The following is a 55,528-nucleotide window of genomic DNA, read 5'->3' as shown; positions in this document are numbered from 1 at the left end:
GGAGCTGGACTTCACCGAGTCCACCGACCGCATGCTCTTCGAGCGCCGCTTCGGCTGGGTGGACATCGAGGCGGAGTGGCTGCCGACGTCCGAGCCGCCGCTCACCTTCTCCCACGCCGAACTGCGCCGCGAGTCACGGGACTTCCTGCACGACCTGATCGCCGACCTGACCGACCTCCACGAGGGGCTCCGGGACAACCCGGCGATCTGGACCCTCGAGGCCCGCTTCCCCCGGGTGTCCTAGCCCGCGCGCCGGTAGCCACGGCCACGTCCGTCCGGGCGGTGCTCAAGGCTCCAGCACCACCTTTCCGGTCGTCTCCCGGTTCTCCAGGGCCCGGTGGGCCGCGGCCGCCTCCGCGAGCGGGAAGCGCTGGACGGCCGGTGCGAGGCGGCCCGCGGCGGCCTCGGCGAGGGCTCGCAGCTCCAGGGTGCGCAGGGGGTCGGGGCCGCCCGCCTTCTGCATCATCACGGGACCGAGGACCTGCTCGGAGACGCCCTCGACGAGATACGGCTCCCCGCCCCGGATCCCCTCGGCGGACCAGCCGAAGACGATGTGCCTGCCGCCCGGGGCGAGCAGGCCGACGGCCGTGCGCGCCACGGCGCCGCCCACGCCGTCGAAGACGTGGGTGACCCGGCCCCGGTAGGTCTCGAGGTGGTCCGCCCACAGGGGCTCCCGGTAGTCGACGGCGAGGTCCGCGCCGTTCTCCCGCACCCGTGCGGCCTTCCGCGCCCCGCCCGCGAGCCCGATCACCGTGGCGCCCGCGTGCACGGCGTACTGCACCAGGAGAGTGCCGATCCCGCCTGCGGCGGCGGGGATCAGGACCACGGATCCGGGGCCGAGGTCGGCGAACTGCGCGATCCCCATCGCCGTACGCCCCGTGCCGATCATGGCGACGGCCTGCGCGTGGTCGAGGTCCGGCGGTGTCTCGTGGAGGCGGCCCAGGTCCGTGACGGCGAGTTCGGCGTAGCCTCCGGGTACGAAGCCGAGGTGGGCGACGACCCGCTTGCCGAGCCAGCGGGCGTCGACGCCCTCCCCGAGGGACTCGACGGTGCCGGCGACCTCACGGCCGGGAATCGTGGGCAGGGGCGTCGGGCCGGGCGCCGGGCCCGTCTCGCCCTCCCTGAGCGCCGTGTCCATGAGGTGCACGCCGGCCGCGGCGACAGCGATGCGGACCTGTCCGGGGCCGGGTTCGGGGTCCTCGGCCTTTTCGTACGTCAGGTTCTCGGCCGGGCCGAAGGCGTACAGGCGGATGGCGTGCATGGGCGGGCTCCTCGTGGTCTGCGTCGTCTGTCGTCAGAACGCCCACCCTTCAACCTCAAGCATGCTCGAGGTCAAGTGGGGTCGGGGACATCGGCGGTGAACCCGCAGGTCGGAGCGATTGTCAGGGGTAGGGGGCACCATGGGGGCATGGTGCACAGGACGCGGGTGGTGAAAGCGGCGCGGCGGGCGGAGGTGCGGCTGCCGGAGCTGGTGGGGTTCACCGGCGGGGAGTTGACGCCGGACGGGGACTACGACGGGCTGGAGTTCCGGGACCTGGACTTCGCCGGGCAGGACGGCGCCGGTGCCCGGTTCATGGACTGCGCGCTGACGAGCTGCGCACTGGACGAGACGGGGCTGCGCCACGCGCGCGTGTTGGACTCGGTCCTCACCGGCATACGGGGCGTGGGCACGGACCTCGCCGAGGCGACCCTGCGCGACGTGGAGCTGGTGGACGCCCGGCTCGGCGGGGCGCAGCTGCACGGCGCGGTGCTGGAGCGGGTGCTGGTGCGGGGCGGCAAGATCGACTATCTGAACCTGCGCAACGCCAGGCTCAAGGACGTCGTCTTCGAGAGCTGTGTCCTGGTCGAGCCGGACTTCGGGGGCGCCCGGCTGGAGCGGGTCGCGTTCGCGGACTGCGTCCTCAAGGGCGCGGATCTCACGGCGGCGACCCTGGTGGACGTGGACCTGCGGGGCGCGGCGGAGCTGGACGTCGCCCGCGGGCTCGACCGTCTGTCCGGAGCGGTGATCAGCCACGCCCAGCTCCTGGACCTGGCTCCCGTGCTGGCGGCGGAGATGGGGCTGCGGGTGGCGGAGGTCTAGTGCCGCGACAGGCACGTTGCCTGCCAGGGCACCGGTCAGCCCTGCGCGCCATGCCGGGGCACCGGTCAGCCCTGCGTGCCGCTCCCCAGCTCCTTCAGCGCCTCGTCCGTCAGCCGGTACACCGTCCACTCGTCCTGCGGGCGGGCGCCCAGGGACTTGTAGAAGCCGATCGCCGGGCTGTTCCAGTCGAGGACCGACCATTCCAGGCGCTCATAGCCGCGGTCGACGCAGATGCGGGCCAGTTCCGTCAGGAGCGCCCTGCCGTGACCGGCACCGCGGGCCCCCGGGCGGACGTACAGGTCTTCCAGATAGATGCCGTGCACACCGCGCCAGGTGGAGAAGTTCAGGAACCACAGCGCGAAGCCGACGACCTCGCCGCCCTCGTCCTCGGCGACGTGCGCGAAGGCCGCCGGGCGGTCGCCGAACAGCGCCTCGCTCAGCTGCTCCTGGGTCGCCCGCGCCTCGTGCAGCGCTTCCTCGTACTCGGCCAGCTCACGGATCAGGGCATGGATGACGGGGACGTCTGCGGGGGTCGCGGTGCGGATCATGCGCGCAGTGTCACAGAGGCGGCGGAGCCCGGCAAGCCCCCGCCCCGCCGCCTTTCCGCAGATCAGTGCCGTCCCGCCACCCGGTCCGCGATCCGTGCCAACTTCGAGGACTCGGCGCTGTGCGTGGCCAGTTCACGCCGGTCCGCCATGCGGTAGGTGGCGTACATGCCGTGCACACCGAGCCAGCGCAGCGGTTCCGGTTCCCACTTGCGCACCTGGTGGTTCGCCCAGGGCAGGGCGGTCAGCTCGGTAGCGCCGGCCTGGCCGGAGTCCTGCTGGACCAGGTCGCGCAGGGTGCGTGCGGCAAGGTTGGTGGTGGCGACGCCGGAGCCGACGTAACCGCCCGCCCAGCCGAGGCCCGTGGAGCGGTCCAAGGTCACCGTGGTGCACCAGTCGCGCGGCACCCCGAGCACCCCCGACCAGGCGTGGGCCACCTTCACCCCGGCCAGCGACGGGAAGAAGCGGACCAGGATCTCGTACAGCGCCTCGACGGTGGCCGGCTGGGTGCGGCCGTCGTTGTCCGTGCGCGAGCCGAAGCGGTACGGCACCCCGCGCCCGCCGAGCGCGATCCGGCCGTCGGCGGTGCGCTGCGCGTACATGTACGCGTGCGCCATGTCGCCCAGCGTCTCGCACCCCTCCCAGCCGATCTCCGCCCATTGCTCGTCGGTCAGCGGCTCGGTCGCGATCATCGAGGAGTTCATGGGGAGCCAGGTGCGCTTCTGCCCCTTCAGCGAGGCCGTGAAGCCCTCCGTGCAGCGCAGCACGTACGACGCCCGGACGGTCCCGTACGGCGTCACCGCGTGCTTCGGGCGGATCTCCGTGACGGGCGTCTGCTCGTGGATCGTCACGCCGAGCGCCTCGACGGCCGCGGCGAGGCCCTTGACCAGCTTCACCGGGTGCAGCCGCGCCCCGTGCGGGCTCCAGGTCGAGCCGACCGCGTCCGCGACCCGGATCCGCTCGGCGGTCTCCCGGGCGCCGTACACCTCGCGGTCCTTCTCGCCGTACGACTTCTCGTGCTCGTGGAATGCCTCCAGCCGGGCCAGCTGCGCGGGCGTGTACGCCACCTCCAGGACACCGCCGACATGCACGTCCGCGTCGATGCCCTCCTCCTCGGCGACCCGTACGACCTCGGCGACCGTCTCGTTCATCGCCTTCTGCAGCCGTACGGCCGCATCGTGGCCGTGCAGCTTCGCGTACCGGTCGCGGCCCGCGACACCGTTGTAGAGCCAGCCGCCGTTGCGCCCGGAGGCGCCGTAGCCGCAGAACTTCTGTTCCAGCACGGTGATGCGCAGGAACGGCGCCGCCTTCTTGAGGTAGTACGCGGTCCACAGACCGGTGTAGCCGCCGCCGACGATCACGACGTCGGCGGACGTGTCCCCGGCGAGGGGCTCCCGCGGCGCGGGAAGGCCGTCGTCCGCGTACCAGTAGGAGATGCCGCCGTTGACCACGCTGTCCACTGCGCTGCTCATGCGCCGGACGTTAACTCCTGAGGGCGGCCAGTGTCTCCTTCGGATTCCATGGTTTTCCGCGGCCCCGGGTCAGCGGGTAGCAGGCGAGACCGATCAGCACCGAGACGATATGCCCGAAGTCGGTGAATCCGGGAGACGTGGCGAGAGGGGCTCCGTACACCAGCAGGACGCCCGCGAGATACGCATACCGCCAGGGCGCGGCGATCCGGTACGTGAGCACCGCGGCCACCCCGGCCAGCGCGTAACTCACGCCGAAGTCCAGCGTGTCGACCGCCGAGTACGGAACCGCACCGTCACGGATCGCCAGCAGCAGCGCGCCCTCGCTGACGAGCGTGGCCAGCACGTGCGCGGCACCGCACACCGCCAGCCAGCGCACGGTGCCGAGCCAGCGCTCCGCCTGCGCGTGGAAGACCGTGTAGAGCACGACGTACGGCAGCACGTACCCGCCGTCTATCCACATCGCGCTGGTGACGAACGCGCGCACGGGGTCGGACGACAGCTCGTGGATGTTCGTGGAGCGCTGCCGCAGAAAGTGGTCCTCGACGCTCGGCGGCATGTGGTGCAGGGCCACGGTGGTGAAGACCAGGACCAGCAGCCAGACGTAGGTCCCCGGGGCACTGCGGACGTACGCCACCGCTGCCCCGGGCAGACGTCTGAAGTGCATGCCCCGACTCACAAAGGCAAGTATCGTCGCGAAGGTGATACGGGTGCCTGGCGAGCTGATCGCCTCGCAGGAGATGTTCAACGGGGACGCGGGGCGGGCATTCGTCGCGGACCTGCCACGGCGGGCGGCCGAGTTCCTTCAGCGGTGGCGGCTGCGGGTCGACGGGCCCTCCCTGCACGGGGTCTGTGCGCTGGTCCTTCCGGTGCGCCGCGCCGACGGAACACCGGCCGCGCTCAAGCTCCAGCTCCTGGACGCGGAGAGCGAGGGCGAGCCGCTCGCGCTGCGCGTATGGGACGGCGAGGGGGCCGTACGGCTGCTGGAGCACGACGAGGCGACGTGCACGCTCCTGCTGGAACGCCTCGACCAGGCGCGCATGCTCACGCACCTGCCCGACACACGCGAAGCCGTCCTCGTCATCGCCGAACTGCTGGCCCGGCTGACGTCCGTACCGGCCCCGGCGGGGATGCGCCGGCTCGGTGACGTCGTGCGGGCGATGCTGGAGCAGGTCCCCCGGGCGCTGGAGCGGATCCCCGACCCCGCGGACCGGCGCCTGATGGAGGACTGCGCGGCCGCGGTGCGCGAGGTGGTCTCCGAACCCGGCGACCGCCTTCTCCACTGGGACCTGCACTTCGGCAACGTCCTCGGCGCCGACCGCGCCCCCTGGCTCGCCATCGACCCCAAACCCCTCGCGGGCGACCCCGGCTTCGACCTCCTGCCCTCGATCCACAACCGCTACGACCCCGCCGAGACGGGGTGGCGCTTCGACGCGCTGACCCACGTCCTGGGCCTGGACAGGGAGCGGGCGCGGGCCTGGACGCTGGGGCGGGTGCTGCAGAACTGCCTGTGGGAGATCAAGGACGGCCGCCCGCTGGAAGCGGTACAGCTGGAGATCGGACGCAGGCTGCGCGGGTGACCTCCGCCTGCCCCACGGACACGCCACCGGATGGCCGATCCGGCTCTCCATGACCCGGCCGGCGGCATAGCGTACAGAATATGACTAATGCCACATCAGGTACCCGGCGTGAAACGGCGGCGCTCGCCGAGGAGAGGCGCACATGAGGACCGTCAGCCCTGCCCCACCGCAGTCGTCCATGCGGCTGAGGGAACTCGTCTTCGGGGCGGCGTGCGCCGCCGCCCTCCGCGCGGCCGCCCGGCTGGGGGTCGCCGACGCGCTCGGGGACGCCCCGATGAGCGCGGAGGACCTCGCGGCCGCGGTGAAGACCGAGCCCGGGCCGCTGCGGCGACTGCTGCGCGCCCTGTCCTGCCACGGCGTCTTCACCGAGCACGAGAACGGCACGTTCGCGCACACCGGCATGTCCCGGCTGCTGCGCGAGGACGACCCGCACAGCCTGCGCAACATCACGCTGTGGTGCACCGAACCGTGGACCTGGGACGCCTGGCCGCGGCTGGACGAGGCGGTGCGCACCGGCCGGAACGTCGTGGAGGACCTGTACGGCAAGGAGTTCTTCACCTACCTCAACGAGGACGCCCCGGAATCGGCCGACGTCTTCAACCGCGCCATGACCACCTCCAGCCGGCAGTCGGCACGGGATGTCGCGGAACTCCTCGACCTGTCGGGCAGTGCGTCGGTCGCGGACATCGGCGGAGGCCAGGGGCACGTGGTGGCGAGCCTGCTGGAGAAGTACCCGTCGATGCGGGGCACCCTGCTCGATCTGCCCCGCGTGGTGGAGAACGCCGACCCACGGCTGCTCGAGGGCGGTTCGCTCGCGGACCGCGTGCGCATCGTGGCCGGGGACTGCCGCGAGGCCATCCCGGTCCGGGCCGATGTGTACATCATCAAGAACATCCTCGAGTGGGACGACGAGTCCACCGCCAGGACCCTGCGCAACGTCATCGCGGCGGGCGGGCCCGGAGCGAAGGTCGTGGTCATCGAGAACCTCGTCGACGACACCCCCTCGATGAGGTTCAGCACCGCCATGGACCTGCTGCTGCTCCTCAACGTCGGCGGAGCGAAGCACACCACCGAGAGCATGGTCGGCCGGCTGACCGGCGCGGGCCTGGTCGTCGACGGGATCCGCCCGGCCAATCCCTATCTGCACGCGTTCGAGTGCAGCGTCCCCCGATGACCCGCCGCGACCGCCGGGACGGGGCCGGTCCCCGCACGCCGACGGTCGCCGGGCCCACGACGTCGTGGGCCCGGCGACCGTCGGCCGCATGAACGGCTCAACCGGTGGCGTCCCGCTCCCAGCGGTAGAAGCGGTGCGCCATCGCGTCCTTGGGCGAGCGCCAGGTCGCGGGGTCGTACGCGCTGACGTACGCCGACAGACGCTCACTGATGCCCCTGAACTCCGGGTGCCCGGCCACCTTGGCGATGGCGGGACCGGGATCCCGCTCGGCCTCGATGAGATGCATGTACACGTCCCCGAACTGGAAGAGGCTGCGCCGGGCCACCCCGACGAGGTGCGGCAGCTCTCCCCGGTCGGATTCCGCGAACACCTCGGCGATGTCCGGGGCCGAGCCCGGGGCCATACGGGCGACGATCAACTCCTGGTACATCGGTCTGTCCTCCACCCGGATCAGTCGGCGAGGACCGGCGCCGGCCGGTGCTCGGCCGCCGCCTTCTCGATGCGGTCCCGGATGAGGGCCATCTGGACCTTCGAGTTGCGGTTGATGTTGTCGGTCATCCACGCATCGTCGACCGGTGCGTCGGGCCTCATCTCGAAGTCCTGCGTCCACACCATCCGGGCGCCGTCGGCCAACCCCTCGTACCGCCAGCGGATGTTCATGTACGCGAAGGGCCCCGGCTCGACGCGGCGGGCCTTGACGCTGAGCGCGGCGCGATCCGTCTCCCGCTCCGAGACCCAGCTCCACACCGTGCCCTTCTCGTCGGGATGCATGGTCAGCCGGAAGGTCGTCCGGTTCCCGTCGCGGGACAGTACGTCGACGGACGCGTACTCGCTGAACAGCTGCGGCCAGTTCTCCAGATCGTTGGTCATGTCCCAGACGAGGTCCAGCGGCGCGGCGATGGTGATCTCGTTCTCTGTATGTCCGGCCATGTCAGGCTCCTGCCATCAGGGTGTTGTTGACGAGGTCGAGGAACTGCCGGGGGGTCTTGCAGCGCTCCGCGTCGGGAGGCATCGGCGTACCGTGCCGGTTCTCCAGTTCGCCCACGATGCCGAGCAGGCCCAGCGAGTCGATGCCGAGCGAGTCGAAAGCGGAGTCGTACTGCTGCTGGAGGTCCTGCGGCGCGACGGTGACGCCGGCAGCCTTCTTCATCAGCTCGGCCAGTTCTTCCACGGTGATTTGGGCACTCATTCGGTTCTCTCCTTTGCTCCAGGGCGGCCTCACCACGAGGCGCCGCCTGTCCGGTCGTTCGCCTTCGGGGCGCCACAACCGGTGCCGAGCGGGCTCACTCGATGGCGCTGTGCCGCAGCACGAGCGCCGAGTTCGACCCCATGAGTCCCCGGCTGAGGACCAGCGCCGTACGCAGCTCGGCGGGACGGGCTCGGACGGTCACCAGGTCGAGGTCATGGCAGATGTCGAAGACATTGGGGGTGGGTGGGATCAGGCCGTGCTCCATCGCGAGCACCGCCGCCGCGGTGTCCAGTACGGGCGCCGCGCAGTAGCCGCGGCCTGTGCCGGTCTTGGGCGCCGTGACCGGCACGCGCCTGCCGTGGGTGCCCAGGGCGTCGGCGATCGCCAGCGCCTCGGCACGGTCCGCCTCCGGTACACCGAGGGCGTCGGCGAAGACGACGTCGATCTCCTCGGGGGCGCAGCCGGCCTCGTCCAGGGCTCCGCGGATCGCCTGGGCGAGCCCCTCCCGGGACAGCTCCCAGCGGGAGGCCCCGGTGAACGTGGCCGCGTGTCCGGCGATCGTGGCCCGGACCTGCACGCCCCGCTCACGGGCCCTGTTCTCCTCCTCCACGACGAGCATGGCGCCGCCTTCGGCAGGCACGAACCCGCAGGCGCCGTCAGTGAAGGGGCGGTAGGCCCGCGCCGGGTCCTCGACGGTGCTCAGCTCCTCGTAGCCGAGCTGGCAGACCACCGAGTAGGGGGCGAGCGGCGCCTCGGTCGAGCCGGCCACGATCGCGTCGGTGCCGCGCCCCACGGCCCGCGCGGCGTGCGCGAGGGCGTCCAGGCCGCCGGCCTCGTCGGCGGCGACGACCGAACAGGGGCCCTTGAACCCGCGGCGTATCGAGATCTGGCCGGTGCTGGCTGCGTAGAACCAGGCGATGGACTGGTACGGGCCGACGAACCGGCTTCCCTTCCCCCACAGTCGCTGCAGCTCGCGCTGCCCGAACTCGCCGCCACCGGAGCCGGCCGCGGTGACCACGCCCAGGGAGAACGGCGCGCTGTCGGCGTCGGCCTGGCCGAGCCGGGCGTCCGCCAACGCGAGATCGGCGGCGGCCATCGCAAAGTGCGTGAACCGGTCGGTCTGGACCAGGAAGCGCTCCTCGACAGCTGCCGACGGGTCGAAGGAACGGACCTCGCCGGCCACCCGCAGCGGCAGGTGCTCGCACCCTTCGCGGGTGACCCGGTCCAGGACGCTCATTCCCTCCTGGGTGGCCTTCCAGAAGGCGTCGGTGCTCGTTCCGTTGGGCGCGACGACGCCAATTCCGGTGACGCCGGCGCGCCGAACGTGCGGTGCGTTCATCGTGTCCTCTCCCTCGGCCGGGTCAGGACCACCGCGGACTGGAATCCGCCGAACCCGCTGCCCACGGAGAGCACACTGTTCAGTCTCCGCTCGCGGGCTGCGCGTGGCACGTAGTCCAGGTCGCATTCGGGGTCGGGGGTCTCGTAGTTCGCGGTCGGCGGTACGACCTGGTGGGCCAGGGCCAGCACACAGGCCACGACCTCGATCGCCCCGATCGCCCCGAGGGAGTGGCCCACCATGGATTTGATGGAGCTCATGGGCGTGTCGTAGGCGTGGTGGCCCAGGGCCCGCTTCACCGCGGCCGTCTCGTGACGGTCGTTCTGCCGGGTGCCCGAGCCATGGGCGTTGACGTAGTCGATCGACGAGCCGTCGAGGCGGGCGTGGTCCAGCGCGACGTCGATCGCCCGGGCCATCTCCAGACCCTCCTTGGTCAGCCCGGTCATGTGGTAGGCGTTGCCGAACGTGGCGTAGCCGCCCATCTCGCAGTACACGTGCGCGCCGCGGGCCCGCGCGTGTTCCAACTCCTCCAGGACCAGCACCGCACCGCCCTCGCCCATGACGAACCCGTCACGGTCGGCGTCGAAGGGGCGGGAGGCGTGCGCCGGGTCGTCGTTGTTCGGGGACGTGGCCTTGATCGCGTCGAAGCAGGCCATGGTGATCGGTGAGATCGGCGAGTCCGACGCCCCGGCCACACAGATGTCGGCCCTGCCCTCCTCGACGGTGTGGAAGGCGTATCCGACCGCGTCGAGACCCGACGTGCAGCCCGTGGAGACGGTCTGCACCGGCCCACGGGCCCCGAAGCGCTCCGCCACCATCGAGGCGAGCGTGCTGGGCGAGAACGCGCGGTGCAGATGCGGGTCCGCCTCGCGGTGGTCCACGTCCCAGCGCTGCCCGTGATGGCTGACCTGGACGTAGTCGTGCTCCAGACGGGTGGTGCCGCCGACCGCGGTCCCCAGGGAGACCCCCACCCGCCAGGGGTCCTCCCGAGCCAGGTCGAGCCCGGCGTCCCGGACGGCTTCCTCGCCGGCGGCCAGGGCGAACTGGATGTACCGGTCGGCGCGTTCGACGTCCTCGGGATCCAGCCCGTGGGCCGCCGGGTCGAAGTCGCACTCGGCGGCGATCCGTGAGCGCAGGCCGGACGGGTCGAAGAACGTGATGCCCCGCGTCGCGGTACGGCCGGCCGTGAGCAGATCCCAGAACGCCGGTACGCCGATGCCGCCCGGTGCCACGACGCCTATGCCGGTGACCGCCACGCGCCGGGTCATGAAGGGACCTGGTCTCGGTCGGCCGGCCGGGCACCGCCCGCCCCGGCTCCCTCTACGGCGACCGCGACGACGTCGCTCTCCTCCGTGTCGACGTGGCCGAGCTGCGGGCGCGGGGCGAGCGGGCCCAGGTGGAAGACGATGCGGGCCTCCTCGTCGCCGACGTTGCGGAAGCGGTGGCGCATATAGGCGGGGATCATGAGCCCCTGCTCGGGCCGCAGCGGGTGCGGGTCGCCGTCCAGGTCCACTTCCAGCTGTCCGCAGATGACGTACACGAACTCCTCGGAGTACGGGTGATAGTGCTCGCCGATGCGGTCGCCGGGCTCCACGATGGCCACGCCCATGAAACCGCTGGTGGACCCGACCGTGGCCGGGGTGAGCATGGCGCGCAGATCGCCTCCGCGTCTGCGGTTGGGGTCGGTCTCGCTGAGATCCACGATTTTGGGACGGGGTTTGATCACGTCGTTCCTCCGATGGTGTGCTGCGTCGGCAGGGGGCGTGGCCGGCGTGGGCCGGTCAGGCCTCGGCCGCTCGGCGGTCGGTGACGAGGCCCATGCGGGCGAACTCGAGGAAGGGCATGAGGTCGCCGTTCTTCAGCGCGGACGCGTCCAGGCCGGGGGCGCCGTCGTCGAGGAGGGCCGACAGCTCGGCCGCCTGCTCGGCGTCGCGGAGGCCGAGCGACCGGACGGGATCGGCGCCGAGGCCGCCCCGCACGTCGATCAACCGCACCACGATGTCGTCACGCTGGAAGATCGTGCTGCCGCAGACCGGGCTGTCGGCGTCGGCGGCCTGCGCCTCGTCCTGCTGGGAGAGGAGCCGGGCCAGTTCCATACCGCGACCTGGACGGGCCGGGTAGTACAGCGCATACCGCTCGGCCTCCGGGCACTCCTGCCCGGCCGTCACATGGTGCACGGCGGGCAGTGCCGCCCGGGTGAAGAAGATCCTGGCGGCCTCGGGGTCGTTGAAGTCGCGCTGCTGCTCCAGGTACGGGTTGATGGCCTGCTCGACGGCCCGCACCTCGGGCTGCTGGGCCACGTGTCGCAGCGCCGCGCGCAGGTCGCCCTCCACCTCGATGGCCCGCACGACCCGGTTGCCGTGCATGAACAGGGAGGTACGGCACAGCCGTGTGGTGTCGTCGACCCGCGCCTTGGGCGGGGCGTAGCCGGCGAGGATCTTGGCGACGGCCGCCTCACTGCCCTGCTTGACCGTGAAGGTGATCGCGTGGCGGATCACGCCGTCGCCGATCCGGGGGGCCGTCTGCAGCCGCCTGCCCGCGGACTCGGCCGGCACTCCGACGCCGGTCTCGCGGACGATGTGGAAGCGCAGCGAACGGGTGTCGCGGACACAGCTGTGCAGCGGCCTCACCATCTGCACGTGCTCTTCGCTGTTCACCCAGGCGAGGAAGGGCGGAGCGCTCTCCCACTCGCTGGTGATGAGCCATTGGGACGGGTTGTCGATGGACTGGCAGAGCTGGTCGCTGATGTGTCCCGGGACGGACGCGACCTGGCTGCACAGTTGTTCGTACGCCTTCAGGAACTCCGGCTGCGCTCCGTCGTAGACGTCCACCAGCAGGACGACACGGAGCTGGGAGCCGTCGAACACGGACTGGGAGACTCGTTTCGACACCTGTCGCGTCATCGGTTCTGAAACACGTTCAGACGTTGTGGTCATTGAGGGCACATCTCCTTCACCGGGCGGAGGTCGACATCGGCCGCGGGTGACGCGACGTCAGCGTTCCTCGATCGTGTTCCGGCCGCAGGGAGCGCGCGACTCGTATGAACCACGTGGGTGAAGGGGCACACGACCGCGTCGGGGGGCGATGCCATACGCCTGACGGTTCGTAGCCGGGACCCTGACCGGCTTCCGCCTCATCCTCACCTCGCGCGGCATCGAGGTCGTCGGCGAGGCCGCGGACGGCGTGCAGGCCGTCGCGGAAGCCGAACGGCTGCGTCCGGACGTCGTTTTGATGGACGTCCGGATGCCCAACCTGGACGGTTTGGAAGCCGCCGAACGCGTCCTGCGGCTGCTCCCGCACTGCCGGGTCCTCGTGCTCACCACATTCGACCTCGACCGCTACGTCTACGCGGCCCTCGCCGCCGGGGCGAGCGGCTTCCTGCTCAAGGACGTCACCGCCGCCCACCTCACCGCAGCCGTACGACTGGTGAACACCGGCGACGCACTGCTCGCCCCCTCGATCAGCCGCCGTCTGGTCGAGCGCTACGCGACCGCCCGCGAGGCCGGCCGCACCGACACGTCCTACGGCCCCGCCGCCGCGACCGCGGTCCACCTCGACCTGGCCCCGCTGCCCCCGCGTGAACTCGAGGTGCTGACCCTGATGGGCCGCGGCCTGTCGAACACCGAACTCGCCGAAGCCCTCACCCTCAGCGAGGCCACCGTGAAGACCCACGTCGCACGGATCTTCGCCAAGCTCGCCCTCCGCGACCGCGCGCAAGCCGTCGTCCTCGCCTACGAGACGGGCCTGGTCGCCCCCGGGGGCTCCAGCGTCGAAAACTGACGCCAACGCCCTCACGATCCATGATCGTGAGGGCGTTGTCCCAGGTGGTTCGCAGAGCCCCCTGTCGGATTCGAACCGACGACCTTCGCTTTACAAGAGCGGCGCTCTGACCAGCTGAGCTAAGGAGGCCTGCACATGCGTGCTCGTGCAGTGTACCCACGTCCCGGCCCGGCACCGTCGAATATTCCGCGAAGCTCGCAGTCACCCCGGTACTGACAGAGCCGACGGCGCCGGGTACCGTCCTGAGCCAGTTCACTCTTGTGGACTACACCACAACGGAACCCCGTAGTGGCACACCACCTTTACAACGGATCGTCCGGCACGTTCCTGCCGGTGAAGGGGGCCCATTCACCATGGCCACTGTCTCGTTCGACAAGGCGACCCGGATCTACCCGGGTTCCGACAAGCCCGCCGTCGACGCACTCGACATCGAGATCGAGGACGGGGAGTTCCTCGTCCTGGTCGGCCCGTCCGGCTGCGGCAAGTCCACCTCACTCCGCATGCTGGCGGGCCTGGAGGACGTGAACGGCGGCACCATCCGTATCGGCGACCGCGACGTCACGCACCTGCCGCCCAAGGACCGGGACATCGCCATGGTGTTCCAGAACTACGCGCTCTACCCGCACATGACGGTTGCCGACAACATGGGCTTCGCGCTCAAGATCGCCGGAGTGCCCAAGGCGGAGATCCGGAAGAAGGTCGAGGAGGCCGCGAAGATCCTCGACCTCACCGAGTACCTGGACCGCAAGCCGAAGGCGCTCTCCGGCGGTCAGCGCCAGCGTGTCGCCATGGGCCGCGCCATCGTGCGCGAGCCGCAGGTGTTCCTCATGGACGAGCCGCTGTCCAACCTCGACGCCAAGCTCCGCGTCTCCACCCGTACCCAGATCGCCTCCCTGCAGCGGCGCCTCGGCATCACCACCGTCTACGTCACCCACGACCAGGTCGAGGCCATGACGATGGGCGACCGGGTGGCCGTGCTCAAGGACGGTCTGCTCCAGCAGGTCGACACCCCGCGGAACATGTACGACAAGCCCGCCAACCTGTTCGTCGCCGGGTTCATCGGCTCCCCGGCCATGAACCTGGTCGAGGTACCGATCACCGACGGCGGGGTGAAGTTCGGCAACAGCGTGGTGCCGGTCAGCCGCGAGGCGCTGAAGGCCGCCACCGACAAGGGCGACAGGACGGTCACGGTCGGTGTCCGGCCCGAGCACTTCGACGTGGTGGAGCAAGGCGGCGCCCCCGCCTCCCTGTCCAAGGACAGCGCCGACGCCCCGGCCGGCCTGGCCGTCTCCGTGAACGTGGTCGAGGAGACGGGCGCCGACGGGTACATCTACGGCACCGTCGAGGTCGGCGGCGAGCCCAGGGACCTCGTCGTCCGCGTCAGCAGCCGCGCGGTCCCGGAGAAGGGCGCCACCGTGCACGTCGTGCCGCGGCCGGGCGAGACCCACGTCTTCTCGACGTCGACGGGTGAGCGCCTCTCCGACTGAGGTCCGTCCACCGGCTGTTCCGGGTTCACACCCCGTCGCGGGTGAATTTCCCGAGATTGACGAAGAGGGTCCCGTGGCCTGCCACGGGACCCTCTTCGTTGTCGACAAACACCCGGCGAACGAGGGCATTTCGATGGGTGTGCGTCAACCTGCTACCCCGAGAACACGGTTTTCGCATCCCTCGAACCGGTGACTAAATGTCGCCAAATCACTACCTGGCGCTACTCTCACTCGCGTGAAGCACTCCACTACTCCACGGACACAGCGTGGCCGTGGGCCGGCCCGCCGGGTCGGCCGCACCCTCGCCCTTGTTCTGCCCGTCGTCCTGGTGCTGTCCGGGACCCTGGCGGTCACCCGCGTCAACTGGTCGGGGAATCCCTCGACTTCGGTGCTCGCCGCCGCGGAAGTTTCCCCAGCGGCCGGCTCCTCCCGCGCCCCGCAGGACGTGCTGCGTGACCGGCTTCTGCTGGAACTCCAGGAGAGGAACCCGGGGGTCGCGCTCACCCACCTCCAGCAGGCGGTCAACGGCAGGCCGTCGCTGGCCAGGCACTGCGCGTCGATCGCCCGCGCCCTGGGCCGCGCCGCCGTCCGCGTCTACGGTGCCTCGCGCGCCCAGTCCTACGCCCGCCCGGCCTGCGACACCTCCTTCGCCTCGGGCGTGGCGGCGCAGCACAGCTGACGCCCGCACCCCAAGGGCGTCCGTTCCAGGCGTCGGCGGCGTGCACCGCCGCACGCCGGCCGGCCGAGGGACGGGCCACCGTCCGAAACGGCGGACGGGGCGCGACGTACAGTTCGGGTCATGACCGATCCGCACGCCGCCTCGCGCCCCGTTCAAGCCGTCATTCTGGCCGGCGGCCAGGGCTCACGGCTGCGCCCGTACACCGACGACCGGCCCAAGCCGATGGTGGAGATCCCGGGCACCGGGACCCCGATCATCGGCCACCAGCTCGCCTGGCTCGCCGAGGAGGGTGTCACGGACGTGGTGGTCTCCTGCGGCCATCTCGCCGAGGTTCTGCAGAAGTGGCTGGACGCGACCGACCTGCCCGTCCGCGTGACCACGGTCGTCGAGACGGAGCCGCTCGGCCGCGGTGGCGGCCTGCGGTACGCCGCCGAACACCTCCCCCACCCCGACAAGCCGTGGTACGCGACGAACGGCGACATCTGGACCCGGTTCTCCCTGCGCGACCTGGCCGACTTCCACACCGAGCGCGACGCGGTCGCCACGCTCGCGCTGGCGCGCCCGCGCATCCCGTGGGGCACCGTCAAGACGGACGGATTCGGCCACGTCACGGACTTCATCGAGGCCCCGCCGATGCCGTACGAGGTCAACGCGGGCGTCTACGTCTTCTCCGCCGAGTTCGCCAAGCTGCTCCCCGAGCGCGGCGACCACGAGCGCACGACGTTCCCCCGCCTCGCTCGGGAACGCCGTCTGGCCGGCTTCCCGATCCCGCAGGGCGCGTACTGGCGGGCCATCGACACGGCGAAGGACCTCTCGGAGGCGGCCAGGGAACTGGCGGCGCTGGGGCACTGACGCCCGGTTGACATAGCAGGTGGGCCCCGTGCACTACGTGCGCGGGGCCCACCCATGTGTCAGCCGCGGACTACCCCAGCAGACCGCCCACCAGACGGTCCGAGCCTCCGGAGCCGCCGCCCCCGCCGCTGCCGCTCGACCCGCCCGTCGGGCCGCCCGTGCCGCTGCCGCCGGAGGACGACGGTCCCCCGCTGGTGCTCGGGGCCTGCCGCGACGGCGCCGAGTGCCGCTGCGGGACCTGGCCCACCGTGCCCTGGGTCTGGCTCGGCCGGCCACCCGTGACCGAGCCCGTCACGCCCGCCCTGCCGGTGCCCCCCGGCGCACCGGTGGCGCCCGTCGCACCGCCCGTCCCCCGCGTCGTGGCCGCGCCCGACGGAGACGACGTCGTGCCTCGCGTCGCCGGCGGCTGCGAGGCCGAGGGGCTCGCCTGGTGCCGCCGGCCGCCCGGTGTCCCGGGCAGCGGTGAACCCGGGAGCTCGTTGCGCGGCGCCTCGCCGGGGCCGGGCACGACCACGCGGTTCGCGTCCCGGACCGCCCCGCCGAGCAGCGACCCGACGAGCAGCGTCAGCCCGGTCACGAGCGCCGTCACCAGTGCGCCGCGGCGCAGCACATACCGCCGCAGCTCCCAGATACCCGACCGCGGCCCGAGCCGGCGCCATGCGCTGCCCGCGAGGCGTCCGTCCACGGAGTACACCGGCGCCCCGGCGATGATCAGCGGTGACCAGGCCGCGAGATAGATGATGTCGGGCGTCTCGTACACGGGAGCCGCCTTCCAGCTCACGGTGACGAGCAGCGCGGCGGAGAGCACCGCACCGGTCACGGCCGCGACGCGCTGCCACAGGCCGAGGACCGTGAGCACACCCGCGATCACCTGGAGGAAGGCCACGACGAGACCGGTGCCGACGGGGTGCTGGAGCGCGAACTGCCGTAGCGGCTCGGCGACTTCCCAGGGGTGCAGCGTGTGAAGCCATCTGACCATGGAGCCCCGCTTGCCGCCGTCGAAGTAGACGGGGTCGCAGAGCTTGCCCATACCGGCGTAGAGGGAGATGAAGCCGAGGACGATGCGGAGGGGCAGCAGCACCACGCCGAGGTTCATACGGCGGCCGGGGTAATAGGCGTGCCGCACCTGGTCGCCGGCATGCCGCCTGCCCGGGGGCGGCCCCGCGGGCGGTTCCTTGTCCAGGAACTCCCGGGCCCCGTAGGCCGGTTCGCCGTAAGCCGGCTCGTCGTCGGCAGATGGACCGTAGACGGGCCCGTCGTATGTGCTGCCGGGGCTGCGCATGTGCGGGAGCAGCCGGGTCTGGCCCAGGTCGTGGCCGTACCCGCCGCCGACGGTCGGTGTCTCGACGGTCCGTGCGGTCGGGTCGTCGTAGCCGTATCCGCCGCCGACGGTCGGTGTCTCGACGGTCCGTGCGGTCGGGTCGTCGTAGCCGTCGGTGCGCGGCAGACCGCCGACGCCGATGTACGGGATGACCTGGGGCGCGCCCGCGTTCACGGTCAGTTCCTCGCCATAGGCCACGCTCGTGCTCCGCGCGGCCTGCAGCAGCCGGTGGGCGCCGGTGTCGTCGGACGCGGACCTCCCACTCCAGACGACCGGCCGACGGCGACGGCCGGTACCACCGGACGGACCGGCTCTGCCCGCCGTACCGGCGTGGGGCATGCGCGCGACGTCCTGGGGGGCGGTCGCCTGCCATACGACCCTCGAGGGCTGGGCGCGCCGCGCCGACGCGCCCAACTGCACACGAAAGCTCGCGTGATTGACGATGACCTGCGCCGGATCGCTCGGCACCTTCACCATGCTCAGCACGGGGGTGTCGTCGAATCCCGACGATCGGTCCCCCGTGGGTGTGCGGGGTGTTCTGGTCTCCACACTCATCTAACCGAGTGACGTGTGGTTAGGACACTGCCTTGACCGCGCGGATCTGTCCGGCCCCCGTCAAGCACGACTCGAGCGTTCGGATCACCCCGTACGAGTGGAGGGCTGAACGCGTGTTCAGCCCTCCCTGGCCGTCGATGTCAGGCGCGCCTGCGGGACGCCTCGTACAGCACGATCCCCGCCGCAACACCGGCGTTGAGCGACTCCGCGCCGCCCGGCATCGGAATCCGGACCCGGACGTCGCAGGTCTCCCCGACGAGCCGCGACAGTCCCTTGCCCTCGCTGCCGACGACGATGACGACCGGCCCCTCCAGGGCCTCCAGCGCACCGAGTTCGGCCTCTCCGTCGGCGGCCAGGCCGACGACCGTGACCCCCGCCTTCTTGTACGCCTCCAGGGCGCGCGTGAGGTTGGTGGCGCGCGCCACGGGCGTACGGGCGGCCGCACCGGCGGACGTCTTCCACGCGCCGGCGGTCATCCCGGCCGCGCGCCGCTCGGGCACGACGACCCCGTGCCCGCCGAAGGCGGAGACGGAACGGACCACGGCGCCCAGGTTCCGCGGGTCGGTCACTCCGTCAAGGGCGACGATCAGCGGGTCCTCGCCCTCGTCGTAGGCGGCGGCGGCGAGGTCCTCCGGGTGCGCGTACTCGTACGGCGGGACCTGGAGGACGAGACCCTGGTGGTTCAGCCCGTTCGTCATGCGGTCGAGCTCGGGACGCGGGGCCTCCATGAGGTTGATGCCGCCGCGCTCGGCCGCGAGCTGCAGCGCCTCGCGCACCCGCTCGTCGTTGTCGATGAACTGCTGGACGTAGAGCGTGGTGGCGGGCACCCCCTCGCGGAGCGCCTCGACGACCGGGTTGCGCCCGACGACCAGCTCGGACGAGGCCTTTCCGCCCGTACGGCGCTGGGGGCGCCCCTGCGCGCGGCGCGCCTGCGACTGTGCGGCACGCTGCTTGGCGTGCCCCTTGCGCATCTCGGCGGGCGGCGTCGGCCCCTTGCCCTCCAGGCCCCGGCGCCGCTTGCCGCCGCTGCCGACCTGCGCGCCCTTCTTGCCGGACATGCGGCGGTTGTTCGCGGCCATGACCTACCTGTCTGTTGAAGCGTTCGTCTGTACGTCTATGCAGTGTGCCGCCCGGAGGGCCGGGCGGCACAATCGATCATCGGATCGGCGCGCGGCTCAGCGCGGGCCGAGCGTCCAGCGCGGGCCCTGCGGGCTGTCCTCGATGACGAGCCCGGCCTGGCCCAGCTGGTCGCGGATGGCGTCCGCGGTGGCCCAGTCCTTGCGGGCACGGGCGGCTTCGCGCTGCTGGAGCACGAGGCCCACGAGGGTGTCGACGACGCCGTGAAGGTCCTCACCGCGGTCGTTCTCGCCGGCCCAGTGCGCATCCAGCGGGTCGAGGCCGAGGACACCGAGCATGGCCCGCACCTCGGCGAGCCGGGCCACGGCGGCCTCCTTGTCGTCGGCGGCCAGCGCGCTGTTGCCCTGCCGGACGGTGGTGTGCACCACGGCGAGCGCCTGCGGCACGCCCAGGTCGTCGTCCATCGCCTCGGCGAACGCGGGCGGCACCTCGTCGGCCGGCTCGACGACCCCGCCGGCCAGCTCGACGACACGCTGTACGAAGCCCTCGATGCGCGCGAACGCGGACTCGGCCTCGCGCAGGGCGTCCTCGCTGTACTCGATCATCGAGCGGTAGTGGGGGGTACCGAGGTAGTAGCGCAGGACGACGGGCCGCCAGTGCTTGACCATCTCGGAGACGAGCACCGAGTTGCCGAGCGACTTCGACATCTTCTCGCCGCTCATGGTGACCCAGGCGTTGTGCACCCAGTACCGGGCGAACTCGTCACCGAAGGCCTTGGCTTGGGCGATCTCGTTCTCGTGGTGCGGGAAGACGAGGTCGAGCCCGCCGCCGTGGATGTCGAAGGCGGAGCCCAGGTACTTGTGAGCCATGGCGGAGCACTCGAGGTGCCACCCCGGACGCCCGCGTCCCCACGGCGTCTCCCAGTCGGGTTCACCGGGCTTGGCGGCCTTCCACATGGCGAAGTCGCGCGGGTCCCGCTTGCCGCTGATGCCCTCCTCGGCGGGCTGCCGCATCTCCTCGAGGTCCTGCTTGGACAGCTCGAGATACGACGGCCAGGACCGCACGTCGAAGTACACGCTGCCGTCGGCCTCGTAGGCGTGCCCGCGCTCGATGAGCGTGCGCATCATCTCGACCATCTCGGTGACGTGCCCGGTGGCGCGCGGCTCGTAGGTCGGCGGCAGGCAGCCGAGCACGTCGTAGCCCTCGCTGAAGGCGCGCTCGTTCTCGTACCCGATCGCCCACCAAGGGCGGCCCTGGTCGGCGGACTTGGTGATGATCTTGTCGTCGATGTCGGTCACGTTCCGGATGAACGTGACCTCATAGCCGCGGTACGCGAACCAGCGGCGCATGATGTCGAAGTTGAGGCCCGAGCGGATGTGCCCGATGTGCGGTGCGGCCTGCACGGTGGCGCCACACAGGTAGATCGAGACACAACCCGGCTTGAGCGGGGTGAAGTCGCGGATCTGCCGGGCGCTGGTGTCGTACAGGCGAATAGTCACGTGTCCAGGGTAGTGGGCCACGGAGAGTGCCTCGCGCCCCTTCCGGCCGAGGGGCGCGCATTCGTGACACGGCAGGGGGACGACTCCGAGCTGCGGGAAGGGGCGGCGGAGTCGCTCACATACGGCCGACCACCTTCCGGGGGAGGACCCTCACCACCACCCGGTCAGCGTCCTGCACCGACTCCGGGTTGAACTCGGCGTACTTCTTGCCGGTGTACTTCAGCGACAGCTCGTCGATGAGTTCCCGGGCGCCGTCCTTCGTCAGTTCCGCCGTCCCCCGGATCTCCGCGTACTCGTACGGCGACCGGGGGTCCTGGATCAGGATGCTCACCCTGGAGTCACGGTCCAGGTTCAGCTTCTTGCGCCGGTCGGCGGTCGTGGAGAAGAGGATCTGGTCGCCGTCCCGCTTGACCCACACCGGGGAGAGCTGCGGGCTGCCGTCGGGCTGGATCGTCCCGACCACGATGAAGACGGGGCTGTCGAGCAGGTTCTTGAGCTGGTCGGACAGTACGGCGGCGGGCATGGGCACCTCCGGGACCTCGGGCACTGGTCACTCTCCGGGCACCCTCGCACGACGTCAGCCCTCTCGCACCACGAGCGCCGTGGCGATCGCCATCAGCCCTTCGCCACGCCCTGGGAAGCCGAGGCCGTCCGTCGTCGCGCCGGACACGGACACCGGCGCGCCCGCCGCCTCGGACAGGATCTTCTGCGCCTCCTCACGGCGCTTGCCGATCTTCGGCCGGGTCCCGACGACCTGCACCGCGACGTTGCCGATCCGGAATCCCGCCGCACGCACGATCCGCGCCGCCTCCGTCAGGAGCGTGACGCCCGACGCGCCCGACCACTCGGGCCGGCCCGTGCCGAAGTGCTGTCCCAGGTCACCGAGCCCGGCCGCCGAGAACAGCGCGTTGCACGCGGCGTGGGCGACCACGTCCGCGTCCGAGTGGCCCGCCAGGCCCGGCCCCTCGCCTTCCCACTTCAGACCGGCACACCACAGCTCCCGGCCCTCCTCGAAGGCGTGGATGTCGGTGCCGATGCCCACCTGGGGCAGCAGGGGTGCCTCAGAAGCCATCGTTGAGCCTCCTGCGCGCCAGGACCGCCTCCGCGAGGACCAGGTCCAGGGGCCGGGTGACCTTGAAGGCCTCCTCATGGCCGGGCACCACCACGACCCGCAGCCCCAGCTGCTCCACCATGCTCGCGTCGTCCGTGACGTCGGCCGTCACCGTCTCATGGGCCCGGATCAGTGTCGCGCGGTCGAAGCCCTGCGGGGTCTGCACCGCGCGCAGCCGTGCGCGGTCCGGCGTCGCGACCACCGGTTCCGGCTCACCGGGGGCAGCCGCGGGCCCGACCTCCTTCACGGTGTCCGCGAGCGGCAGCGCCGGGACGACGGCCGGTGCCCCCTCCCGGACCGCCTCGATCACCGCGTCCACCGTGTCCACCGGAACGAGCGGGCGGGCCGCGTCGTGGACGAGGACCGTCCCGTACTCGGGCGGCAGCGCGTCGAGGCCGAGCTTCACGGACTCCTGCCGCGTCTGGCCGCCGGGGACGACGACGAAGTCCGTCCTCTCGGGCAGAGCGTGCGCGTCGAGCAGCGACCTGACCTCGGCGGCCCCCTCGGGCGGGGCCACGACGATCACCAGGGAGACGGCACGGGAGGCGGCCATCGCGCGCACCGCGTGGATGAGCATGGGAGTGCCGTTCAGCGTCCGAAGCGCCTTGGGGGCGCCGGGGCCGAGGCGTACGCCCCGGCCGGCGGCTGGAATCACGGCGGCTGTACGAGCTCCGCTGGACGAGGGACGTGATTCGTCAGACATCGGTTCCTGTCAGGTTTGTGTGCTCGGCCGGGATGGGTATGGCCACAGGGTGCCGGGCGCGAGGCCTTGACCAAAGACCCTTCCGTGACTTCTGGACGAGGCAACTGCCCCGGTACGCCGAGTATCGGGGGTGGTCATCGGCGTACGGCGTTCGGGCAGGCCTTGACGGCTCCTCGGCAGACTTCACGTCGTGGCGCGCGGGTACAAACATGCCGCAGCGCCCGGCGACGGCTTCTGCGTCATCGGGCACCACGGCATGCATGAGTGCACCAGTCCGTCCAGCCACGCTTCTGTCGGGGAAGCGAGCGGAGCGGAATCGGTGTCGTCAGGACGCGAGGACCTCGTCGAGAAGAGCCTCGGCCTTGTCCTCGTTCGTGTTCTCCGCGAGAGCGAGTTCGCTCACCAGAATCTGCCGGGCCTTGGCAAGCATCCGCTTCTCACCCGCGGACAGTCCGCGCTCACGCTCACGACGCCACAGGTCACGCACGACTTCCGCGACCTTGATGACGTCGCCCGAGGCGAGCTTCTCCAGATTTGCCTTGTAGCGACGCGACCAGTTCGTGGGCTCCTCGGCGTACGGCGCGCGCAGCACCTCGAAGACCCGGTCCAGCCCGTCCTGACCGACCACATCACGCACGCCGACGAACTCCGCATTGTCCGCTGGCACACGCACCGTCAGGTCGCCCTGGGCGACCTTCAGCACCAAGTACGTCTTGTCCACGCCTTTGATCTGGCGAGTTTCGATGGCCTCGATCAGCGCGGCCCCATGATGGGGATAGACCACGGTGTCGCCAACCTTGAACGTCATGTGACAGGTACCCCTTCCGTGGCTATCCAGGGTAACACGGAAACCGCGTGTTCTGAATGGCGTTTTCGCAGGTCAGGGCGTATCTCGGGGCTTGACAACCGCAACAGGGGCATGCTTCGAGGTGCGAGCGGAAGGAGGTATTCGCAGGTCGGAGCGGCTCTGTGGGCACACTGAAACGCGTACGTTACACACATCGGAGGCTCTTGACGAGGGGTCGATCCTCCCGATTTGTCCGACCATACATGGTCGAGTTCCGCTACTCCGTTCGGTGTCTGGAGCCGGGCAGGGGGCGAATCCGGAATTGATCAAGGCGTTCGGCAGTCCGCGCTTGTTGTCCCGTTGATCGATTTTCTCCACCGCTCCCGCATTACTTACCGGAAATCACCTGCCGGGCCTGGAGACGCTTATGTGAATACAGGGCTGCATCGGCCCCAAAGAGGCTGATGAGACGCACGGGGAACTGCACCGGGGAACTGCGGTGACCGAGGCGCGGGTGCGCAGGGCGCCCGTCACGCCGGGGAGCGTCCGGATCGGGCCACGGGCTCATCCTGTCGGGATGCCCCCTGGCTGAGCGAAGTCGAGGGCTTGGGGGAGGGTCGGGTGCGGCGGCCCGGAGACGGCTCGGTAACCTATGGCCGCTGACAGACACTTAGGGCGGCTTTATCAGGGGGTCGTCCTGCTCCGCCCACGTTCAAGGAGTTGCCGCCGCCGTGAGCAGCAGCCTTCGACGCGGCGCCCTCGCCGCCGCCGCCATCGCGTTCTCGATCGCCTCGCTCGCCGCGTGCGGTGCCGGCAACAACGCCCAGACGCTGGGGGTCAAGCCGGACCACGCGGCGACCAGCGTCGGTGACATCCAGATCCAGAACGCGGTCGTCATCACCCAGCCCGACCAGAAGTCCGGCGGCCCGGCCGTGGTCACGGCGACCGTCTTCAACTCCGGGCGCACCGCCCAGACCCTGGACTCGATCAATGTGGAGGGCGTCGGCACCGCCGACGTCTCGACCGCCGAGGGCGCGGGCAAGGTGACCGTCCCGGCCCAGGGGTCCGTCATCATCGGCGGCAAGGGCAACGCCTCCGCCACGCTGAGCAACCCGGGTACGGCCCTCAAGGACGGCAACGCCCAGAAGGTGACCTTCACCTTCAGCAACACCGGCGACGTCGACCTGCGGGCGTTCGTCGTCCCGGCCGAGAGCTACTTCACCAAGTGGGGGCCGGACAACATCCCGTCGCCGACCGCCGCCGCGACGAAGACCGCGAGCCCGACGGGCTCGCCGACGGCCACCGCCGGGCACTGAGGCTTCATACGCGCACAGGGCGGCACCCCTTCGAGGGGTGCCGCCCTGTCCGCTGCACGCGCGCGTAAGGGCCGTAGGTGCCCGTACGCGCGCGGGGGGACCGCCTTCGGCCTACGGCTCGAACTTGTAGCCGAGACCGCGGACCGTCACCAGGAAGCGCGGGGCACCCGGGTCCGGTTCGATCTTGGCGCGCAGACGCTTGACGTGAACGTCGAGGGTCTTGGTGTCGCCCACGTAGTCGGCGCCCCACACCCGGTCGATGAGCTGCATGCGGGTCAGCACGCGGCCCGCGTTGCGCAGCAACATCTCCAGCAGGTCGAACTCCTTCAGCGGCAGGTCGACCTTCGCGCCGGCCACCGTGACCACGTGGCGGTCGACGTCCATGCGTACCGGCCCGGCCTCCAGCGCGGCCGGCGTCACCTCCTCCGGCTCGCCACGGCGGCGCAGGACGGCCCGTATACGGGCGACCAGCTCCCGGGAGGAGAACGGCTTGGTGACGTAGTCGTCGGCCCCTATCTCCAGCCCGACCACCTTGTCGATCTCGCTGTCTTTGGCGGTCACCATGATCACGGGGACGTTGGAACGGCTGCGCAACTGGCGGCAGACCTCCGTGCCCGGCAGGCCGGGCAGCATCAGGTCGAGCAGGACGAGATCGGCGCCGTTGCGCTCGAACTCGTCGAGACCGTCGGGCCCGGTGGTCGCGATGGCGACCTCGAAGCCCTCCTTGCGGAGCATGTAGGACAAGGCGTCGGAGAAGGATTCCTCGTCCTCGACGACGAGCACTCGGGTCACTGAAGGACCTCCGGGGCGGGAAGCGGTTCGTACGGGGAAGAGACGGTGGTCGTCCCGTCGGGCCGGCCGGCCTCGTCATCGAGGTCGGACGGATGGTCGGTCGCACGGTCGCGGGCCGCACCCGCCTCCGGCAGCCGCAGGGTGAACGTGGAGCCCTGACCCTCGGAACTCCACACTGTGACCTCCCCGCCGTGCGAGGCGGCCACATGCTTGACGATCGCGAGACCGAGGCCCGTACCACCCGTGGCACGGGAGCGGGCCGGGTCGACGCGGTAGAAGCGCTCGAAGATGCGCTCCTTGTCCTTCTCGGTGATGCCGATGCCCTGGTCGGTCACGGCGATCTCGATCAGGTCCCCGCCGGGCGCGGACACCCGGCGCGCGGCTATGCCGACGCGGGTGCGGGCGGGCGAGTAGTTGACGGCGTTCTCGACGAGGTTGCCGAGGGCGGCGGCCAGCTGACCACGGTTGCCCCATACGTGCAGACCGGCGGAGCCGCCCGCCCGTCGCGTGCCACCCCTCTGATCGAGCCCGTCGGGCACCCAGACGTTCGAGGCCATGGTGATCTGCTTGGTGCCGGCCTGGTGGCGGCAGCGGTCGACGGCCTCGGCGACCAGTTCGTCGACGCGTACGGGCTCGGCGTCCTCGAGGGGGTCGTCGTTCTGCACCCGCGACAGGTCGATGAGTTCCTGCACCAGGTTCGTCAGCCGGGTCGCCTCGATCTGCATCCGGCCCGCGAAGCGCTCCACGGCCTCGGGGTCGTCGGAGGCGTCCATCACGGCCTCGGAGAGCAGCGACAGGGCCCCCACCGGTGTCTTCAGCTCATGGCTGACGTTGGCGACGAAGTCGCGGCGCACCGCCTCGATCCGGCGGGCCTCGGTGAGGTCCTCGACGAGGAGCAGCACGAGCCGGGAGCCGAGGGGCGCCACGCGCGCGGAGACGGCGAGGGCCTCGCCACGCCCGGTGCCCCGGCGCGGCAGGTCCAGCTCGACCTGGCGTATCTCGCCGTCGCGCCGGGTGTCGCGTGCCATCTGGAGCATCGGCTCGACGGCGATCTTTCCCCCGCGTACAAGGCCGAGCGCGTACGCGGCCGAGCTGGCCTTCACCACGGTGTCGACCTCGTCGAGGACGACGGCCGAGGACCCCAGCACGGACAGCACCGTGTCCACACCCGGCGGAAGCACGGGGTCGGTGTTCAGAGAAGTGCGGGTGGGGCGTTTTTGATCGCGCTCGCTCCAGCGGAACGCCAGCATCGCGATGACGCCGGTGAGAACTCCGGCGATCGCTGCCGCTGCGGCGACCGCCGCGTTCACGTCCATGCATCCAGGTTAGGCACGCCCTGTCCGCTGCCCACAGCCATCCGAGTGCGAGCTAGAACACTCGTCGCCCAGAGTTCACCTCGGGGCCAGTACCGGTTCATTCGGGATGCCGGAATCAGTCGCGTACGGGCTGGAACGTGGGAGCGTGGGGTACGGAGGGCACCGTGTCCGCCGTGTTCGCCATGGCGGCAACGGGCCCCGGCCCCGGCCCCGAAGCAGACGTGAGAGAGGGACACCCTGATGCGGGACGCGTACCACGAGGAACTTGATTCGATCAGTGAGGGCCTGGTCGACATGGCCCGGCTCGTCGGGTCGGCGATCGGGCGCGCCACGACGGCCATCCTCGACGCCGACCTGAAGCTGGCGGAGACCGTGATCGAGGGCGACAAGAAGGTCGACGACCTCCAGCACGACCTGGAGGCGCGAGCCATAGCCCTCCTCGCGCGCCAGCAGCCGGTGGCGACGGACCTGCGCATCGTCGTCACGTCGCTGCGGATGAGCGCCGATTTGGAGCGCTCGGGCGACCTGGCCCAGCATGTCGCGAAGCTGGCCCGGCTGCGCTTCCCCGAGCGCGCCGTCCCGCAGGACCTGCACGCGACCATCCTGGAGATGGGCCAGCTCGCCCAGCGCCTGATGGCGAAGGCGGCCGAGGTGATCATCACGAAGGACGTCGACCTGGCGCTGCAGCTGGAGCAGGACGACGACGAGATGGACCTGCTCCACCGCACGCTCTTCCAGCACCTGATGGACGACCGCTGGAAGCACGGCATCGAGACGGCCGTGGACGTCACCCTGCTGGGCCGCTACTACGAGCGCTACGCCGACCACGCGGTGGCGGTGGCCAAGCGCGTGGTGTACCTGGTGACGGGCGAGCACGCCGACGAACTCCAGCCGGAGATCCCGTCGGTGACGGGCGTCGAGGGCGCCTGACGGAGCCGGGAAGGGCCCTCCGGGCGCGCCCAAGCGCCCGTGCGCCGTTGATGCGCCGGGTACGGCGGGCGTGCAATGGGTACAGGCACCAGAGTGTCTCGAAAGCCTCGAGGAGGGACCCATGGCCGAGACCCCCAGCGCGCCCGACCCCACGCAGGAGCGCGAGACCCAACAGCCCATCGAGATCAAGAGCCTCCCGTTGGTCGGCGCTTGCGGCTGCGGCTCCGGTTGCGGGTGCGGGTGCCAGTCCGGCGCACCGTGCCAGTGCGGCTGACCGGCACGGCCGCATCGGCCTAGTGCCGCGGCAGGCGACGTTCGCCTTCAAGGAGCAACGCCGGGGCGGACGTTGCCTGTTGGGGCACCAGTGCCCCGACAGGCGGCCGTACGTCGCCAAAGGGCCCCGGCGCACATGCCGGGGCCCTGAGCCGTGCCTGGTCCGTCGGTCGGCTGCTGGGGAGTGGCCTCGGACGCCCGGAGAACGGCCCCAGGGCAGGAACAAGCCCCCTACCGGCGGAGAACCCGCAGACAGGGGGCTTGATCGTTACGAGTTACTTCTCTTGCCCCGGGTCTTGCCGGGGATCTTGAGGAGATGGGTTCTTGCTGGTGAGAGCCCTGGCTGCCCGCCTACGACCGGTTGTCATCAGTCATCGTCGGCTACTGCCGAGGGTCCTCGGACGGCCCAGAGACGGCCCGGCATTGACGCTCGCCGGGGTGCTCCCGGAGCGACCGTTGTCAGTGGCTAAGGCTACGGTCACAGCCGCGCGGTCGGCATCCGAGGTGCCCAGCTCTGTAGTGCAGTTGCATCCCCGGCTCTGTCTGGGGGCGGCCCGGGAACAGCCCGGGACCTAACCGACGGTCGGGCTTCGCCGATGGCCAAGAGCGAGACCTGCCAGCGCCGGCCGCGCGCCTCTTCGTCCATGCCGCTGACGGACGAGGGCGGATGCGGGCTCTTCCTGGTCGCGCAGCTCGCCGAGCGGTGGGGCACCCGCTACACCCACGACGGCAAGACCGTCTGGACGGAGCAGCCTCTGCCGTCCGCAGCCAACTACGGACAGCCGCCTGGGGGCCGACTGACCAGCCCACCGTCGTCGAAGTGCCTTAGGTCAGCCTCTTTGTGTGGCTTTGAGTGGCCGGATACCGTCACATATCGGTTGCATGCTGATGAATTGGATGGGACCCGTGAAGCCAACGGTCTGCCTCAATATGATCGTCAAGGACGAAGCCCACGTCATCCGACGTTGTCTCGAATCCGTACGGCCCTTGATCGACACATGGGTCATCGTGGACACGGGCTCGACCGACGGCACGCAGGACGTCATCCGCGAGGTCTACGGCGATCTGCCGGGCGAGTTGTACGAACGACCTTGGAAGGGGTTCGACGGCAGCCGCACCGAGGCGGTCGAACTCGCCCGTAGCAGAGCGGACTACCTGCTCTTCATGGACGCCGACGACATGATGGAGGTCGAGTCCGGCTTCCGTCTGCCGGAGCTGGCCCTCGATGCCTACAACATCACCGTGCGGGACGGCTCCAGCGTCAACCGGCGCTCCGCTCTGGTTTCGACGCGGCTGCCGTGGCGGTACGTCGGCGTCCTGCACGAATACCTCGACTGCGGTACGCGGTGCACCCTCGGGACGGTCGAAGGCGCCTGTATCCGCATTGTGGGCGGCGGGGGGCGCAGCATGGGCAAAAGCGTGCGGGAGAAGTATCTGCGCGATGCCGAGATCCTCGAGCAAGGCCTGATCAAGGAGCCCGACAACACCCGTTACGCCTTCTACGTCGCCCAGAGCTGGCATAACGCTCTTGAGCTGGAGAAGGCGCTGGAGGCCTATGACCGCAGGGCGGCCATAGGCGGTTGGGACGAGGAGGTCTTCTGCGCCCACCTGTCCGGCGCACGGCTCGCGGAGAGGATGGAACGGCCGGCGGACGAGGTGATGGACCGCTACCTTCGCGCACACGAGGCCCGGCCGACACGCGCCGAGCCGCTCGGCGAGCTCGCGCGCTGGTGCCGGTTCGGCCGACGATGGCCGCTCGCCTACATGTTCGCGGGGCAGGCGTTCCGGATCCCCTACCCCAGCGGTGACCATCTGTCCGTCGAGTCGGACTGGTACGACTGGCGCGTACTCGACGAACTCGCGATCTCCGCCTTCTGGACCGGAGCGTACGAGGAGTCGAAGAGCTGTTGCGAACACCTGCTTGACGGCGGCAAGCTGCCCGTCGATCAGCGCCGGCGTGTGACCGAGAACCTCGAATGCGCCCTCGCACAACTCAAGGCGGGCTCGGAGCAGCTCGCAGAGGCCTGACGTGGTTCCTCAGCTCATGCGCGATGCATCTTGGCGCGGGCTGCCACCAGTGGGTTGCGCCACACACAGGGCCCGAGGAGGTGCAGAGCCGGGTCTCTGACCTGCGGCCGTGTAATCGATCAACGCTGGGACCTGCGACTCAGCCGTCGGCGTTGGTCATCGTGCAGCAGCCTCTGGTGGCCCCGAGTCGGCCCGGTACGGCATGCGGCCTCGCCCTTTGGCCTTCCGGGTGACAGTCCGGCGCTGGCGCCACCAGCGTCTGCAGTCCCACGGCCGCCGCCCGTGAAGAAGCCCCCTGCCCACGGGAAACCCGCAGGCAGGGGGCTTGATCGTTCCGCGTTACTTCTTCTTGCCCTGGGTCTTGTCGGGGATCTTGGCGACCTGCGTTTTCGCTGCTCAGGAGCAGTAGGCTCGTGCGCTTGGTGGTCGTCGTTGGCCACTGTCGAGCGACCTCGGACGGCCCAGAGACGGCCCAGCGACGAGGGAGTCGCCCATTGCCACGCCGGGCTATTGTGCCGCCGGGCCGACGGCCGGCCGTTCATCTGGGTCGACGACTAGATCAGCGCCATGGACCGCCTGTGGGTCGACGCCAGCCACCCTGGACCGTCACTGCTTCATCGCGTCAACCCGGCCAAGGGCCTCGTGGACGCTGACTTCTCCACGCTCGCCGATTGGCTCCGTTCCGTCATACCGGGATGAGCACCGCATTAGGAGTTCGATCCGAGGCCGGTCTGGCGTCCGTCGTCGGCTGGTGTGACGGCCGGACAGAGTTGCTGACGTACGCACCTGTCCGGCGTCGCGCAAGGCCAGTCCTGCTTGGGAGCCGTTCAGTCCAGGAAGTAGGACCAGAACGGGATCTCGGCGTGCTGATGGTCCTCCGGTGTGGGCACCGGGCGACCGAACTCGTGGTGGAAGTAGTCGGCCAGATCGGTGCCGTAGTAAATGATGTCCGTCTGGTACATCGACAGCACGGGCGTGCCCGTACGGTTCGGATCCGCCAGCAGACACCGGTGTGAGTAGATCGGCACCATCACCGGGACCTTGGCCAAGTAGCTGCGAGCCACTTCCAAGGCGTCCTGAGTGCCCGCCGGCCGCGGATCCCACTCCGGATGCCAGAAGCCGTTGTGTTCCACGTCGAACAGCACACCGTCGATCGGCCAAGCCAGCCGCTCCGCCAACTCCTCCGCGTTGCCGTCCCGCCAGTCGGGCCAGCCACGGCCGCCCGTCGGCAGTCCTGCGCCCAACAGCGTCCGGTGCTCTGGAGCGAAGCGGAACCCCCAGCGCTCCTCGACCCGGTCGAGTTCACGCTCACTCATCCCTCGCTTGACCTCGACTCGGGCAGGGAGCACGGCGAGCAACGCCTGGGCGTCCTCTGAGGTCAGCGGATTCTCGGGGCTGACACGGCAGTTGTAGTTCCGGTGTCTGTGCTGGTCGGCGGCTTGCGGGGTCGGGTGCGGGCATAGGTACGGCCACCATGATCATGAACGTTTGTGACGACGTTTCAGGACCAGGTGGCCGCGGAGGCCACGATAGCCCAGGCGGCCTGGGGCCGGGTGTTCCGGGCGGCGATGGATGCGATCGCGGGCTGCTTCGCGCGGCGTGAGACACGTGCGACGGCAGCGGAGATGATCAACGGGCTGCTGACGGAGGTGGACACGCGGAACTGCTGGACGCTGGCTGAGGCGCTGGGGCATCCAGGCCCGCACCGGCTGCAGCATCTGCTGTCACGGGCGAGGTTCGACCATGACCGGGCCCGGGAGGAGATCGCCCGCCTGGTCGCGCGTGAACTTGCAGGTCAGGACGTGGTGCTGGTCGCGGACGAGACCGGGGACGCGAAGTCCTCGACCGACTGCGTCGGCGCCGGCCGCCAGTACTCCGGCGCGATCAAAGGCGTCGGACTGTGCCAGGTCGCCGTGCACCTGGCCGCGGTCACCGAGTCGGTGCGGGTGGTGATCGACCGGGCCCTGTATCTCCCGAGGGACTGGGCTGCGGACGAGGAGCGCCGCGAGGCAGTCGGCGTCCCGGAAGGGATCATGTTCGCGACGAAGCTGCAGCAGACCGCCGCCATGGTCAAAAACGCGCTCGAGTTGGGTGTCCGGACACGCTGGTTCGCCGGTGACGATGTGTATTCGGGACGTGAACTTCGCAGGAGTATGCGGGAATTCGGGCTCGGCTACGCGGTCGGCGTGTCCCACACGTACACGGTCACGGATGGAGCGGGCCGCAGGTGGAAGGCCCGCCAGATGATCAACAAGATACTGCCGCACCAGTGGATGCGCATGCAGACCGGACACGGAACGAAGGGCACCCGCGAGTACGACTGGGCCTGGCTCGATGTCCGTGCGGACGACACCCCCAACGGACACGGAGATGACGGCACCAGCGTCCTGGTCGCTCGCCGACACCGGTACATCGGCGAGATCTCCTTCTTCCGCTGCTGGTCGACCGAAGATGTCACCCTCGCCCAGCTGGTGGAAGTGATCTGCCGACGGTGGCGGATCGAGGAGACTTTCCAACTCGGCAAGACCTTCACTGGCCTGGACGAAGGGCAGGTGACCTGCTGGAACTCCTGGATGCGCTGGTCGCTTTTCTCCCTTGTCGCATCCGCCGTCCTCGCCCTGACCGCCACTGCCACGACCACGGCCGGCCCTGCCGGTCCGGCCCATCTCGTCCCGTTGACCTGCCCCGAACTCGTCCGATTCCTTCGGGCGTTCGTCCTCACACCACCAGTCCGAGACGCGGAACACATCCTGCACTGAATGGCCTGGCGCCGCCGCCATCAAGCCATCGCACGAGCCTGCCACCAGCGCCGACACGCTCTTCAGGACCAGCCATGACCAGAACTACAGCTGCCGTGGCTGATCGGAGTCATAGGCGGAACGGTAGGACACCTGAGGACGCCCAGGCAGCGGGATTTCGCCGTGCCATCAGCTTGGGAAGCTTGGGTTGTCTACGGGTGGTTGCTGGCCTGACCTGTGGTGGAGCGGCGACGGGGCCTGCCTGATCGGCGGCCTGGTCCCCGTTATTTCCCGTGGTTCCCCGCCCGATCTGGCACGTGCCTGGCACGAGCGTGGCCGTCTGACCTGAGCGCCTGCCGTATCAATAGCCACCGTTTTAGGAGTTCGCTCACAGTCTCGGGCGGCCTCCCGAAGCGGGTCCTCCATGACTGTCTGGCGCTCCAGTTGATGGCGTTCTCCCCGCATCTGCCCTTGGAGCCGGTTCCCCGCGGCTTACACGCTGTACGGGAGCAGTTCCGCTGCGCAGCGTCTGGCTGTCAGTCGAGTTCGAGAGAGAGTGGGATGCCGACCTCCTCGAGTTCATCTGGGTGGGTGAGTCTCAGGGAGCACGTGGGACAGTGGTACAGCTCGGCGTGATCGGTAATGATCGTGCTGCCAGAGTGGTCGGGGCACTCACCACCGATGTATTCCCAGACACTGGGGTCGTCGCAAAAAAGTCTCGCGTCTTACGGCCATATACGTTTGCGAGTCTCTCGCACGCATGACACTCCACCCAGTACAGGAACGTTTGGCACTGGTTGGGGTGAAAGACGGTGCGGCCATTGCGGATCAGAATGCTGGGCAGGGCCTCCCTTAGGACGTTGTGTTCCTTGCAGGCATCGGCGAACGCCTTGTAGACCGACGAGGAGACAAGGGCTTTTACGACGACGGCATCGTGCGCCCGCACGTACATAGCGGGACTTGGCCCGTGTATCCGATCAGGGCGAGGGGCGAGTGGGAGGAGGCCGTACGCTTCGAGAAGGGCAGTAGTTTCGCCTTGGGCACGCATTCCGGTGGTCTGAAGAGCGGTCCATAAGGCGGTGCGGCCAGCGACTTGGGCGATGGCCATCTGGTCGTCGTCGGTTCGGTTGGAGGACCCGAGATTGGCGGTGTGCCGGGCGACGATAGCTGCGGTGGCCACTGCCCGGCGGGCATGTTCCGCTTCCTGTTGTGCGAGGGTTTCGGCAGCAGCCTCCAGCGTGGGCAGGGGCCCGGCCAATGAAGGCATGGCAGTGACCTTGGTCAACTCGTTGAAGACCGTCTCATAGCCACCCCAGAAGACGGCGGGCGGAATGCCGAGTTCGGCGCGGACAGCTTCGGCTACGGCAATGCCGGTGGTGACGGCCTGCTTCGTGACCTTCGTGTTGTACCACGCCAGATGGGTTAGTCCATTACGGGACTGCACGAGCGGGTCGAACTGCTGTTTAGTGACCGGCATCCGCCCTTGCATGAAGATCGCTGCGTCCTTGAAGGCACGCTCCATGCTGATGGTGCGCGCTTCGGTCAACGGCTTGACACCATCGCTGTCATCCAGGCCGAGAGCACGGAAGCGCAGCGCTTGGTCCGTCTGGCTGTCGGCTACCAGGAGGGGATTGCGGTGGGCGAGTAGAGCCTTGAGGGCGTGTTCGCAACCCAATCCGGCGTGGAAGACGGCGAAACGTCGGTTGCCTGTTCGCCAGGAATCAAGGGCGGAGCGCATGAGTTCGCCGGCCAGGTCGGCGAAGGTCTGCTCGTTCAAGAGTGGTTCGCTCCTATGCGGCGCGGCGCTACGGCAGGGAAGATGTGACGGGCGTTCCAGAGCAGACCTCTATTCCGCAGAAGTTGGAACGTTGCTGCCTGCAATGGAACGGTGCTGTCGCCTGAGGGCGCTACACCTTCCCGGTCGACGGAAAGAAACACCCCGTCTTGCCGCACCGCCACCCCTGGGCGGAAACCCGTGGGGTCGGGCGCCTGTGACCTGGGGTTTCGCTGGTGGCGGCGGTGGCTCGTCTGTCACTGGCGGTCTACGTTGGTCGGCCTCGGGGGGCCTCGGACGGCCCAGGGACGGCCCAGCATCGGCGCGGCTCACTCAAATGGCTGGGTCGCCACCCGCAGCTGTTCGCTGTAGAGCCAGGTGAAGGTACGGTCCGGCTCAAGGCGCGCGTCTCCCCAGTGGATCACGTGGATGCCGCTCTCCGGGTCGGCGGTGAAGAAGAGGCACACCAGCTTCGTGGACGCGCCCAGCGCCTCGAAGGTCTCGTGCAGATCCTCGTACTCCTCAGTCGTGTACTCGTCATCCAGCGGGAAGAGGCCGTCCTCCGGCTCCGGCCCGTGACTCAAGAGCATGCGGCGGCGGGTGGGAGAAGCGTCGGCAGCCAACCGCGCCCGTTCAAGCGGCTTGAGCCGGTTGGCGTACTTAAAGGGGAAGAGCGCATGGTCATTGATGACGGCGTACTCGTACCCGCGTAGGTCCCGCACGGCTTCTCCCAACTCCCGCGCAGTGTCCGCCAGGTTCTCGCGCACTGCCTCCGCCAAGGTCGAGCCGTAGGGGCTGCGCTTCTTCAGTCTCGCGGTGAGGTGTACTGCGTGAGCCCGTGCATGGGCCCTCGCCAGTTGCTCCGGGATCGCTTCGACGAGCCTGCCGGCGTGCCGCCTGAACCGCTTCACGGCCCAGTCCGACGGCTCACCGCGGTTGCCACCCAGCACGGACATGCAAAGTCCCCCTCCCCCAGTCACCCCGCCTATCAACTGTGTGACACGTACACGAAGCACCGACAAGGGAGCGATCCGGCCAGATGGCGCTATGGGCCCTACTGGTGCCCTCGCAGGTCCCCGCACCATCGGGCACGGACGGGGCACGGACGACTTCTGATCTTCCTCAACTCTGCTTCACTGATCGGCATCTGCGCCGGTACCCGAAGCACCGTCTCTGAGCAGGTGAAGAGCCGTCGTCGACTGTCGTCATCTGTCATCGTTGAGCGCTCCCGCACGGCCCAGAGACGGCCCGGACTTATGCCGGGCTGCCTCCGGTTGACCCAGGAGTGCGGGTCGAGCCTTCCTCAGCGTCAGCTCGCGCTGTGCCCAGCCGGCACATAGGACCTCTTCGTCCCGAAGCAACTTGGGTGGGGCTTGACCTGGCGTCGGTGTACCTCGCACCTGGTGCGTCGGTCCAGAGAGGTGCCCACCCTGCCGGGACCAAATCAGCCGGCACAACTAACGAACAACGTCGCCAGGCCCTACGCACCCTCGTACGTGACTGCCGAGTCTGAGAGCCTGCTGACAAAGGGATCTCAGGTGCGTGTGACGATCGCGTGCAACGCCTCGACATGCGCGGTGAACGCGTGGCGGCCCTGGGCGGTGAGCGATAGCCAGGTTCGTGGGCGCTTGCCGACGTACCCCTTGGTGACCTTGACGTAGCCGGCCTTCTCCAGCGTGGCGGCCTGTTTGGACAGCGCCGAGTCGCTCACCTCAACGGCGTCGCGTACGTACGCGAACTCCGCCTTCTCGGCCGCCGCGAGCGTCGCCATGATCGAGAACCGGACAGGGGAATGGATGACCTCGTCCAGCGCGTGCCGGGGATGGCTCATACCCGCACCCGCCGGGCCGTCACACAGGCCGCCCCGAACCCGGGCAGCGCGACCAGCGCCGCACCCGGCAGCCACCAGGCCAGGTCTCCGCGGAAGAACGTGATGCCGACACCGAGCACGAGCCCGTACAACATGGCCCAGATGCCGATCATCACACCGTGCGTCACCGCCATCCCGCGGTGCGCGACCGGCTGCCGCGCCGCGTACACGCTCAGCACGCCGATCGCCGGCATCCAGATGGCCATGCTGACCGCGATGCCCAGCGGGCCCCTCAGCAGCCCGAGCGCGAGCACCATCGCGAACGACACCGTGCCGTATGCCAGTTGATAACGGACCACCCAGCGAGAGCGCCGGTCCACCGATCTCTTCAGCCGTTGCGCCTGCGCCAGTGCGGACGCTGGATCCAGTTCGTTCAACGCCATGCCGATACGGTGGCAAGTACTTTCAGAATTGGCAAGTAGTTTCTTCTAGATCGTGATCCAGAGTTGGCACCAGAGGCGACCGGGGGAGCTCGCATTGAGTGTCGCGTTCTGGGTCGGGAGATCGTCGAGTGATGGTCAGGGCTGATTAATAACAGGGGAGACAGGAGCGGGCTCCTGATAGCTGAGATGGTGTTCAAGCAGCTCAGCGGCCAGGAGCCCGTAGGTGACTGTCTACTCCCTTACGGCGGCGAACACCACCGGTTGCGGTTCGGACGGGTGTGCATGTTGGGATCGGACGCCCCGGTATCCGTCGGATCTGACCGACGCCGAATGGGCGGTGCTGGAGCCCGAGGGGCGGGCGGTGATGGCCGAGCTGGTCAAGGCGAGCGGGCGGCCGATGGTGCACGACCTGCGGGCGATGGTGGACGCGATCGGCTACGTGGTCCGGTACGGGATCGAGTGGCGGGCTCTGCCGTGCGACTTCCCGCCGCACGCCGCGGTGTATGCGTTCTTCGAACGCTGGTCCCGGCGCGGGCTGCCGCAGCGGCTGGTAGACCGGCTGCGCGGCCGCATCCGTATCAAGCTGGGCCGGGCCGAGCTGCCCACAGCCGGATCGATCGATTCCCAGTCGGTCAAGGCCGCCGATACCGTTGGCGCCGCCACCAGGGGATTCGATGGCGGAAAGAAGATCAACGGGCGCAAGAGGCACATCGCGGTGGACTGCCTGGGGCTGCTGCTGGCCGTAGTCGTCACTACCGCCGGGGTGCAGGACCGCGACGGCGCCTGCCCGCTGCTGGCCCTGCTGCGCGAGCGGTTCTCCACCATCACGCTGGTCTGGGCCGACGGCGGCGTGTGAGAATGGGAACTCGTTTCTTAGATGCCCTGACCCACAGCGGTCCAGGGTATGAATTAGCTCAGGATGACGCTTGGACCGAACCGCGTGCGGGCGTCAGTCGATTCCTGGATGCGGTAACTCACAGCGGTCCGGGCTACACACTGCCGTCTGTGGCCGGGGCTGTGGTTCCCCCGAGATGCGAGGAGTGCTGACAGCAGGTCAGATAGATCTCGTGAGAGGAGATCTGACGATGCCTGCCCCCAAGAAATACCCGCTGGAGTTGCGTGAGCGTGCGGTTCGGATGTATCGCGCATCGGAGCCGAAGCCCGTCATTCGCCGCCTCGCCGAGGAACTCGGCGTGCATCACGAGGCCCTGCGCGGCTGGATCCGGCAGGCCGAGGCCGACGCCGGTGAGCGGGACGATCTGCTCACCACCGCCGAACGCGAGGAGCTGACGGCCCTGCGCAAGGAGAATGCCCAGCTCAAACGGGCGAACGAGGTCCTGCGGACGGCCTCGGCTTTTTTCGCCGCACAGCTCGACCCGACCCGGCCCAGGTGAGAGCGCTCATCGACGAGCACCCGCACCTGGGGGTCGAGCCCGTACTCCGGGTACTGCACATCCCCTCCTCCACCTACTACCGCTGGTGTCAGGCTGAGAAGCAGCCGTGTGAGCGGCGCCGCCAGGACATCGAGCTGACTGGGCAGATCCGCCAGGTCCACGCCGACTCCGGCGGGATCTACGGCTCGCCCCGCGTGCACGCCGTCCTCAAGCGAGAGGGCGTCCACGTCGGCCGCAAACGGGTCGAACGGCTCATGCGGGAAGCCGGCCTCGCCGGTATCAGCCCCCGCAAGGGCAAGAGCTTCACTCGCCGCGACCCAGACGCCGACCTCGCCCCTGACCTGGTGCAACGCGACTTCACAGCCCCCACACCGAACCGGCTGTGGGTCACCGACCTGACCATGATCCCCACTCAGGAGGGGCCACTGTGGCTGTCGGCGATCCGGGACGCCTTCTCCCGCAGAGTCGTGGCCTGGGAGACCTCCGCCCGCGCGGACGCCGACCTGGTCCTCACCTCGTTGGAATACGCCCTCGCCAGCCGGGAGGTCGCCCCCGGTGAACTCGTCCACCACGCCGACCACGGCACTCAATACACATCCATCAAGCTCACAACACGCTTAGTCAGAGCAGGAATTCAAGCATCCATGGGCTCGGTCGGTGACTCGTTCGACAACGCCCTGGCGGAGAACCTGTGGATGCTGATCAAGACCGAGTGCATCCGAGGCCGCGTCTTCGCGACCAGAGCCGAGGCGAACCTCGCGCTCTTCGAGTACATCGACGGCTTCTATAACCCCCGCCGCATCCAGAAACGGCTCGGCTACCTCAGCCCGATCGAGTTCGAGGAGAAGCACTACGCCAACCAGGCAGCGGCCGAACCAGTGAACCTGAAACCCCGCCAACCCGCCCTGACCAGCTAGTCAGCCACTCCCGCGCAGCGGGGGAACCTCAGGAAAGGCTTCAGGCCTCCCATCCGCGAAAAAACCGCAGATGGGGGGCCTGACGGATGGGGCTTACTTCTTCTTGCCCTGGTTCTTGACGGCCTCGATCGCGGCTGCCGCCGCCTGCGGGTCGAGGTACGTGCCGCCGGGGGTGACCGGGCGGAAGTCGGCGTCGAGTTCGTAGGACAGCGGGATGCCCGTGGGGATGTTCAGGCCGGCGATGTCGGCGTCCGAGATCTGGTCGAGGTGCTTGACCAGGGCGCGCAGGCTGTTCCCGTGGGCGGCGACCAGGACCGTACGGCCGGTCAGGAGGTCGGGGACGATGGCGTCGAACCAGTACGGGAGCATGCGGCCGACGACGTCCTTCAGGCACTCCGTCTGCGGGCGCAGCTCCGGCGGGAGGGTCGCGTAGCGCGGGTCGGAGAACTGGGAGTACGCGTCGTCGCGGTCCAGCGCGGGCGGCGGGGTGTCGTAGGACCGGCGCCACAGCATGAACTGCTCCTCGCCGAACTCGGCGAGCGTCTGCGCCTTGTCCTTGCCCTGGAGGGCGCCGTAGTGGCGCTCGTTCAGGCGCCAGGTGCGGTGGACCGGGATCCAGTGGCGGTCGCACGCCTCCAGCGCGAGCTGTGCCGTGCGGATCGCACGCTTCTGGAGGGAGGTGTGGACCACGTCGGGCAGCAGGCCGGCGTCCTTCAGCAGCTCCCCGCCGCGGGCCGCCTCCTTCTCGCCCTTCTCGGTCAGGTTGACGTCCACCCAGCCGGTGAACAGGTTCTTGGCGTTCCACTCGCTCTCGCCGTGGCGGAGGAGGATCAGCTTGTACGGTGCGTCGGCCATGGTCCTGAGCGTAATCGAACCGTCTGATCGCTTGCGCGCCCGCCCGGCAGGCGGATCGGCGCGCGGACCGCCTGCTCCCCGGCCGTACGTCGATTGACGCCATCTGTTAATTGAGTAGCCGCGCCGGGCCCCGCATTCGTAAGGTGTGCTAGCTGTCCGAGCTACTTACATCCGTGGGGGATCCCTTATGCCACTCGCCACCCTCAGACGCGCCGCCAGGGAGAGCGTCTCCGGGCTTCCCCGTGAGTTCTGGTGGCTGTGGACCAGCACGCTCGTCAACCGGCTGGGCGCCTTCGTCGCCACCTTCATGGCGCTGTATCTGACCCTGGACCGCGGGTACTCCGCCTCGTACGCCGGTCTCGTCGCGTCGCTGCACGGCCTCGGCGGGGTCGTCTCCTCCCTCGGCGCGGGCGTGATGGCCGACCGGCTCGGACGGCGGCCGACCCTCCTTGTCGCCCAGTCGTCCACCGCCCTCTCCGTCGCCCTGCTCGGCTTCATGCACGATCCGGTGGCGATCGCGGCCGTCGCCTTCCTCGTGGGCATGACGAGCAACGCCTCCCGCCCCGCCGTACAGGCGATGATGGCCGACATCGTCCGGCCCGAGGACCGGGTCCGCGCCTTCTCCCTCAACTACTGGGCGATCAACCTGGGCTTCGCCGTCTCCTCGATGGCGGCGGGCTTCATCGCGGAGTACAGCTATCTCGCCGGGTTCCTGATCGAGGCGGGGATGACGATGATCTGCGCGATCGTCGTCTTCGTGAAGCTGCCCGAGTCGCGCCCGGCGCCGACCGCCAAGGAAGCCGCCGAGGATGTGGGCCTCGGGACCGTGCTGCGCGACGGCCGCTTCATGAGCGTGGTCGGCCTGTCCTTCCTGGTCGCGCTCATCTTCCAGCAGGGGTCCGTGGGCCTGCCGGTGGCGATGGGCAAGGCCGGCTTCACCCCCGCCGACTACGGCATGGCGATCGCCGTCAACGGCATCCTGATCGTCGCGCTGCAGATCCCGGTCACCCGCTTCATCGAGCACCGCGATCCGCGTCGGCTGCTCGTCATCTCGTCCCTGCTCGCGGGGTACGGCTTCGGGCTCACCGTGTTCGCGGGCTCGGTCGGCGTCTTCGCACTGACGGTGTGCGTGTGGACGCTGGCGGAGATCGTCAACGCGCCCACCCAGACCGGCCTCGTCGTCCGCCTCTCCCCCGTGCACGGGCGCGGTCGCTACCAGGGCATGTACACCCTGTCCTGGTCGGTGGCGGCCCTGGCCGCCCCGCTGATGTCCGGTTTCGTCATCGACCGGTTCGGCGCGGAGTGGCTGTGGGGGCTGTGCGCGGTGGTCGGCACGGGTGCGGCCGTCGGGTACGGCGCCCTGATGCGCCGCCTTCCGGCGGAGCAGCCGGTGGCGAAGACGCGCACGGCGGCGGTCGAGGCGGAGGTCGGCTCGGCCTGAGGGGCGCGCCGCGGGCGGGGTGCGGGCCCGCCCGCGCCCCCGGCGGGGAAGGGGACACACGGGGATGGACCGACAGGGGCCGGAGTGTCAGTCCTCGGCGCGCTGGGTCAGATGGCTGAACGCGTCCAGATTGCGGGTCGACTCACCGCGCGCCACCCGCCAGGCGTACTCCTTGCGGATCGCGGACGTGAAGCCCAGCTCCAGAAGGGTGTTGAAGCTCCCGTCCGCCGCCTCCAGGACGGAGCCGAGCAGCCGGTCCACCTCGTCCGCGGTGACCGCGGCCAGCGGCAGCCTGCCGGTCAGGTAGATGTCGCCGAGCGGGTCGACGGCGTAACTCACGCCGTACAGCTTGAGGTTGCGCTCCAGCAGCCAGCGGTGCACCCCGGCCTCGTTCTCGTCCGGGTGCCGGATCACAAAGGCGTTGACCGAGAGGGAGTGCCTGCCGACCTTCAGCGAGACGGTCGTGGACAGCTTGCGCGTCCCCGGGAGCTTCACGACGTAGCTGCCCGTGCGCGGGTTCTCCCACTCCAGTTCGGCGTCCTTGAGCACCTCTTCGATGACCTGCGCCGCCCGCTGTTCCTCAGCCATGCTGGGAGCGTACGCGACCGCTGTCAGCCGTGGTACGCGCGCACCCGGCGCCGATGGGCCTGCATCGCGGCCGTGTACACCTCGGCGGTGGCGTGGGCCGCCGTGTCCCAGCCGAACGACTGGGCGTGGCGGGCCGCGGCGTCACCCAGACGGGCGGAGAGCCCCGGATTGTCGGCGAATTCGCGCAGTAGGCGCGCGTAGGCGGCCGGATCGTGCCCCTGGACGAGGAATCCGGTCCGTCCGTCCCGGACAGCGACGGGCAGTCCGCCGACCGCTGCGGCCAGCACCGGTGTACCGGCCGCCTGCGCCTCGATGGCGACCAGCCCGAAGGACTCGTTGTACGACGGCATCACCAGCACCGACGCGGCACGGAACCAGTCCGCGAGCTGCTCCTGCCCGACGGGCGGCCGGAAGCGCACGACGTCGCTCAGGCCCAGCTGGGCGGCGAGCTTCTGCAGGCCCTCCGGCTTGGCAAGACCGCTGCCGCTGGGGCCTCCCACCACGGGCACGACGATGCGCGAACGCAGATCGGGGCGCTCGTCGAGGAGTACGGCGACAGCGTGCAGCAGCACGTCGGGCGCCTTGAGTGGCTGTATGCGCCCGGCGAAGAGAGGGATGAACGCGTCCTGCGGAAGCCCGAGACGGGCGCGGGCGGCGGCACGGCCGTCGGCCGGCCGGAAGCGCTCCAGATTGACGCCGGGATGGACGACGGCGACCCTGCCCGGATCGGCCGCGTAATGGTGCACCAACTCGCCGGCCTCCTCGGCGGTGTTGGCGATGAGCCGGTCGGCGGCGGACACGATCTGGGTCTCGCCGATGACGCGGGCGGCGGGCTCGGGGGTGTCGCCCTCGGCGAGGGAGGCGTTCTTGACCTTGGCCATGGTGTGCATGGCGTGCACCAGGGGGGCGCCCCAGCGCTGGGCGGCGAGCCAGCCGACGTGGCCGGAGAGCCAGTAGTGGGAGTGCACCAGGTCGTAGTAGCCGGGCCGGTGGCCGGCCCAGGCCTGCATCACGCCGTGCGTGAAGGCGCAGAGCTGAGCGGGCAACTCCTCCTTGGCGAGGCCTTCGTACGGACCGGCGTCGACGTGCCGGACGAGGACCCCGGGGGCGAGTTCGACAGTCGGCGCGAGCGCGGCCGTGGTCGACCGGGTGAAGATCTCGACCTCGATGTTGATGGCGGCGAGACGCTGGGCGAGTTCCACGATGTAGACGTTCATGCCGCCGGCGTCGCCCGTGCCGGGCTGGTGGAGCGGCGAGGTGTGCACGGAGAGCATGGCGACCCGACGGGGGCGGCGGTGCAGCCTCAGCCGCGGGGGAGCCGCTGGGGAGCGACGCCCGAGCCTGCTCACGTACTGGCTCACGTGGCGTTCCTCCTTGTCGCGGGCATGCCTGTGGGGGCGGCACGGAAACCCTCCGACGGAGAAACACCAGAGCGCGGCACTCCATTTCCCCGACAAGCGGCTTTGCCAAATCATTGCCGTTGATCGCTCAACCGTTCGAGAAATGGAGGTTTTCCACAGGCCGGTCCGCTCCCCCTCCCGGGCCGCTTACTCTCGTACGCATGCCAACCCGCGCCTCGTCCCGCCCTGTGGGTACGGTGACGCGCGGGACCACCAACCCGAACCGGCTGCGCCGGATGGACCGCTGGATCGCCGCGGTCCACGGCGCCGAGCTGCGCCGCACGGCGGACCCGGTGGCCGTCGACCTCGGCTACGGGGCTGCCCCATGGACCGCGGTGGAGCTGCTGCAGCGCCTGCGCGGCGCCGCGCCCCGCACCCGCGTGGTCGGCGTCGAGATCGAGCCCGCCCGGGTGGCGGCCGCACAGCCGTACGCACGCGAAGGCCTGGTGTTCCGGCACGGCGGCTTCGAGGTGCCTGTATCGGGCCGGCCGTCCCTGATCCGCGCCGCGAATGTCCTGCGGCAGTACGAGGAGGGCGAGGTCGCGGCCGTCTGGGAGCGGCTGCGCACCCGCCTCGCCCCCGCCGATCCGGCATCCGGCTCCCGCGGCGGACTGCTCGTCGAGGGCACATGCGACGAGATCGGCCGCCGCCACGTCTGGGTCGCACTCGGTCCCGAAGGTCCGCGCACGGTCACCTTCGCCACTCGGCTCGGCTCCCTGGACCGCCCGTCCGACCTGGCCGAGCGACTCCCGAAGGCACTCATCCACCGCAACGTCCCGGGCGAGCCCGTGCACGCCTTCCTGCGCGACTTCGACCGCGCCTGGGCCGCCGCCGCGCCCTACGCCTCGTACGGTGCGCGCCAGCGCTGGATACGCGCGGTCCGCCGGCTGACGGCGGACTGGCCGGTGACCGACGGCCCGGCGCGCTGGCGCCAGGGGGAGGTCACGGTGACCTGGGACGCGTTGGCGCCCCGCGCGTGAGCAGCCCCGCCCAGGGCGCTCACCACTCCACCTCATGCCCGATCACCGGGAACGGTCTTCCTGCGTCGTTCGTCACATTCGCGGGAGATCGCCATACCAGGGCGGGCGCCGGGGGAGAGAGATCGTCGTACCGCGTGCGGCAAGAGGGGGACTTTTTGCACGGTTGAGCCCCGCCTCTGTCACTTTGCCCACTGACGTGGCACGATCCCCCAGGCGACCGCTAGTTACTGACGGTAAATCAGATTTGGGGGCGAAATATGGGATCCGGAAAGCGGACCCTGACCACGGCAAGCATCGTCCTTGTCTGTGCGGTCACCCTGCTGGGTGCGCCCGGCGCGGCACATGCGAGCCCGAGCCGGCCGTCTCCGACGCCCAACCCTTCCGGCGGCCCGACTCAGGCCCCCGGCAAGGACCTTGAAGCGGTCCGCAAGAAGCTGGACTCGCTGTACCACAACGCCGCGGTCGCCACCGACGCCTACAACGCGGCCGAAGAGAAGACCTCGAAGCAGTCGACGCAGATCGTCAAGCTGGCCGAGGAGATCGTCAAGGGCCAGGAGAGGCTGGCCGAACTGAAGAACCGGGCAGGCGCGGCAGCCCGTGCCCAGTACCGCGGCGGGGGCCTGCCCCCTTCGGTCCGGCTCTGGCTGAGCGACAACCCCCAGGACTTCCTCGACGGCGCGGGCACCGTCCGCCAGGGCGAGCACGCGACCCAGGGCCTGCTCAAGGAGTTGACGCGCACCCAGGAGGACCTGCGCCAGTACGCGCGCGACGCCTCCGACGAGTGGGAGAGGCTGGAGGCCAACCGCAAGGCCAAGGCCGAAGCCAAGAAGAAGATCGAGAAGCAGATCGCGGCCGCCAGACAGCTCGAGTCCCGGCTGAAGAAGCAGGAGCGGGAGCGGCTGCGGAAACTGGAGGAAGAGGCCGCACACAAGGCGCAGACCGCCTGGCTCGGCTCCGGCATACTCAAGGAGATCGGCGGCAAGGCCTCCGACGAGGGCCGCAGGGCCGTGAGCTTCGCGACCGGCCAGATCGGCAAGCCGTACCAATGGGGCGCCGTGGGCCCGGCGTCGTACGACTGCTCGGGACTGACGTCCCAGGCCTGGGCGGCGGCCGGCACCGGCATTCCGCGCACCTCGCAGGAGCAGTGGAAGCGGCTCAGGCACGTCGGCGTCAAGGACATGCGCCCCGGCGACCTGATCATCTACTTCAAGGACGCCAGCCATGTGGCCATGTACGTCGGCGACGGCTCGATCGTCCACGCCCCGCGGCCCGGACGGTCGGTGACGGTCGCCGGAGCGGGCTCGATGCCGATCCTGGGCGTCGTACGGCCGGACGCGTGAGCGCGAGGGGCGCGGGAAGGAGCCCGGGGCGGCCCCCCGGCCCGCCGCGTCCGCGCTCGGCAGCCGTGACGTACCCCATGTGACGGGACGCACGCCGCACCCGCGTCAAACCTCCACCCGACGTGACATTCCTCATCCCCGGCCCGGCCGCACCATGTCCAACTGCGGTACGGGATGCGGCATATGACGTTGGCGTGTTTCCCGGCGTCGCCCCACCAGGCATTCCGCTGGAGCCGCAGCTACCGCTATGGTCCCCGTCGGTGGGTCGAGGTCCCTCGCCCCACCATGCCCTCGGGGGGAGGGAAGGAACCCAACACGATGCCCGTACCGCGGCAGAGAGCGATCCCGGCCGTGGAGAGTGGTCAGGCTCAAGCCGGGTCCCCGCCGGGGACGCAGGCCGTACCGGGGCTGGCCGACACGCTCACCCTGCTGGTGATCGAGGACGACCCGGCCGGTTCACCGATCGTGCCCGAGATGCTCGACTCGGCGGGCCGGCCCATCCGGCTGCGCACCGCCCGCAATCTCACCGAGGCCGAGCGGCTGCTCACCGACGACGTCCACTGCATCCTGCTGGACCTCGCGCTGCCTGCCGCGGGCCGGGCCTGTGAGGAGGCCGATGAGCTGACCGTGCTGCGGCACGTGCTCCAACTGGCGCCGCGCCATGCCGTCCTCGCGCTCACCGCGTCCGGCGACGCCGAGCGCGGCGCCGAGGCGGTACGCGTGGGTGCCCAGGACTATCTGTTCCGCGAGGAGCTGGACGGACGGCTGCTGAGCCGTGCGATCCGCTACGCGGTCGAGCGGAAGCGGTCCGACACGACCGAGCGGCGGCTGACCGAGTCCCGGCTGCGGGCACAGGAGAACCGTCGGCTGGAGCGCGGGTTGCTGCCCACCCCACTGCTGGACGGTTCCTCGCTGCGCTTCGCCGCCCGCTACCGTCCCGGCCGCTCGCGTGCGCTGCTCGGCGGCGACTTCTACGACACCGTCCGTACCCCCGACGGCACGGTGCACGCGATGATCGGCGACGTCTGCGGGCACGGCCCGGACGAGGCCGCGCTCGGCGTGGAGCTGCGCATCGCCTGGCGTGCCCTGACGCTGGCGGGCCTGTGCGGCGACGACCTGCTCTCCACGCTTCAGCAGGTTCTGGAGCACGAGCGCGACAACGAGGAGATCTTCGCGACGCTGTGCACGGTGGACATCGCGCCGGACGGCCGCCGCGCCGGACTGTGCCTGGCCGGCCACCCGTCCCCGCTGATCGCCCGCCCCGACCGGCCGGCCGAGCTGCTGCCGTACGACAACAACGGCCCGGCGCTCGGTCTGCTCCCGCACGCCCGCTGGCCGCGCATACAGGTGGAGCTGGGCCCCGTCTGGAGCCTGATGCTCTACACCGACGGTCTCATCGAGGGCCGCATCGGCGAGGGCAGGGAGCGGCTCGGCGAAGCCGGCATGGTGAAGCTGGTCCGCCGTCGGCTGGCCGAGGGGCTGACCGGCAGGGAGCTGCTGCGCACCACGGTGAACGAGGTCCGCGACCTCAACGGCGGGGAACTGACCGACGACGTCGCGGTCCTTCTGCTCGACCGCGGGACGTAGCCGTCGTACGCGGCCGCGGCGGAACAGGGTCTGGCCGTCGCGGCGCGGGCAGGGAACTCCGGACGGGCCTAACGGCCGCCGTTGTACGGCCCGTACGGACCGTCGCTGCTGCTGCCGCGGCGGCGGCGGCCCCAGCCGCCGCCCGAGACCTGCTTGAGGGCGGGCCGGACGTCCACGAAGAAGACGATCGTGGCGACAAGGCCGATGATCTGCAGGAAGAGCATGGGCACCAGCAGGTTCACCGCGACGGTGAGACCGAGGATGATCAACCAGAAGCCCTTGTTCTGCTTGTCCGCGGCGCGGTACGCATCCTGCCGGTACAGCGCGGCCATCGCCAGTGCCACCACGGCGAGCACCAGTATGGCGGTGAAGAGCAGCCACATCAGGCCGCCGAATGCCGTCATCAGCACAATGCCCACCACCCGAGTAGAAACGTCTCTACGCCAACCGTACCCGTGTCCTGCCGCCGTGTATCCGCAAGAACGGGCCGGGAACTCCCAGAGTGCCCGGCCCCTTCCCCGTCTTCCGTTGTCTCCGAGCCGGCGGCTCTTACCGGGCCGGCGGCGTGCTCTTCCTCGCCACCGGCTTGCGGGCCGGGGCCTTCTTCATCGCGGGCTTCCCGTCCGGGGTGGCCTCGGCCCCGGGACCGGCCGACTTCGGCTCGTCCCTGACCTCGACCGGCTCCGCCTTCGGCTCGACGGCGACGGCCAGCTCCTCGATCTCCTCGGCGGCCTCGCCGCGCCATGTCCTCACGGCCTGCTCGCCGTGCTCGGCGACCTTCTCGTAGGTCTCACGGGCCCTGACCGCGTACTCGGCGGCGACGCCGACACCACGCAGGGCAAGGTCCTGGGCGCTTTCGCCGAGCTTCTTCAGGTCCGCGTCGAGGGAGCTGCCGAACTTCTTCAGGTCGGCGTCGAGGGAGCTGCCGAACTTCTTCAGGTCCGTGTCGAGGGAGCCGAAGAACTCGCCGACCTTCGCCTGGATGGTCTCCTGTGTCTCCTTGACCCGGGCGGAGGCCTCCTTGGCGCGTGCGGTCGCCTTCTCCTGCACGACCTTGGGGTCGGTGTTGCGTACGGCCTCGAAGCGAGCCGGGGCCTCGGCGCGCAGCTGCTCCACCAGACCAGGCACCTTCTTGGCCTGCTGGATGGCCAGGTCGGCGGTGCCGGCGGCAAAGTAGAGCGGGGTCGGGTCGCTGAGGGTCTTGCGCAGGTCGTCGGTGATGGCCATGGGGATGGTCCTCCCGTTTCGGCTTTCGGTTGAGGGTTGAGGGGCGGTCCGCGGGCGCCTTCCCGTCGTCCCGATGATCCCGATCGTCTCGGTTGCCTCGATCATCTCGGTCAACCGGCGGTCTGCGGCGGACCGACGTCGCCGCCATCGGCCGTGTGGGGGCCGGGGGCCGCGGCGTCCTGGGCGTCATCCGTGTACTGAGTCCCCCGACCGTCCCCGTCCGCCACGCCCGCCCGAGCGATCCCGAAGCCGTTCTCCTTGCGGAAAGACTCGTAGATCTGGAGCAGCACCTGCTTCTGCCGCTCGGTGAGCGTGGGATCGTCGAGGATCACGGCGCGCGTCGCACCTTCCCGCCGCCACTCCTCCCGGTCCCGTTCGGCGTCGAGGATGCCGGCCCGCACGTACAGCGTCTCGGCGGAGATCCGCAGCGCCTTGGCGACCTGCTGCAGCACCTCCGCGCTCGGCTTGCGCAGCCCGCGCTCGATCTGGCTCAGATACGGATTGGACACCCCGGCGGCATCGGCAAGCTGCCTGAGCGACAGCTGCGCGCTGCGCCGCTGTTCCCGCAGGTACTCACCGAGACTGCCGACATTGAGCGATGCCATGACTCCACCTTGCCGCACCGATGCTAACTTTTGCAAGCACCTGCTTGCAGAAGTTAGGTGTGTTCGATCGCCCCGGTGTGACTGCTCGCGACAGTCAGTGTCCGTTCCCGGTATGTCTGCGGTTCCCCACTGGATCTGCGCGGTGAAGTGAGCGGGTCCCGGAGGAACTGCGCGGCAAGCTGCCCTCCACCGTGACGGCAGAGGTGAGCCGAGCTGCACTGGCCGCGGGCGCGAGGGACGTCGCCCTGTTCGCGGACCTGTCCAACCCCACCAGCAACGCCCTCTACCAGCGCCTCGGCTATCGCACACTCATCCTCCCGTGGCCCCCACGCGGCGGGGGCCGGCTCGCGCGGGGGAACCGAGCGCGCCGAGCCGGGCACAATCCTTGCTTGACCTTCACCTTGGGGGAAGCCACAGCATCGGTGGGGCCGGGCGATGTGCCCGGCATGAGGAGGGGCGGGCATGGGGTTGCTGACCATCGGGGCGTTCGCGAGGGCGTCCCGGCTGTCGCCGAAGGCACTGCGTCTTTACGACGAACTCGGCCTGCTGCCCCCCGCTCGCGTCGACCCGGTGACCGGCTATCGCCTCTACGCCCCGGAACAGCTGGACCAGGCCCGACTGGTCGCCTGGCTCCGGCGTCTGGGGATGCCGCTGGCCCGCATCCAGCACGTGCGCACGCTGGAGGCAGGCCCGGCGGCCCAGGAGGTCCGCGCGTTCTGGGCACAGGTCGAGGCCGACACCGCCGCCCGGCGGGACCTGGCCGCCTTCCTCATCGACCACCTGTCCCGGAAGGACCCAGCCATGTCCCCGACCGCCAAGCCCCTGGGAATCCGTTACGCCGCACTCTCCGACACCGGCCTGGTCCGCGAGAGCAACCAGGACACCGTCTACGCGGGCTCCCGCCTGCTCGCCGTAGCCGACGGCTACGGCAGCACGGGAGCCGCTGCCGGCGCGGCCGCCGTCGACGCGCTCAAGCACCTCGAGACGGCCGGCGTCCCGGCGGGCAACCTCCTCAACGTCCTTGAGGACGCCGTCGAACAGGCCAAACGGGCCGTGTACGGCGTCACAGACACCGGCTCTTCACCCGAGGGGGCCGGCACGACACTGACCGCGATGCTCTGGGCCGGCTCGCAGCTGGCCCTCGTCCACATCGGCGACTCCCGCGTCCACCTGCTGCGCGACGGAGAGCTGTTCCAGATCACGCACGACCACACGATGGTGCAGTCGATGGTCGACGAGGGACGTATCAGCCCGGAGGAAGCCGCCTCCCACCCCCAGCGGTCGCTGCTGATACGAAGCCTGGGTCAAGGCGCCGATGACACCGCCGACATGCGCCTGCAGGACGCCCGGCAACACGATCGGTACCTGCTCTGCTCCGACGGTCTGCCCACCGTCGTGCCCATCGACAAGATCCACCGGGTGCTCTTGGGGATCGGTGAGCCCGAGCAGGCGGTCCGTGAACTCGTCGCTCTCGCCCATGCCTCCGGAGCTCCGGACAACGTCAGTTGCGTGGTCGCCGATGTCGTGGAGCTCCGGCAGTAGGAGCAAGCGACGACCGTGGCCGGTAGCGGGGCAGGTGGTGGGTCCGCCCTTGCCGCGGCTTCGCATGCCCCGCTACCGTTGTGCCCATGACTGCCGGGTCGGCCATGGGCCATGAGCGAGTCGGGTACCCGGCCTCTGAGTGAGGCGGGGGCGGGCCAGGAGCCCGCCGGTTCTTCTGTTTCCCCCAGGTTCTTCGAGGTTTTCCTCCACCAGGCGAAGCAGAAGGAAGCAGAGAGTGCCCAACCCCTTCAATCAACAGATCATCGACGAGTTCCGCGCTCAACACGGCCGCGTGGGCGACCCCTTCGAAGGCGCGCGGCTGCTCCTCCTCACCACCATCGGTGCCCGTACCGGCACCCCGCACACCACCCCCGTCGGCTACTACCACGACGGCGGCGACCGCGTCCTCGTGATCGCCTCGGCCGGCGGCTCCCCCAAGCACCCGGACTGGTACCGCAATCTTGTGGCCCATCCCCAGGTCACCGTGGAGACGGGCGTGTTCACCTATGAGGCGACCGCGGTCGTCCTGGACCGCGCCGCACGCGACCGCGCCTTCGCCCGTGCCGTCGAGGCCGATCCGGGCTGGGCCGAGTACCAGTCGAAGACGGACCGCGTCATCCCGGTCGTGGCCCTCGAGAACGCCAGGCCCGGACCGCCGAACATCAACGCGTCCTCCCCCGGCGAGGCCATCAAGCGGGTGCACGACGTCTTTCGCCGCGAACTCGCGTTGATCCGCCAGGAGTTCGCGACCTCTGGTGGCAGCTCCACGCTCGGCGCCCAGCTCCGGGTCAACTGCCTCACGCTCTGCAAGGGCCTGGGCAACCACCACACCGGCGAGGACACCGTCATGTTCCCGTTCCTCGCCGACCGCCACCCTGAGCTCGCACCCGCCCTGGACCGGCTGCGCCGCGAACACGAGCAGATCGCCGCTCTCCTCGACGAGCTGCGCCGGGCCATATCGCGCGAGGACGCCGACCCCGCTCTCGTCCTGACTGAGGTGGAACGTCTCACCGACGCACTGGAGGCGCATCTGACCTACGAGGAGGAGCAGTTGGTGCCCCTGCTGGATTGAGCCGTCCCTTCACGAGCGGCTAGGAGAGCGTCAGGTCCGTCGTGATGGTGTCCCAGAGGGCGTCGAACCACCTCTGGGACTGGTCCACGAACACCGCGTCGCGCCGGTCCGTGCGGCGTTCGAAGGAGAAGAGGAGGGACTTGGCGCCCAGGGCGTCGTACATCTCGAGTGTCCGGTTCTCCACCTCCTCCTCGCGTTTCGTCAGCGTGTAGTAAGCGATCAGGGCTTCCGTCCCGTTGAGCAGGTACAGCTTCACCGGTGGGGTGAAGGGCAGCGCGCGGAACGTCACCTCGACATCGATGCCGTGCGACGCGTGCAGGGCCTGGAGGTTGTGGCGCAGGACGCGGACCTGGGCGTTGCGCTGGTCCAGCCAGCGTTTGTGGACCAGGTCGTCCTCGCCGCGTCCGCCCACCGGGACGGGGAACGCCAGGTCGATGTCACCGGACGGAAGCAGGATGCGGACGTCGATCGACTCCGGGCGGATCCTGCCCTCGTGGATCAGGCGTACCGGTTCGCCGAGCGCCAGCATCAGCGTCTCGGCGGTCAGACAGGCCGCGTCGACGCGCACATGCGGCGCCGCGAACGCCTCCGCGAGCCTCGGCGCGAGCCCGACCAGCGTCGGCTGCGGCTCACCCCTCACCGGCAGGGGTTCGGCGATCCTGGGCGGGCTGCCCTTGCTGACGTTGCTGAGCAGCCCGTCCTCCTGGAGGGCGCGCAAGGCCTGGCGGACCGTGCCCCGCTCCACTCCGAACTCCTCAGCGAGTTCGGCCTGGGTCGGCAGGCGGTCGCCCGTCTTAAGGGCGCCGGTGCGGATACGGTCCCGCAGAGCGTCGGCGATCTCCTGAGGCGAGAGCTTTCTGCTGCCGTTCACTACGGCATTCTCCTGGGCCACAACCAAAAGCTACAACCTACGTCCATCTGGAGGGAGTTGTTTGCCACTTGTTTGTCGCTGCTGACCAACTCCGCCGAGACAATCATGAGTTGAATGCCAACTTGGTGGAGTTGGTGGAGCCTTTCGACGGTGCCCGGGGGTGGGGTCATCGGGGTGCTCGTGACCTCCGTCGGCATCAACGTCGATGCCCCGCCTGCCGCTTCACCGAGGCGGCCGCCCTCACGGTACTGGCGGCCCGACCCCGCCCCGTGATCCGCGGGAGTCGGCCGCCCGTGGCCGGATTCGTTCGCCCCGGGGGAATCTCACGCAACGGACCGTCGCAGAACCTTCCATACGTGGGCGGCAGCACGCCCCGTCTCCACGGGTAATCACGACAACTTCAACTTCACGCCATCTTTGGGCAGTTCCGTGAAGGGTGGTTACAAGGCGACGCGAAGCGGAGATACGTACAGTGAAGTTGGTCGCCAACTTCGGCAAGTTGAACGCACTTGAGCAGTCTTGAACGACATGGTCAAACCTTTGGAAGGTTGGCCAGACTCTGGACGTACAACCGACAGGGCTCTCTTCCGGAGGGGAGCCGGGAGCCCGATCGGTCGGTCCATGTCCCAGCGCACCACCGCAACCACAACTGAATCGCTACGGATGAACAGCACAACAGCCACTCACCCGCGCGGAAGGAGCGCCACCCAAGGGCCCGCGGGCCTCAGAACATGTCCGGGCACCACGGTCGCCTGGACGTACGCAGCAGGGCGTCGGCGACGGAGGCGGCGCCCTCTTGCTGTTCCCGCACCCGTCCGAGCGCCGCAAGCCGCACAGCGGACTCGTCGCCCAGCCACAGGGTCGCCAACTCGGCCGCGGACAGGGCCAGCTGGGCGTCCCGGTCGGTCGGCGCGCACTGCGCCCCGTCCGGTCCGGCCTCCAGCAGGTAGCGGCCACCGGTGAGCCCCGACTCGTCCACCACCTCCAGCACGAGCGTGCCGGTTGCCGCGTACGTCCGAGCCTCCAAGGCCTTGACGACATCCAGGATGCGCACCCACAGCCAGTCCGCGTACGTGGTGAGGCGGGCCGCGCGCGGGTCGGGCAGGAGGTGCGGCAGCAGGTCGTCCGGGGCGCGGCGGCCCGACTTCACCGTGGTGATCCAGTCGATGGAGCAGAGGTAGTGCCACAGGGCGCGCTCGGCGGCCGGGCTCGTGGTGATCAGGCCCTTGACGGTCGCCGTGTTCAGAGGCCGCTTGTCGTCACCCCAGTGGTCGTCGCACACATAGGCGGCAAGCCCCTCGACCCTGCCGGAGGCGGAGCGGTGGACGGCGTAGAAGGGTTCGGTCCAGGGCACGCCGGCCGGGCGGATCTCCCCCGTGTTCACCTGCCACCAGCGGTCGTCGCGGTCGATGGCGCCGGGTTGCGCGCGGCGGAGGCGTTCGTGCAGTTCGGGACCCAGCTTGCGGACCTCGGCGCCGTCGACGAGGTCGATACGGCCGCCGTCGTCCGGGACGGGGCGGTGGCGGTCGAGGCCGGTGCGGGGGACGTCGATGGTCCACTCGGCGGTGTGGGCGGCCGGACCGAAGCCGTAGCGGCCGTAGATGGGGTACTCGGCGGCGATGAGCGTCGCGACGACGTCACCGCGCTCCTTCGCGGCGGCGAGGTCGAGCGCCATCATACGAGTGAGCAGGCCCCGGCGGCGGTGGGTGGCAGTGACCGTGACGTTGCTGATCGCGTCGGCGGGGACGGGTCGTCCGCCGACGGCGGTGAGCTCCTGGGCGAAGGAGCGGAAGGTGGCCACACAGCGGCCGTCGTCGAAGGCGCCGAGGGTGCGGGAGGGGACGATGTAGGTGCCCCGGTCGGCGACTTCGGCCTCGGTGACGTACGGCGGGCGCAGAAATCCGGTGTTGAGGGCGCGGGTCCAGTCGGAGATCTCGCCCTCGGTGACGGGGCGTACGTCGATGTTCTCGAGGCGGCGGCTCATGAGGCCACGCTAGGCGTACGGCGGCGGGAGTGTCGCGGAATTTACGCGGCCCGGTGGGGTATGCGGCAGGCCGGTGCCCCACCAGGCGACGTTCGCCCCGTCACGATGCCCGGAAGGCCTAGTGCCCCACCAGGCGACGTTCGCCTCGTCGCGACGCCCGGCACGCTCCCCCAGGCTCTTCGAGCAGGGGGACCCCCACTCGCCGCACCGGCCGAAAACCCAAGTACGTCCAGTACGAGGGCTTCCGTCCGGCACTCCCCCAAGCTCTTCGAGCAGGGGGGACCCTCAGAGCGGGAGGTGCCCCCACGACGCCGCTCCTTGACGGGCGAACGTTGCCTGCCGGGCACCAGGGCCTGTTCTGAGTCCCCTGTCGGCGCCCCGACGCCCGGCACGCACTCCCCCAAGCTCTCGGCTCCGCAGGACAGGTGGCTCCGCCACATGACCTGCGACACCGCACGCCGAGCGCACGCACCGAACGCCGCTGCGCCCGCGCTCCGCGCGGACGACAGGGAACGCAGAACAGGCCCTAGAACACCGCCCGTATCTCCCCCACCTCGAGGCCCCCGCCCAGGAGCGGCGCCTTCCCGATCCGGTCCACCACCGGGGCCTCGACTCCCAGCAGGGTCAGGGCCCGGGACAGAATCGGGCCGAGCGCCCGGCCCGCGCCGTCGTCCACCTTGAAGGCCAGGGCCCGGCCGTCCGGGAGGGCCACCGCCTGGACCGCCTCCGCGCCCATCTTCGACAGGACGCCGGGGATCTCGCGCATCAACCAGGTGTCGGGGCGGCGCGTGCCCGCCACGTACTCCGGGTGCGCGCGCATCGCGTCGGCCACGCGGCGTTCCGCCGTGCCCGGCGCCGCCAGGACGAAGGAGCGGAAGGCGCGGGCCAGACCGGTGAGGCTGATCGCCATCAGCGGGGCCCCGCAGCCGTCCGTGCCGACCGCCGCCACCGGCTCACCGGCGGCCTCCTCCACCACCGAATGGATCAGCCGCTGCAGCGGGTGCGCGGGGTCGAGGTAGGAGTCCAGCGGCCAGCCGCGCAGCGCGCACGCCGCCAGCATCGCCGTGTGCTTGCCGGAGCA

The 55,528-nt window shown here is 69.9% G+C and carries 54 protein-coding genes, 1 tRNA gene and 3 pseudogenes (2 of these 58 running past the window's edge); 23 read left to right on the top strand and 35 right to left on the bottom strand.

Translation table 11 applies throughout. The features are described 5' to 3' along the window. Positions 1-244 carry the 3' end of a hypothetical protein gene (locus BIV24_RS01765; RefSeq protein WP_071364308.1) on the top strand. It extends 257 nt beyond the left edge of the window, so the window shows 244 of its 501 coding nt (coding positions 258-501); the start codon falls outside the window, past its left edge; the stop codon is at positions 242-244. Between the two features lie 42 nt (positions 245-286). On the opposite strand, the gene BIV24_RS01760 is transcribed toward BIV24_RS01765, so the two are convergent. Next, on the bottom strand, positions 287-1,261 hold the full coding sequence (locus tag BIV24_RS01760; protein ID WP_071364307.1) for a zinc-binding dehydrogenase: 975 nt from the start codon (positions 1,259-1,261) through the stop codon (positions 287-289). A gap of 147 nt (positions 1,262-1,408) precedes the next feature. On the opposite strand from BIV24_RS01760, the gene BIV24_RS35920 reads away from it, so the two are divergent. Next, on the top strand, positions 1,409-2,080 hold the full coding sequence (locus BIV24_RS35920; protein WP_079167946.1) for a pentapeptide repeat-containing protein: 672 nt from the start codon (positions 1,409-1,411) through the stop codon (positions 2,078-2,080). Between the two features lie 65 nt (positions 2,081-2,145). Here BIV24_RS35920 and BIV24_RS01750 read toward each other — a convergent pair whose 3' ends face one another. The 3 genes from BIV24_RS01750 to BIV24_RS01740 all read right to left on the bottom strand — a co-directional run bounded on the left by BIV24_RS01750 (position 2,146) and on the right by BIV24_RS01740 (position 4,761). Continuing rightward, the gene (locus tag BIV24_RS01750; RefSeq protein ID WP_071364305.1) at positions 2,146-2,628 is read right to left on the bottom strand and encodes a GNAT family N-acetyltransferase; all 483 of its coding nucleotides are present in this window, start codon (positions 2,626-2,628) and stop codon (positions 2,146-2,148) included. A 62-nt stretch (positions 2,629-2,690) separates the two neighbouring features. Then, positions 2,691-4,097 (bottom strand): NAD(P)/FAD-dependent oxidoreductase, encoded by a 1,407-nt coding sequence (locus BIV24_RS01745; protein WP_071364304.1) that lies wholly within the window; start codon positions 4,095-4,097, stop codon positions 2,691-2,693. Positions 4,098-4,107: 10 nt separating this feature from the next. Beyond that, positions 4,108-4,761, bottom strand: a complete 654-nt coding sequence (locus BIV24_RS01740) for a rhomboid-like protein (protein WP_177198600.1) — start codon at positions 4,759-4,761, stop codon at positions 4,108-4,110. Between BIV24_RS01740 and BIV24_RS01735 the strand changes: the two genes are divergently transcribed. Beyond that, positions 4,760-5,674: an aminoglycoside phosphotransferase family protein gene (locus BIV24_RS01735; protein ID WP_071364303.1), complete on the top strand. Its 915-nt coding sequence runs from the start codon at positions 4,760-4,762 to the stop codon at positions 5,672-5,674. The genes BIV24_RS01740 and BIV24_RS01735 overlap by 2 nt on opposite strands. A gap of 142 nt (positions 5,675-5,816) precedes the next feature. Then, entirely contained in the window at positions 5,817-6,848 is a 1,032-nt protein-coding gene (locus tag BIV24_RS01730) for a methyltransferase (protein ID WP_071364302.1), read from the top strand. Between the two features lie 97 nt (positions 6,849-6,945). Here BIV24_RS01730 and BIV24_RS01725 read toward each other — a convergent pair whose 3' ends face one another. From BIV24_RS01725 to BIV24_RS01695, 7 genes are all read right to left on the bottom strand, one after another. Beyond that, positions 6,946-7,278: a TcmI family type II polyketide cyclase gene (locus BIV24_RS01725; protein WP_071364301.1), complete on the bottom strand. Its 333-nt coding sequence runs from the start codon at positions 7,276-7,278 to the stop codon at positions 6,946-6,948. A 20-nt stretch (positions 7,279-7,298) separates the two neighbouring features. Further along, positions 7,299-7,778, bottom strand: coding sequence for an SRPBCC family protein (locus BIV24_RS01720; protein ID WP_071364300.1), 480 nt, complete (start codon positions 7,776-7,778; stop codon positions 7,299-7,301). 1 nt (position 7,779) lies between these two features. Next, on the bottom strand, positions 7,780-8,037 hold the full coding sequence (locus tag BIV24_RS01715) for an acyl carrier protein (RefSeq protein ID WP_071364299.1): 258 nt from the start codon (positions 8,035-8,037) through the stop codon (positions 7,780-7,782). 94 nt (positions 8,038-8,131) lie between these two features. Then, complete coding sequence (locus BIV24_RS01710) at positions 8,132-9,376, bottom strand: ketosynthase chain-length factor (RefSeq protein WP_071364298.1); 1,245 nt, start codon at positions 9,374-9,376, stop codon at positions 8,132-8,134. Further along, a complete protein-coding gene (locus BIV24_RS01705) occupies positions 9,373-10,641 on the bottom strand; it encodes a beta-ketoacyl-[acyl-carrier-protein] synthase family protein (RefSeq protein ID WP_071364297.1) in 1,269 nt (422 codons plus the stop codon). Before BIV24_RS01705 ends, BIV24_RS01710 begins: the two co-directional genes overlap by 4 nt. Beyond that, positions 10,638-11,099 (bottom strand): cupin domain-containing protein, encoded by a 462-nt coding sequence (locus tag BIV24_RS01700; RefSeq protein ID WP_071364296.1) that lies wholly within the window; start codon positions 11,097-11,099, stop codon positions 10,638-10,640. Before BIV24_RS01700 ends, BIV24_RS01705 begins: the two co-directional genes overlap by 4 nt. 55 nt (positions 11,100-11,154) lie before the next feature. Next, a complete protein-coding gene (locus BIV24_RS01695; protein WP_071364295.1) occupies positions 11,155-12,309 on the bottom strand; it encodes a SchA/CurD-like domain-containing protein in 1,155 nt (384 codons plus the stop codon). 181 nt (positions 12,310-12,490) lie between these two features. On the opposite strand from BIV24_RS01695, the gene BIV24_RS01690 reads away from it, so the two are divergent. Beyond that, a complete protein-coding gene (locus BIV24_RS01690) occupies positions 12,491-13,153 on the top strand; it encodes a response regulator transcription factor (RefSeq protein WP_071364294.1) in 663 nt (220 codons plus the stop codon). A 55-nt stretch (positions 13,154-13,208) separates the two neighbouring features. Here the strand turns inward: BIV24_RS01690 and BIV24_RS01685 are convergent. After that, positions 13,209-13,282, bottom strand: a tRNA-Thr gene (locus tag BIV24_RS01685). 224 nt (positions 13,283-13,506) lie between these two features. Between BIV24_RS01685 and BIV24_RS01680 the strand changes: the two genes are divergently transcribed. The 3 genes from BIV24_RS01680 (at position 13,507) to BIV24_RS01670 (ending at position 16,171) form a co-directional block, all read left to right on the top strand. Continuing rightward, complete coding sequence (locus BIV24_RS01680) at positions 13,507-14,640, top strand: ABC transporter ATP-binding protein (protein WP_071364293.1); 1,134 nt, start codon at positions 13,507-13,509, stop codon at positions 14,638-14,640. A gap of 235 nt (positions 14,641-14,875) precedes the next feature. Next, the gene (locus BIV24_RS01675) at positions 14,876-15,319 is read left to right on the top strand and encodes a hypothetical protein (protein WP_071364292.1); all 444 of its coding nucleotides are present in this window, start codon (positions 14,876-14,878) and stop codon (positions 15,317-15,319) included. Positions 15,320-15,439: 120 nt separating this feature from the next. Continuing rightward, positions 15,440-16,171, top strand: coding sequence for a nucleotidyltransferase family protein (locus BIV24_RS01670; RefSeq protein WP_071364291.1), 732 nt, complete (start codon positions 15,440-15,442; stop codon positions 16,169-16,171). A gap of 70 nt (positions 16,172-16,241) precedes the next feature. Here BIV24_RS01670 and BIV24_RS01665 read toward each other — a convergent pair whose 3' ends face one another. From BIV24_RS01665 to BIV24_RS01635, 7 genes are all read right to left on the bottom strand, one after another. Beyond that, a complete protein-coding gene (locus BIV24_RS01665) occupies positions 16,242-18,047 on the bottom strand; it encodes a DoxX family protein (RefSeq protein WP_245766639.1) in 1,806 nt (601 codons plus the stop codon). A 140-nt stretch (positions 18,048-18,187) separates the two neighbouring features. After that, the gene (gene rlmB, locus BIV24_RS01660; protein ID WP_071364289.1) at positions 18,188-19,126 is read right to left on the bottom strand and encodes a 23S rRNA (guanosine(2251)-2'-O)-methyltransferase RlmB; all 939 of its coding nucleotides are present in this window, start codon (positions 19,124-19,126) and stop codon (positions 18,188-18,190) included. A gap of 96 nt (positions 19,127-19,222) precedes the next feature. Further along, a complete protein-coding gene (gene cysS, locus BIV24_RS01655) occupies positions 19,223-20,623 on the bottom strand; it encodes a cysteine--tRNA ligase (protein ID WP_071364288.1) in 1,401 nt (466 codons plus the stop codon). A 115-nt stretch (positions 20,624-20,738) separates the two neighbouring features. Further along, complete coding sequence (locus BIV24_RS01650) at positions 20,739-21,146, bottom strand: PPOX class F420-dependent oxidoreductase (RefSeq protein WP_071364323.1); 408 nt, start codon at positions 21,144-21,146, stop codon at positions 20,739-20,741. A 54-nt stretch (positions 21,147-21,200) separates the two neighbouring features. Then, entirely contained in the window at positions 21,201-21,695 is a 495-nt protein-coding gene (gene ispF / locus BIV24_RS01645) for a 2-C-methyl-D-erythritol 2,4-cyclodiphosphate synthase (RefSeq protein ID WP_071364287.1), read from the bottom strand. Continuing rightward, positions 21,685-22,437 carry a 2-C-methyl-D-erythritol 4-phosphate cytidylyltransferase gene (gene ispD / locus BIV24_RS01640; protein WP_071364286.1) on the bottom strand — a complete coding sequence of 251 codons (753 nt, stop codon included), beginning with the start codon at positions 22,435-22,437 and terminating at the stop codon, positions 21,685-21,687. The genes ispF and ispD overlap by 11 nt, the downstream gene beginning before the upstream one ends. A gap of 325 nt (positions 22,438-22,762) precedes the next feature. After that, positions 22,763-23,245: a CarD family transcriptional regulator gene (locus tag BIV24_RS01635; RefSeq protein ID WP_003953493.1), complete on the bottom strand. Its 483-nt coding sequence runs from the start codon at positions 23,243-23,245 to the stop codon at positions 22,763-22,765. 710 nt (positions 23,246-23,955) lie between these two features. Here BIV24_RS01635 and BIV24_RS01630 point away from each other — a divergent pair. After that, positions 23,956-24,540: a copper chaperone PCu(A)C domain-containing protein gene (locus BIV24_RS01630; protein ID WP_245766638.1), complete on the top strand. Its 585-nt coding sequence runs from the start codon at positions 23,956-23,958 to the stop codon at positions 24,538-24,540. A gap of 111 nt (positions 24,541-24,651) precedes the next feature. Here the strand turns inward: BIV24_RS01630 and phoP are convergent, their stop codons facing one another. Both phoP and phoR read right to left on the bottom strand, forming a co-directional pair. Then, the gene (phoP, locus tag BIV24_RS01625; protein WP_483883268.1) at positions 24,652-25,323 is read right to left on the bottom strand and encodes a two-component system response regulator PhoP; all 672 of its coding nucleotides are present in this window, start codon (positions 25,321-25,323) and stop codon (positions 24,652-24,654) included. Positions 25,324-25,328: 5 nt separating this feature from the next. Next, positions 25,329-26,648 carry a two-component system sensor histidine kinase PhoR gene (gene phoR / locus BIV24_RS01620; RefSeq protein ID WP_071364284.1) on the bottom strand — a complete coding sequence of 440 codons (1,320 nt, stop codon included), beginning with the start codon at positions 26,646-26,648 and terminating at the stop codon, positions 25,329-25,331. A 240-nt stretch (positions 26,649-26,888) separates the two neighbouring features. Between phoR and phoU the strand changes: the two genes are divergently transcribed. From phoU to BIV24_RS01610, 3 genes and pseudogenes are all read left to right on the top strand, one after another. Continuing rightward, complete coding sequence (gene phoU, locus BIV24_RS01615) at positions 26,889-27,578, top strand: phosphate signaling complex protein PhoU (RefSeq protein ID WP_071364283.1); 690 nt, start codon at positions 26,889-26,891, stop codon at positions 27,576-27,578. 926 nt (positions 27,579-28,504) lie between these two features. Further along, positions 28,505-28,615: pseudogene (locus BIV24_RS36335) on the top strand (ATP-binding protein); the annotation flags it as partial. Between the two features lie 142 nt (positions 28,616-28,757). Further along, entirely contained in the window at positions 28,758-29,879 is a 1,122-nt protein-coding gene (locus BIV24_RS01610) for a glycosyltransferase (protein WP_071364322.1), read from the top strand. Positions 29,880-30,706: 827 nt separating this feature from the next. Here the strand turns inward: BIV24_RS01610 and BIV24_RS01605 are convergent. Next, complete coding sequence (locus BIV24_RS01605; protein WP_218149280.1) at positions 30,707-31,195, bottom strand: hypothetical protein; 489 nt, start codon at positions 31,193-31,195, stop codon at positions 30,707-30,709. Positions 31,196-31,369: 174 nt separating this feature from the next. On the opposite strand from BIV24_RS01605, the pseudogene BIV24_RS01600 reads away from it, so the two are divergent. Beyond that, positions 31,370-32,716: pseudogene (locus BIV24_RS01600) on the top strand (IS701 family transposase). A gap of 499 nt (positions 32,717-33,215) precedes the next feature. On the opposite strand, the gene BIV24_RS01595 reads toward BIV24_RS01600, so the two are convergent. From BIV24_RS01595 to BIV24_RS01580, 4 genes are all read right to left on the bottom strand, one after another. After that, the gene (locus BIV24_RS01595) at positions 33,216-34,394 is read right to left on the bottom strand and encodes a hypothetical protein (protein WP_071364281.1); all 1,179 of its coding nucleotides are present in this window, start codon (positions 34,392-34,394) and stop codon (positions 33,216-33,218) included. A 326-nt stretch (positions 34,395-34,720) separates the two neighbouring features. Further along, entirely contained in the window at positions 34,721-35,347 is a 627-nt protein-coding gene (locus BIV24_RS01590) for a hypothetical protein (protein WP_071364280.1), read from the bottom strand. Between the two features lie 578 nt (positions 35,348-35,925). After that, the gene (locus tag BIV24_RS01585; protein WP_071364279.1) at positions 35,926-36,222 is read right to left on the bottom strand and encodes a winged helix-turn-helix domain-containing protein; all 297 of its coding nucleotides are present in this window, start codon (positions 36,220-36,222) and stop codon (positions 35,926-35,928) included. Continuing rightward, positions 36,219-36,644, bottom strand: a complete 426-nt coding sequence (locus BIV24_RS01580) for a hypothetical protein (RefSeq protein WP_071364278.1) — start codon at positions 36,642-36,644, stop codon at positions 36,219-36,221. The genes BIV24_RS01585 and BIV24_RS01580 overlap by 4 nt, the downstream gene beginning before the upstream one ends. 223 nt (positions 36,645-36,867) lie before the next feature. On the opposite strand from BIV24_RS01580, the gene BIV24_RS01575 reads away from it, so the two are divergent. From BIV24_RS01575 to BIV24_RS01565, 3 genes are all read left to right on the top strand, one after another. Then, positions 36,868-37,500, top strand: a complete 633-nt coding sequence (locus BIV24_RS01575; RefSeq protein ID WP_107459147.1) for an IS5 family transposase — start codon at positions 36,868-36,870, stop codon at positions 37,498-37,500. A 229-nt stretch (positions 37,501-37,729) separates the two neighbouring features. Beyond that, the gene (locus BIV24_RS01570; RefSeq protein WP_071364276.1) at positions 37,730-38,038 is read left to right on the top strand and encodes a transposase; all 309 of its coding nucleotides are present in this window, start codon (positions 37,730-37,732) and stop codon (positions 38,036-38,038) included. Continuing rightward, entirely contained in the window at positions 38,035-38,955 is a 921-nt protein-coding gene (locus tag BIV24_RS01565) for an IS3 family transposase (RefSeq protein ID WP_071364275.1), read from the top strand. The genes BIV24_RS01570 and BIV24_RS01565 overlap by 4 nt, the downstream gene beginning before the upstream one ends. Before the next feature lie 93 nt (positions 38,956-39,048). Here the strand turns inward: BIV24_RS01565 and BIV24_RS01560 are convergent, their stop codons facing one another. Further along, positions 39,049-39,810 carry a phosphoglyceromutase gene (locus BIV24_RS01560; protein WP_071364274.1) on the bottom strand — a complete coding sequence of 254 codons (762 nt, stop codon included), beginning with the start codon at positions 39,808-39,810 and terminating at the stop codon, positions 39,049-39,051. A gap of 187 nt (positions 39,811-39,997) precedes the next feature. On the opposite strand from BIV24_RS01560, the gene BIV24_RS01555 reads away from it, so the two are divergent. Then, complete coding sequence (locus tag BIV24_RS01555; RefSeq protein ID WP_071364273.1) at positions 39,998-41,251, top strand: MDR family MFS transporter; 1,254 nt, start codon at positions 39,998-40,000, stop codon at positions 41,249-41,251. Positions 41,252-41,338: 87 nt separating this feature from the next. Here the strand turns inward: BIV24_RS01555 and BIV24_RS01550 are convergent, their stop codons facing one another. Both BIV24_RS01550 and mshA read right to left on the bottom strand, forming a co-directional pair. Further along, entirely contained in the window at positions 41,339-41,839 is a 501-nt protein-coding gene (locus BIV24_RS01550; protein ID WP_071364272.1) for a type III secretion system chaperone family protein, read from the bottom strand. 23 nt (positions 41,840-41,862) lie between these two features. After that, positions 41,863-43,200, bottom strand: coding sequence for a D-inositol-3-phosphate glycosyltransferase (gene mshA / locus BIV24_RS01545; protein ID WP_071364271.1), 1,338 nt, complete (start codon positions 43,198-43,200; stop codon positions 41,863-41,865). 200 nt (positions 43,201-43,400) lie between these two features. Here mshA and BIV24_RS01540 point away from each other — a divergent pair, with 200 nt between their 5' ends. The 3 genes from BIV24_RS01540 to BIV24_RS01530 all read left to right on the top strand — a co-directional run bounded on the left by BIV24_RS01540 (position 43,401) and on the right by BIV24_RS01530 (position 47,146). Further along, entirely contained in the window at positions 43,401-44,219 is an 819-nt protein-coding gene (locus tag BIV24_RS01540; RefSeq protein WP_107459145.1) for an SAM-dependent methyltransferase, read from the top strand. 257 nt (positions 44,220-44,476) lie between these two features. Next, positions 44,477-45,559: a C40 family peptidase gene (locus BIV24_RS01535; RefSeq protein WP_071364269.1), complete on the top strand. Its 1,083-nt coding sequence runs from the start codon at positions 44,477-44,479 to the stop codon at positions 45,557-45,559. Positions 45,560-45,877: 318 nt separating this feature from the next. Beyond that, positions 45,878-47,146, top strand: a complete 1,269-nt coding sequence (locus tag BIV24_RS01530; RefSeq protein WP_071364268.1) for a PP2C family protein-serine/threonine phosphatase — start codon at positions 45,878-45,880, stop codon at positions 47,144-47,146. 68 nt (positions 47,147-47,214) lie between these two features. Here BIV24_RS01530 and BIV24_RS01525 read toward each other — a convergent pair whose 3' ends face one another. The 3 genes from BIV24_RS01525 to BIV24_RS01515 all read right to left on the bottom strand — a co-directional run bounded on the left by BIV24_RS01525 (position 47,215) and on the right by BIV24_RS01515 (position 48,978). Further along, positions 47,215-47,556 (bottom strand): DUF2516 family protein, encoded by a 342-nt coding sequence (locus BIV24_RS01525; RefSeq protein WP_071364321.1) that lies wholly within the window; start codon positions 47,554-47,556, stop codon positions 47,215-47,217. A gap of 139 nt (positions 47,557-47,695) precedes the next feature. Continuing rightward, a complete protein-coding gene (locus BIV24_RS01520; RefSeq protein ID WP_071364267.1) occupies positions 47,696-48,373 on the bottom strand; it encodes a hypothetical protein in 678 nt (225 codons plus the stop codon). A gap of 110 nt (positions 48,374-48,483) precedes the next feature. Continuing rightward, a complete protein-coding gene (locus BIV24_RS01515) occupies positions 48,484-48,978 on the bottom strand; it encodes a helix-turn-helix domain-containing protein (RefSeq protein ID WP_071364266.1) in 495 nt (164 codons plus the stop codon). A gap of 158 nt (positions 48,979-49,136) precedes the next feature. On the opposite strand from BIV24_RS01515, the pseudogene BIV24_RS34950 reads away from it, so the two are divergent. The 3 genes and pseudogenes from BIV24_RS34950 to BIV24_RS01505 form a co-directional block, all read left to right on the top strand. Beyond that, positions 49,137-49,289: pseudogene (locus tag BIV24_RS34950) on the top strand (GNAT family N-acetyltransferase); the annotation flags it as partial. Between the two features lie 151 nt (positions 49,290-49,440). Further along, positions 49,441-50,520: a MerR family transcriptional regulator gene (locus BIV24_RS01510; protein ID WP_071364265.1), complete on the top strand. Its 1,080-nt coding sequence runs from the start codon at positions 49,441-49,443 to the stop codon at positions 50,518-50,520. Positions 50,521-50,755: 235 nt separating this feature from the next. After that, complete coding sequence (locus BIV24_RS01505; protein ID WP_071364264.1) at positions 50,756-51,592, top strand: nitroreductase/quinone reductase family protein; 837 nt, start codon at positions 50,756-50,758, stop codon at positions 51,590-51,592. Positions 51,593-51,611: 19 nt separating this feature from the next. Here BIV24_RS01505 and BIV24_RS01500 read toward each other — a convergent pair whose 3' ends face one another. The 3 genes from BIV24_RS01500 to BIV24_RS01490 form a co-directional block, all read right to left on the bottom strand. After that, a complete protein-coding gene (locus BIV24_RS01500; protein WP_071364263.1) occupies positions 51,612-52,463 on the bottom strand; it encodes a GntR family transcriptional regulator in 852 nt (283 codons plus the stop codon). Positions 52,464-53,187: 724 nt separating this feature from the next. After that, positions 53,188-54,447, bottom strand: coding sequence for a GNAT family N-acetyltransferase (locus BIV24_RS01495; protein ID WP_071364262.1), 1,260 nt, complete (start codon positions 54,445-54,447; stop codon positions 53,188-53,190). 526 nt (positions 54,448-54,973) lie between these two features. Continuing rightward, positions 54,974-55,528, bottom strand: the 3' portion of a protein-coding gene (locus tag BIV24_RS01490) for an asparaginase (protein ID WP_071364261.1). Its footprint extends 429 nt past the window's final position; only the last 555 of its 984 coding nucleotides appear in the window; its start codon lies beyond the right edge, outside the window; it ends in the stop codon at positions 54,974-54,976.

Origin of the sequence: Streptomyces colonosanans (assembly GCF_001866645.1) — a bacterium.
Classification (GTDB): Bacteria; Actinomycetota; Actinomycetes; order Streptomycetales; family Streptomycetaceae; genus Streptomyces; species Streptomyces colonosanans.
The sequence above is the reverse complement of the archived record's forward strand: the minus strand, read 5'-3'. Positions and strand labels throughout refer to the sequence as shown.

Excerpts from the sequence above, each read along its gene's own strand:
- BIV24_RS01760 (WP_071364307.1), bottom strand. The coding sequence starts at position 1,261 with ATGCACGCCATCCGCCTGTACGCCTTCGGCCCGGCCGAGAACCTGACG.
- BIV24_RS01540 (WP_107459145.1), top strand. The coding sequence starts at position 43,401 with ATGCCAACCCGCGCCTCGTCCCGCCCTGTGGGTACGGTGACGCGCGGG.
- BIV24_RS01745 (WP_071364304.1), bottom strand. The coding sequence starts at position 4,097 with ATGAGCAGCGCAGTGGACAGCGTGGTCAACGGCGGCATCTCCTACTGG.
- rlmB (WP_071364289.1), bottom strand. The coding sequence starts at position 19,126 with ATGGCCGCGAACAACCGCCGCATGTCCGGCAAGAAGGGCGCGCAGGTC.
- BIV24_RS01585 (WP_071364279.1), bottom strand. The coding sequence starts at position 36,222 with ATGAGCCATCCCCGGCACGCGCTGGACGAGGTCATCCATTCCCCTGTC.
- BIV24_RS01590 (WP_071364280.1), bottom strand. The coding sequence starts at position 35,347 with ATGTCCGTGCTGGGTGGCAACCGCGGTGAGCCGTCGGACTGGGCCGTG.
- BIV24_RS01730 (WP_071364302.1), top strand. The coding sequence starts at position 5,817 with ATGAGGACCGTCAGCCCTGCCCCACCGCAGTCGTCCATGCGGCTGAGG.
- BIV24_RS01720 (WP_071364300.1), bottom strand. The coding sequence starts at position 7,778 with ATGGCCGGACATACAGAGAACGAGATCACCATCGCCGCGCCGCTGGAC.
- BIV24_RS01670 (WP_071364291.1), top strand. The coding sequence starts at position 15,440 with ATGACCGATCCGCACGCCGCCTCGCGCCCCGTTCAAGCCGTCATTCTG.
- BIV24_RS01495 (WP_071364262.1), bottom strand. The coding sequence starts at position 54,447 with ATGAGCCGCCGCCTCGAGAACATCGACGTACGCCCCGTCACCGAGGGC.
- BIV24_RS01560 (WP_071364274.1), bottom strand. The coding sequence starts at position 39,810 with ATGGCCGACGCACCGTACAAGCTGATCCTCCTCCGCCACGGCGAGAGC.
- BIV24_RS35920 (WP_079167946.1), top strand. The coding sequence starts at position 1,409 with ATGGTGCACAGGACGCGGGTGGTGAAAGCGGCGCGGCGGGCGGAGGTG.
- BIV24_RS01510 (WP_071364265.1), top strand. The coding sequence starts at position 49,441 with ATGGGGTTGCTGACCATCGGGGCGTTCGCGAGGGCGTCCCGGCTGTCG.
- BIV24_RS01650 (WP_071364323.1), bottom strand. The coding sequence starts at position 21,146 with ATGCCCGCCGCCGTACTGTCCGACCAGCTCAAGAACCTGCTCGACAGC.
- BIV24_RS01635 (WP_003953493.1), bottom strand. The coding sequence starts at position 23,245 with ATGACGTTCAAGGTTGGCGACACCGTGGTCTATCCCCATCATGGGGCC.
- BIV24_RS01530 (WP_071364268.1), top strand. The coding sequence starts at position 45,878 with ATGCCCGTACCGCGGCAGAGAGCGATCCCGGCCGTGGAGAGTGGTCAG.
- BIV24_RS01550 (WP_071364272.1), bottom strand. The coding sequence starts at position 41,839 with ATGGCTGAGGAACAGCGGGCGGCGCAGGTCATCGAAGAGGTGCTCAAG.
- phoR (WP_071364284.1), bottom strand. The coding sequence starts at position 26,648 with ATGGACGTGAACGCGGCGGTCGCCGCAGCGGCAGCGATCGCCGGAGTT.
- phoU (WP_071364283.1), top strand. The coding sequence starts at position 26,889 with ATGCGGGACGCGTACCACGAGGAACTTGATTCGATCAGTGAGGGCCTG.
- BIV24_RS01570 (WP_071364276.1), top strand. The coding sequence starts at position 37,730 with ATGCCTGCCCCCAAGAAATACCCGCTGGAGTTGCGTGAGCGTGCGGTT.
- BIV24_RS01665 (WP_245766639.1), bottom strand. The coding sequence starts at position 18,047 with ATGAGTGTGGAGACCAGAACACCCCGCACACCCACGGGGGACCGATCG.
- BIV24_RS01680 (WP_071364293.1), top strand. The coding sequence starts at position 13,507 with ATGGCCACTGTCTCGTTCGACAAGGCGACCCGGATCTACCCGGGTTCC.
- BIV24_RS01705 (WP_071364297.1), bottom strand. The coding sequence starts at position 10,641 with ATGACCCGGCGCGTGGCGGTCACCGGCATAGGCGTCGTGGCACCGGGC.
- BIV24_RS01515 (WP_071364266.1), bottom strand. The coding sequence starts at position 48,978 with ATGGCATCGCTCAATGTCGGCAGTCTCGGTGAGTACCTGCGGGAACAG.
- BIV24_RS01750 (WP_071364305.1), bottom strand. The coding sequence starts at position 2,628 with ATGATCCGCACCGCGACCCCCGCAGACGTCCCCGTCATCCATGCCCTG.
- ispF (WP_071364287.1), bottom strand. The coding sequence starts at position 21,695 with ATGGCTTCTGAGGCACCCCTGCTGCCCCAGGTGGGCATCGGCACCGAC.
- BIV24_RS01735 (WP_071364303.1), top strand. The coding sequence starts at position 4,760 with ATGCCCCGACTCACAAAGGCAAGTATCGTCGCGAAGGTGATACGGGTG.
- ispD (WP_071364286.1), bottom strand. The coding sequence starts at position 22,437 with ATGTCTGACGAATCACGTCCCTCGTCCAGCGGAGCTCGTACAGCCGCC.
- BIV24_RS01520 (WP_071364267.1), bottom strand. The coding sequence starts at position 48,373 with ATGGCCATCACCGACGACCTGCGCAAGACCCTCAGCGACCCGACCCCG.
- BIV24_RS01695 (WP_071364295.1), bottom strand. The coding sequence starts at position 12,309 with ATGACCACAACGTCTGAACGTGTTTCAGAACCGATGACGCGACAGGTG.
- BIV24_RS01555 (WP_071364273.1), top strand. The coding sequence starts at position 39,998 with ATGCCACTCGCCACCCTCAGACGCGCCGCCAGGGAGAGCGTCTCCGGG.
- BIV24_RS01725 (WP_071364301.1), bottom strand. The coding sequence starts at position 7,278 with ATGTACCAGGAGTTGATCGTCGCCCGTATGGCCCCGGGCTCGGCCCCG.
- BIV24_RS01605 (WP_218149280.1), bottom strand. The coding sequence starts at position 31,195 with ATGAGTGAGCGTGAACTCGACCGGGTCGAGGAGCGCTGGGGGTTCCGC.
- BIV24_RS01535 (WP_071364269.1), top strand. The coding sequence starts at position 44,477 with ATGGGATCCGGAAAGCGGACCCTGACCACGGCAAGCATCGTCCTTGTC.
- BIV24_RS01580 (WP_071364278.1), bottom strand. The coding sequence starts at position 36,644 with ATGGCGTTGAACGAACTGGATCCAGCGTCCGCACTGGCGCAGGCGCAA.
- BIV24_RS01710 (WP_071364298.1), bottom strand. The coding sequence starts at position 9,376 with ATGAACGCACCGCACGTTCGGCGCGCCGGCGTCACCGGAATTGGCGTC.
- BIV24_RS01715 (WP_071364299.1), bottom strand. The coding sequence starts at position 8,037 with ATGAGTGCCCAAATCACCGTGGAAGAACTGGCCGAGCTGATGAAGAAG.
- BIV24_RS01740 (WP_177198600.1), bottom strand. The coding sequence starts at position 4,761 with ATGCACTTCAGACGTCTGCCCGGGGCAGCGGTGGCGTACGTCCGCAGT.